37 protein-coding genes (2 of these 37 running past the window's edge) are annotated in these 57671 nt (G+C 57.3%); 9 read left to right on the top strand and 28 right to left on the bottom strand.

Going from position 1 to position 57671, the window contains the following annotated elements:
* The 19 genes from E5201_RS11970 to E5201_RS11880 form a co-directional block, all read right to left on the bottom strand.
* Window positions 1-173 carry the start of a substrate-binding domain-containing protein gene (locus E5201_RS11970; protein ID WP_140986331.1) on the bottom strand. The gene continues 886 nt to the left of window position 1, outside the view, so 173 of the gene's 1059 nt are visible here — the first part of the coding sequence; it begins with the start codon at window positions 171-173; its stop codon lies off the left edge, out of view.
* Between the two features lie 245 nt (window positions 174-418).
* Entirely contained in the window at window positions 419-631 is a 213-nt protein-coding gene (locus E5201_RS11965; RefSeq protein WP_140986330.1) for a hypothetical protein, read from the bottom strand.
* 316 nt (window positions 632-947) lie between these two features.
* A complete protein-coding gene (locus tag E5201_RS11960; protein WP_140986329.1) occupies window positions 948-3602 on the bottom strand; it encodes a glycoside hydrolase family 3 C-terminal domain-containing protein in 2655 nt (884 codons plus the stop codon).
* 16 nt (window positions 3603-3618) lie between these two features.
* Window positions 3619-4782, bottom strand: coding sequence for a sialidase family protein (locus E5201_RS11955; RefSeq protein WP_246050664.1), 1164 nt, complete (start codon window positions 4780-4782; stop codon window positions 3619-3621).
* A gap of 35 nt (window positions 4783-4817) precedes the next feature.
* Entirely contained in the window at window positions 4818-6554 is a 1737-nt protein-coding gene (locus E5201_RS11950; RefSeq protein ID WP_140986327.1) for a glycoside hydrolase family 43 protein, read from the bottom strand.
* Window positions 6554-7858 carry a pectate lyase gene (gene pelA, locus E5201_RS11945; protein WP_140986326.1) on the bottom strand — a complete coding sequence of 435 codons (1305 nt, stop codon included), beginning with the start codon at window positions 7856-7858 and terminating at the stop codon, window positions 6554-6556. The genes E5201_RS11950 and pelA overlap by 1 nt, the downstream gene beginning before the upstream one ends.
* A gap of 27 nt (window positions 7859-7885) precedes the next feature.
* Window positions 7886-8782 carry a rhamnogalacturonan acetylesterase gene (locus E5201_RS11940; RefSeq protein ID WP_140986325.1) on the bottom strand — a complete coding sequence of 299 codons (897 nt, stop codon included), beginning with the start codon at window positions 8780-8782 and terminating at the stop codon, window positions 7886-7888.
* Window positions 8779-11874, bottom strand: coding sequence for a glycoside hydrolase family 2 protein (locus tag E5201_RS11935; protein ID WP_181404623.1), 3096 nt, complete (start codon window positions 11872-11874; stop codon window positions 8779-8781). Before E5201_RS11935 ends, E5201_RS11940 begins: the two co-directional genes overlap by 4 nt.
* Window positions 11867-12865 (bottom strand): pectinesterase family protein, encoded by a 999-nt coding sequence (locus E5201_RS11930; RefSeq protein WP_140986323.1) that lies wholly within the window; start codon window positions 12863-12865, stop codon window positions 11867-11869. The genes E5201_RS11935 and E5201_RS11930 overlap by 8 nt, the downstream gene beginning before the upstream one ends.
* A complete protein-coding gene (locus E5201_RS11925) occupies window positions 12865-14517 on the bottom strand; it encodes a family 43 glycosylhydrolase (protein WP_140986322.1) in 1653 nt (550 codons plus the stop codon). The genes E5201_RS11930 and E5201_RS11925 overlap by 1 nt, the downstream gene beginning before the upstream one ends.
* A 24-nt stretch (window positions 14518-14541) precedes the next feature.
* Window positions 14542-15825: a pectate lyase family protein gene (locus E5201_RS11920; RefSeq protein WP_181404622.1), complete on the bottom strand. Its 1284-nt coding sequence runs from the start codon at window positions 15823-15825 to the stop codon at window positions 14542-14544.
* Window positions 15825-18203 carry a glycoside hydrolase family 95 protein gene (locus E5201_RS11915; protein WP_246050662.1) on the bottom strand — a complete coding sequence of 793 codons (2379 nt, stop codon included), beginning with the start codon at window positions 18201-18203 and terminating at the stop codon, window positions 15825-15827. The genes E5201_RS11920 and E5201_RS11915 overlap by 1 nt, the downstream gene beginning before the upstream one ends.
* Before the next feature lie 204 nt (window positions 18204-18407).
* A complete protein-coding gene (locus E5201_RS11910; RefSeq protein ID WP_140986321.1) occupies window positions 18408-21839 on the bottom strand; it encodes a TonB-dependent receptor domain-containing protein in 3432 nt (1143 codons plus the stop codon).
* Window positions 21840-22287: 448 nt separating this feature from the next.
* Window positions 22288-25398: a TonB-dependent receptor gene (locus E5201_RS11905; protein WP_140986320.1), complete on the bottom strand. Its 3111-nt coding sequence runs from the start codon at window positions 25396-25398 to the stop codon at window positions 22288-22290.
* Between the two features lie 33 nt (window positions 25399-25431).
* A complete protein-coding gene (locus tag E5201_RS11900; RefSeq protein WP_140986319.1) occupies window positions 25432-26361 on the bottom strand; it encodes a FecR family protein in 930 nt (309 codons plus the stop codon).
* Window positions 26355-26834: an RNA polymerase sigma factor gene (locus E5201_RS11895; protein WP_140986318.1), complete on the bottom strand. Its 480-nt coding sequence runs from the start codon at window positions 26832-26834 to the stop codon at window positions 26355-26357. The genes E5201_RS11900 and E5201_RS11895 overlap by 7 nt, the downstream gene beginning before the upstream one ends.
* 269 nt (window positions 26835-27103) lie before the next feature.
* On the bottom strand, window positions 27104-29827 hold the full coding sequence (locus E5201_RS11890) for an exo-rhamnogalacturonan lyase family protein (protein ID WP_140986317.1): 2724 nt from the start codon (window positions 29825-29827) through the stop codon (window positions 27104-27106).
* 104 nt (window positions 29828-29931) lie between these two features.
* Window positions 29932-30945 (bottom strand): alpha/beta hydrolase, encoded by a 1014-nt coding sequence (locus E5201_RS11885; RefSeq protein ID WP_140986316.1) that lies wholly within the window; start codon window positions 30943-30945, stop codon window positions 29932-29934.
* A gap of 176 nt (window positions 30946-31121) precedes the next feature.
* The gene (locus E5201_RS11880; RefSeq protein ID WP_181404621.1) at window positions 31122-32624 is read right to left on the bottom strand and encodes a CoA-acylating methylmalonate-semialdehyde dehydrogenase; all 1503 of its coding nucleotides are present in this window, start codon (window positions 32622-32624) and stop codon (window positions 31122-31124) included.
* 233 nt (window positions 32625-32857) lie between these two features.
* On the opposite strand from E5201_RS11880, the gene E5201_RS11875 reads away from it, so the two are divergent.
* The 8 genes from E5201_RS11875 (at window position 32858) to E5201_RS11840 (ending at window position 41823) form a co-directional block, all read left to right on the top strand.
* Entirely contained in the window at window positions 32858-33268 is a 411-nt protein-coding gene (locus tag E5201_RS11875) for a hypothetical protein (protein ID WP_140986314.1), read from the top strand.
* Between the two features lie 41 nt (window positions 33269-33309).
* On the top strand, window positions 33310-33570 hold the full coding sequence (locus tag E5201_RS11870; RefSeq protein ID WP_140986313.1) for a hypothetical protein: 261 nt from the start codon (window positions 33310-33312) through the stop codon (window positions 33568-33570).
* Window positions 33560-34165 (top strand): hypothetical protein, encoded by a 606-nt coding sequence (locus E5201_RS11865; RefSeq protein ID WP_140986312.1) that lies wholly within the window; start codon window positions 33560-33562, stop codon window positions 34163-34165. The genes E5201_RS11870 and E5201_RS11865 overlap by 11 nt, the downstream gene beginning before the upstream one ends.
* Window positions 34166-34301: 136 nt before the next feature.
* On the top strand, window positions 34302-35441 hold the full coding sequence (locus E5201_RS11860; RefSeq protein WP_140986311.1) for a mandelate racemase/muconate lactonizing enzyme family protein: 1140 nt from the start codon (window positions 34302-34304) through the stop codon (window positions 35439-35441).
* A 3-nt stretch (window positions 35442-35444) separates the two neighbouring features.
* Window positions 35445-36395, top strand: coding sequence for an aldo/keto reductase (locus tag E5201_RS11855; protein ID WP_140986310.1), 951 nt, complete (start codon window positions 35445-35447; stop codon window positions 36393-36395).
* Window positions 36392-37270, top strand: a complete 879-nt coding sequence (locus E5201_RS11850) for an amidohydrolase family protein (RefSeq protein WP_246050660.1) — start codon at window positions 36392-36394, stop codon at window positions 37268-37270. The genes E5201_RS11855 and E5201_RS11850 overlap by 4 nt, the downstream gene beginning before the upstream one ends.
* Window positions 37271-37336: 66 nt before the next feature.
* A complete protein-coding gene (locus tag E5201_RS11845; protein WP_140986309.1) occupies window positions 37337-38596 on the top strand; it encodes an MFS transporter in 1260 nt (419 codons plus the stop codon).
* A gap of 509 nt (window positions 38597-39105) precedes the next feature.
* The gene (locus tag E5201_RS11840; protein ID WP_246050658.1) at window positions 39106-41823 is read left to right on the top strand and encodes a TonB-dependent receptor; all 2718 of its coding nucleotides are present in this window, start codon (window positions 39106-39108) and stop codon (window positions 41821-41823) included.
* Between the two features lie 238 nt (window positions 41824-42061).
* On the opposite strand, the gene E5201_RS11835 is transcribed toward E5201_RS11840, so the two are convergent.
* The 3 genes from E5201_RS11835 to E5201_RS11825 all read right to left on the bottom strand — a co-directional run bounded on the left by E5201_RS11835 (window position 42062) and on the right by E5201_RS11825 (window position 47925).
* Window positions 42062-43477 (bottom strand): efflux transporter outer membrane subunit, encoded by a 1416-nt coding sequence (locus E5201_RS11835; protein ID WP_140986308.1) that lies wholly within the window; start codon window positions 43475-43477, stop codon window positions 42062-42064.
* A 1-nt stretch (window position 43478) separates the two neighbouring features.
* Window positions 43479-46673, bottom strand: coding sequence for an efflux RND transporter permease subunit (locus E5201_RS11830; protein WP_281280221.1), 3195 nt, complete (start codon window positions 46671-46673; stop codon window positions 43479-43481).
* A 76-nt stretch (window positions 46674-46749) separates the two neighbouring features.
* Complete coding sequence (locus E5201_RS11825; protein WP_425456580.1) at window positions 46750-47925, bottom strand: efflux RND transporter periplasmic adaptor subunit; 1176 nt, start codon at window positions 47923-47925, stop codon at window positions 46750-46752.
* 291 nt (window positions 47926-48216) lie between these two features.
* Between E5201_RS11825 and E5201_RS11820 the strand changes: the two genes are divergently transcribed.
* A complete protein-coding gene (locus E5201_RS11820; protein ID WP_140986307.1) occupies window positions 48217-48858 on the top strand; it encodes a TetR/AcrR family transcriptional regulator in 642 nt (213 codons plus the stop codon).
* 9 nt (window positions 48859-48867) lie between these two features.
* On the opposite strand, the gene E5201_RS11815 is transcribed toward E5201_RS11820, so the two are convergent.
* The 6 genes from E5201_RS11815 to E5201_RS11790 all read right to left on the bottom strand — a co-directional run.
* On the bottom strand, window positions 48868-50265 hold the full coding sequence (locus E5201_RS11815) for a glycoside hydrolase family 28 protein (protein ID WP_140986306.1): 1398 nt from the start codon (window positions 50263-50265) through the stop codon (window positions 48868-48870).
* Entirely contained in the window at window positions 50262-51482 is a 1221-nt protein-coding gene (locus tag E5201_RS11810; RefSeq protein ID WP_140986305.1) for a glycoside hydrolase family 88/105 protein, read from the bottom strand. The genes E5201_RS11815 and E5201_RS11810 overlap by 4 nt, the downstream gene beginning before the upstream one ends.
* Before the next feature lie 6 nt (window positions 51483-51488).
* Window positions 51489-52622: an endo-1,4-beta-xylanase gene (locus E5201_RS11805; RefSeq protein WP_140986304.1), complete on the bottom strand. Its 1134-nt coding sequence runs from the start codon at window positions 52620-52622 to the stop codon at window positions 51489-51491.
* 111 nt (window positions 52623-52733) lie between these two features.
* Window positions 52734-54323, bottom strand: a complete 1590-nt coding sequence (locus E5201_RS11800) for a glycoside hydrolase family 43 protein (RefSeq protein ID WP_140986303.1) — start codon at window positions 54321-54323, stop codon at window positions 52734-52736.
* Window positions 54324-54468: 145 nt separating this feature from the next.
* Window positions 54469-56700 carry a hypothetical protein gene (locus E5201_RS11795; protein WP_140986302.1) on the bottom strand — a complete coding sequence of 744 codons (2232 nt, stop codon included), beginning with the start codon at window positions 56698-56700 and terminating at the stop codon, window positions 54469-54471.
* Between the two features lie 78 nt (window positions 56701-56778).
* Window positions 56779-57671, bottom strand: the 3' portion of a protein-coding gene (locus E5201_RS11790) for a glycoside hydrolase family 28 protein (protein WP_181404620.1). 589 nt of this gene lie beyond the right edge of the window; 893 of the gene's 1482 nt are visible here — the last part of the coding sequence; its start codon lies off the right edge, out of view; its stop codon occupies window positions 56779-56781.

Here is a 57671-nt window from a genome sequence, read left to right as displayed (position 1 = left end):
TGAGACGTCTCCCGCACAGACACCAGATTGATCGGCTCACGCAGAAACGCGCGCTGCAAGGCACCGCGATGAGCCAGAAGGCCCATGGCCGTCAGGGTCGGGCAACGCGCATACCACACAAGCTGCGCAGGCATGCTTGTCGGTACTGTCGTTGAATTCGGCCGGACGGTCATGGGAGTTGACCCTTTTCTGAGGAGGATAGGGATGCACCCGAGAAGGTACGCTTAATTCCTATCATATGGATATTAATTTATCCATGCGTCACCCCGATTTTGGTCTGTGATTTTTTCTCAACTATAAAATGAGGAAATTTAAACCACAGCCCGACTGACCCAATACCTACAGACACACATGGCCAAAGGCGGATGGGCCTTCGCCTATCCGCGCAATATCGATAAATATTGGCCGACCTGAGATATCAGCGATTAGCCGCTACGCCCGCTTCCACCGCAATGGGTTGACTCATGACTCTTGGATCAACCCCGCGCTCAGTATGGGTCAGCATGACAAACAGAACCACCAGAAGCGCCGCCACAAGAGCGATGGTCGGCCATAGCCAGTTACGGCTGGTCGTATCCTCGGTCGGGACGGGGGTATGGGTAAACATTGGATCATTATGTACACTAGGCATGACGATCTCCGGAATTTAGAAGGGACAGTTCCTTACCAAACGAGAGGTGGCTCACCCTGACTGTACACGCACATCCGGCACCACCCAGATGCTGACTGAGGCAGGCACGCGTTACACGCCCCGCTTCCTTTTCCGAAAACAACTGCGTAATCAGCCTGTTAAAATTACCCGAGTCTGCATAAGTTTCATAGAAAGAGCGTAGTTGTTATTATAAAAAAGGCATAAGTTTAATGCAAAAATACACCCTGCATCACATTTGTTGCGTTGCAAAAAATATCTGGACGGCGCTTGGGGTAAATAAACGCCGCCCGTATACTTAATAGGCCGCAATATCCGCAAGCCCTGTAACCTTAAATGAAGCCGCAACCCCGGACGGGGCCTTCAAACCGTCCCGTGATACAGGCTGACCACCTCCAACCCAGATATTCACGGCCCCGGCCTCTACCTGACGCTGACCCTCTGTATCCACAAGACTCATGTCGTGCGCCGTGAGCGTGAACGTAACGACCTGACTTTCGCCGGCTTTCAACCCTATGCGTTTGAAAGCGCGCAACGTACGGATTGGCGCGTCCTTATGGTCGCGTGACACATAGACCTGCACAACCTCATCACCGTCGCGCTGACCGCTATTGGTCACGGTGACACTCATGGTGACCGCATCGCCCGCCTTAACTTCTGTCTGACTGAGTATCGGCTGGCTATAGGTGAAATCCGTATAGCTCAGGCCATGCCCAAACGGATAAAGCGCTTCCCCTCTGAAATAGCGATAGGTGCGCCCGTCCATATTATAGTCCTTGAACGGCGGCAACTGATCCACCGAACGATAAAAGGTCAGCGGCAGCCTTCCGGCGGGGCTATAATCACCGGCAATAAGGCGCGCCACAGCATGACCGCCCTCACCACCCGGATACCAGGCCTCAATAATCGCCGGAATGTGCTGATCGGCCCAGTTAACACTCATGGTACTCCCGTTCATAAGCACCAGAATGACCGGCTTGCCCGTCGCGTGCAGGGCCTCCAGCAGGTTTTGCTGCGGCGCGGGCAAATCAAGACTCGTACGGTCGCCACCGGCAAAGCCCGGCGCACTGACCCGCATCTCCTCCCCCTCAAGCCGCGATGTCAGTCCGGCCGCAAAGACCACCAGATCAGCGTTTTTCGCCGCCTCAAGCGCCTTGTCACCCCCCGCACTCGGGCGGCTCCATTGCAGCTTCTGGTCTTCGCGCACGCCTTTCTGAGCTGCCTCGACACGAATGCTGTAGGTCTTACCTGCCTCAAGCTGCACATCGCTGTCCGAGGTCGGCCAGGCGATATCCCAGACATCGGCAATCAGCTGATCATTAATCCAGATGCGATAGCCGTCATCCCCCGTAAAGCGGAAACGGTGCGCCCCGCTTTCACTGGCCTTAAGATAACCTGACCAGCGGATCGTCGTGTCGCGCTGCTGGCGATCCGGCCAGCCCCAGCGGAAATAGACGTTCTTTTCCGTGCCGACCTTAACGGGAGACCCTTCCAGCCGCAGATTATCAAACTCAGCCTGTTCTATGCCGGTTTGCGCGCAGGCCACATCAACACAAAGCGCCGCATCCGGCACGTCCTCAAGCGGCGGCGCGACCCAGCCCGTACCTTCAACATAGGTAATATCGGCATTAGGATACCGCGCCTTAAGACCATCAACTATGGTCACCGGCTTTGAAGGCGTACCATTGTAATTACCCACCAGCGCATCAACCGAGTGGGCATTCGGCCCGATAACCGCGATGCGTCTCGGATCACCCTCAAGGGGCAAAAGCCCGTCATTCTTAAGCAGCACTATGGCCGATTCCGCCGTCTTCTGCGCCAGTGCCCGATGGTCCGGCGTGTCGTAATCGGCCACAGTAATATGCCCCCACGGGCCTTCGCCTGCTGCCTCATAAAGCCCCAGACGAATACGCGCCTCAAATAGGCGCACCAAGGCTTCATCCAGATCAGCCTCAGGCAACAGACCAGCTTTCACCGCATTAACCGTCGTTACCGGTTGCGCCGTCGCATTGGCCGGAAAATCGCAGATCAGGTCGGTATCGGCCTTAAGCGCCTCAGCCACCGCCTCCTCAGGCGTTTTGACCCACTTGTGCGAGGTCGGCAGATGAAAGTCGGCAATGGCCGCACAGTCCGATACCACATGGCCGGTAAACTTCCATTCCTGCCGCAGAATGTCCTGCATATAGACCGGATTGGCGCAGGCCGGATAACCGTCAATAGCATTATAGGCGCACATCAAAGACTGCGCCTTTGCCTCGGTCACCGCTGCGTAAAAGGCAGGCATATAGGTCTCGACGACATCACGCTTTGACGGATGAATATCATCGAAATGGCGATCAGCTTCGGGGCCACTGTGGACGGCGTAATGTTTGACAGCGGCAATGGTCTTGGGCCGTTCGGGGTCATCACCCTGAAGCCCCTGAATGAAGGCCACACCCATGCGGGTCGTCAGGTGCGGGTCTTCACCCCATGTCTCCTGTCCCCGCCCCCAACGCGGATCGCGAAAGATATTGACGTTAGGCGACCACACGGTCAGCCCCTGATAGCGCTTGGTGCTGCCGTCAGGCGCACGGGCCTTCAGGTTCTTGGCGCGAAATTCGGTAGCGGTAACATCGGCAACCTGATGAATGAGCGGCACATCCCACGTCGCCGCCATCCCGATAGCTTGCGGGAAAACGGTCGCTTCACCGGCGCGTGCTACCCCGTGCAGACCTTCGTTCCACCACTCATAGGCTGGTATGCCTAAACGCGGAATCGCCGCCGCATTATTGTGAATCTGCGACGCCTTTTCCTCCAGCGTCATACGCGCCACCAGATCCGCCGCCCGCGCCCTGGCCGATAAGGACGTATCAAGATAGGCGGCGGGCGCTTCCGCCTGCACAATGGCCGGAGCCAGACCACCGAACACCAGTGTCCCAATGGCCGCCGTCAATTGCAAATGACGTTTTCTCATCTCGTTTCCTGTCCTGTTATTCGGAGTCGCAGCCGCGCTCCGGTTTGGTTTTTAAGGCGCTCAAAGGCACGCGCGTGACCTGCACATCTTCCTTGTTGGTGGCATAGCCGACATAGAGATAATCGCCCCAGATCACCGACTTGGGGTAATGATATCCGGGGCGCTTATACTTGCCCTCAGTACGTAACGGCTGAAGGTCAGCCGCTCCGCGCAGCAGATAGCTGTCAGTAAAGCACCGCCCGTCGCCCACCGTGATGGCCAGAGGCCTACGCACCCGATCGGCATTGGGCGCATTCACCAGATAAGCCCGCCCGTCCGGCAGATTGCCCGCACTTTGTTTGGAGCGCGAATCCGGCATGTTTGTCATAACCGCCTGCGTCCAATTTTCTCCGCCGTCACAGCTTTCGGATGCCAGTTGCCGATAGCTTGAGGCCTGATCGCGGAAGACCATCACCATACAGTCACCGACTTCAAACAGACTCGGCTCCAGTTCACGGCTTACCGGCTGGCCATGCGGGGCCCTGGCATCATGCGGCAAAAGCGGCAACGAACCCTTGACCCAGCCGCTCACCCCCAAAGGGTCATCCGTATAAAAAGGACTAACCACCAGCCCCGGACGCTGATGAAAGGCCGTGACAATGCGCCCGCGCTTAAGCCGGTGCGGGTCCTGTTCTATGATACCGGCCACCGGCGCACCCGTATGATCCGTTACCCGTTGCGGGGCACTCCAGTTCACCCCGTCCGTTGACAGACGATAATCGGTATAGCCGCCGTCGCCGGACTGAAACCCTGTGGGCCAGACATTGATAAAGGCCACCAATGTGTCCCCATCCGTCCACCAGCCACCGCTGGTGTGCATGGCCCCGTTGCGCCCGCGTTCGGCCAGCATAACCGGCGCGCGCCAGTTTTCACCATCCTCACTCTGGCTGAAGGCCACCCATGTGTCGGAGGAATCCTCATCCCGGTAAGAGCTTTGCCACTGGGCATAGAGCCGCCCCTTAAACGGGATCAGAACCACACCGTTGTTGAACCGGTCTTCCGCGGCTTTTGGCGCAAACACCGTGAAGGTCTGCGTACCCTCGTCGGTCTTCAGCCCCAGATCGGGCTGCGACGGGGCAAACACCCCCTCCGCCACCCGATAGGGTGCGGCATGACTTACGGCGGCGCTCAACAGGCTCAAAACACCGATAATCCCTGCCACCCCACGCCAGCGCATTATTTTACGCTGAAATCGTCGAAATCAGCGTGTCCCACCGCCGTAGCGGCAAAGGCCGGTGTGCCCGCGGGGGCCTGCGCAAACAGGCCAAGCTGCGACCCGACCCAACGCCCCGGCTTAACCGTCACTGCCGCCCCCAGAGGCACATAGGTCTTGCCATCAAGGCTATAGCTGAACTGCGCACGGGCGTAGATCGCGCGCGTCATGGACGGCCAGTATCGCGTCGGGTCAGCCGGTGGCGCAATGGTTTCACGGATCGGCGCGACAGATACCTTAAGCCACACCGGCCCCGTATGCACCGGCCCCGATGTAACCTGTTCCGTGCCGTTTTCATTGGCCGTCAGATTGGCGGCCTGAACGACCCGCAAACCCTCCGGCGTGTTTTGCAATCCGACAAAACCATAAGAATAGCCAAACAGGGTAAGCCCCGCCCGCTCACCCACAGCCTTAGGCGCAAAGTCCAACTTCGTCGTCGCCTCAAAGGTCATGCCCGGCAGCTTCTGACTGAAAATATGCCCGCTCTCCCAAAGATTAGACGACGAAGACACCGATTTCAGCCGCAGATGCCCCGTAACCGAAGCGTCGCGCCAGTCATCTGCCGGATTGGCCTGCCATTGCCAGCCCAGATGCGGGCCGCTGGCGAAATCATCATCGACCGGCGGAATAGCAATCGGCTGCGCAGAGCCTGAAGGCTTCTTATGGTGTAACACCGGCTGACCGTAATGGGTGCCTTTCTGAGGCTCCCCAATGACCGGCCACTGCCCCTTGGGCCAGCTTACCGGTTGAAGGTGCACGCGACGCCCATAGGAGTCGGTGTCCTGAAAATGCACGAACCAGTCCTCACCCGAAGGCGTATCAATCCACGCCCCCTGATGCGGGCCATTGACCGGTGTCTGGCCCTGATCGAGCACATTGCGCTCCTCATAGGGGCCTTCGATAGTCCGCGAACGGAACACGCCCTGCCAGCCACCTTTCACGCCACCGGCAGGGGCAAAAATATAATACCAGCCGTCGCGCTTATAAAGCTTCGCGCCCTCGATCACCACCCAGTCCTTGGGGCCATCAGAGGTCTGCACCTTGGGCAAATTATCGCCGTTGATGATGATCTTTTCTTCACCGACAGTTTTCGTGCCATCACCATTGAGCTTTTTCAGCGCAACAACATTGATGATACCTGAACGCGACTTGGCGTAGGAATAGACCAGCCAGCCTTGCCCGTCCTCATCCCAGAACGGTGCCGGATCAATAACACCCTTCGCGCCTTCAACCAGCACCGGCTCAGACCACGGCCCCGCAGGGTCCTTGGCGCTGACGACAAAAATGCCAAAATCCGGATCGGGATAATAGATATGGAACAGGCCATCATGATGCCGGATCGCCGGTGCCCACACCCCGCCGCCGCGCCGCGCCACACTGTGGTGGGCGTCCGGCACATTACGCGAAAGCGCATAGCCAATCAGGGTCCAGTTCACCAGATCCTTTGAATGCAGCACCGGCAGGCCGGGAATATTAGTAAAGGAAGACGCCGTCAGAAAATAGTCGTCCCCCACCCGCACCGCATCGGGATCAGAATAGTCGCCATTAAGGATCGGATTGATATAGGTGCCATCGCCCTGATCCGGCACCCAAATACCAGAGGGCATAACCGGCTCCGCCACAGCCGCCCCCGTCAGCGCCCCAATAGCCGTCAGGGCGCAACATAACCGCACAATCTGCTTCAATACTAACCGCTGCATTAGTGGTCACCGTGCGTTTTTTTCCACGCGTCATAGGCATCAATTATTTTCTGCGGGCTGGTCGAGAACCAGGCATAACCGTTACGCCGCTCAAGGCCGACATCATCTACGCTGTCAAAAACGGATTTGTCGCGCTCGCCAAAGATCGGCTTCAGGGTCTTCGGATCATAGTAACGCGCCCAGATCACCGCACCGTCTTCGGTCACCAGTCGACGCCCCTCGGTTTCGCTGACCCGTCTGAAAACCTTGTCGTGAATCTTCAGATGGTGCAACATCTTCACCCCATCATCGACCGCCTTAACTATTTCCGGCGACGGATCAGGCAGGCTCATCAGATAGCCTAAAACAGCAGCACTTTCCGACGAACTTATGGCCGGTGGCTCATAGTTACGCGCCGAAGCCGGTGTCAGGGTCAGGGCGTCATATTGCTGCGCCCACAGCCCCCCCTTATCACCCACCCGTACCTGAGACACCAGAAGGTTATTCACCCCTTTCGTCTCAGAGTCCGCCGCCTTCTGACGCGTGGCTTCACTAAGGAGGCTGAATTCCCCGACACTGCGCGACACCTCATCCATCAGCGAGATCACCTCGATCATGGCATTGTCATTCAGCGTCACACCGTCATGATAACCGCCCTGAAGCGGCCAGACCTGAGGCCAGCCGCCATTGGGAAATTGTGCGGCAAACAGATAGGTCAATCCCTTTTCGGCAGCCGCAATATAGGGCTTCGCCTCAGCGGCCGGTAACTGCGCCGCCACCTTCATCAGAAAGCGGATTTCAAGCGTCGTTGCCTCATTATCAATCGTACCGGCATAGCTCCATTCCGCATCGCTGCCGGTGTCGAAATCACCCGCTGTCGGCACCCGCACAGACCCGCGCGCCGTAAAGGCCTGTCCTTTCTGACGGGGGGCGGCGTCGCGCGGATGGTTCTTCGTCCAGCCGCCCGCCGGTGTCTGGTAGCTGACGATATGATCGGCAACCTGACGGGCCTCAGAAGACGCGTACCAGTCCGCTGGCCTGTTCAACGGCATGGTTTTTTCGCCATTTCCGGCCTGAGCCGACGCCGGAATCTCGGTCAGTCCCTTGCGCTCTGCCGCCAGAACCGCGCGGTCGGCCTGTTTCTGGGCTTCGGAACGTGCCAGATAATCCCGCCAGTCCTGCTGATCCGGCGTCAGGCGCTCCGCCGTCAGCGGTGGAAACGGCACATTCTGCCCGATCACCGCCCCTTGTCCGCTTACCGGCAACCACATAAGACCGATGGCCGCCGTTAAACACAGATGACGCTTGAGAGTATGTCCGGGCATTGTTTCTGTTCCTGTTTATTGGTTTTCTTAAGGTATAAGGTCTTTTCGCAGTTCGGGCACAACCTTCGCCAGTTCGCGTGTCACAATTGCGGCAAAGAAATCCGCACCTTCACGACCAAGATGGGTATAGTCAAAACTGAGTCTTGCCTGACCCATAGGCTCCGTCGTAGCGCGGATTTGCGCCTCTGTCACCGGTGTCATAGCTGGCACAGGTACCACACCGGTCGAGCCTGGAATAGTATTGCCGGTTTTGCCTGCTTCACGCACCTGATCTGACGGCGGTTTTTGCGCAAACCGCATGGCCGCGACCGCCCCCATGTCCTGCACGGCCTCCTGCGAACGCGCATAGAGATCAACCAGCGGCACATCCATTTCCGCCGCAACCTTGCGCGTGGCTTCGGCCCACAGACCCAGATCGTTTTCCACCACACCGTTTTTGAAACCCCGCCGCGTCAGCGGTGTCACCAGAACCGGCACCGCACCGGCGGCGCGTACCTCTTCAACATAACGCCTCAGATTTTGCGGAAATTCGGTTTCCAGATCGGTTGACCGGCCGGGCTTGCCCGGCTGATCATTATGGCCAAACTGAATCAGCACATAGGTTTCACTAAACCCGCCCGATTTCATCTCGGCCAGAGCAATATCCCATGACCCTTCGGCGCGATAATTAAAGGTCGAACGCCCCCCGCGCGCCAGATTCACGCACGCCACAAACGAGGTTAAATGCTGCGCACAAAAACTCGGCCCCCAGCCACCAATAACCGCCGTGGTCGAATCGCCTACCAGAACGATTTTCTTCGCCGTGATCTTCTTTACCTCTGCCCGCGCCGCATAGTCTTCGGCGGTCAGAGTAGTGGCCGGAGTTTGCGCAAAAACCGGCGTCGCCGCCAACAACATAAGCGATGCTAAAATGAATACCCTCATGCCTGCACCATCCAGTTGATTGCATTGATCAGGAAACGGGTTTGCAACGGCGCCACCATGTCCGGCAGACGTTGAAACACCACCTTCATCCCGTTCTTTTGCGCCGTAAAGGTCGCCGCACCATTATGCCGGTCATGGTCACGACTATAGGCCGCCACCACCTCAAGACCTGAACCGTCAATGATCAGCCCGTTCGACGGCTCACCTTCAACCTGATGCCAGACCGAGGTCGCCTGATCGGCAGGGATACCGTCAAACAGGGCATGGGCCCTGAGATAGTTCCAGTTGCCCATCCACGGTGCCCGCAGATTACCGACACGCCCCTGATAGCTGAACAGGCCGAGACCTTCGAGTTGCTTGGCCACACCCTCAGCCAGACCGTCTTCGGGCACATAGGCCAGAAGCGGCGTCCCGCCCTGCACGGCCTTAAGCACATCGGCAGGCAGTTCCCCAAGCACCAGAACCGGTTTTTCATCCTTTTTCGGCTGAGCTTCGTGACCGGTTTTTTCAGCAATGTCACGGCGTTCGATCTCATCGGCCTTAAGACCTGACGCGATCACAGCATCATATTTGACACCGGCTCTGAAGTCTTCAAACGCCACACCACTGATCCCCGTAAGCTGGGCGCGGAAGGATTTCGAAACGCCCGACAACCCGACCTTGAGGCGACGCGGGAAGTACGGTTTCACATCCACCACCCACAGTTCACGTTCAAAGACCGGATGCCCCTTAAGCTCAAGGCGCACCTTGTTGATGCCCCCCTGCGTCAGCACCGGCGTTTTTACATTTTCCGCCAGCAGATAGCTGAACACATCGTCCTTAAAGGCCGGTGCCGGATAGGTGGCGATGTCCGTGACCTTCCCATCCGGTGTCACCAGACTGAGCTTCAGTTCACCCGGAACCGCCGCATTGGTGTCATTGAGCAGATAGATATCCAGTTCCGCCACCTCACCCGCCGCATAGACCAGACGCCGCTGCTTGGCGACCGGACGCACGGGCTGAAGACTGACGCGGATCAGGTCAGGATTGGCCTTGAAATAGCGCAGGTTATCGACAATCCCAGAATGGTTTTCGATAGCCGTCGTTTCCCAGCCGGAGATTGCCGCAATATCCACCTCATTACCGATGCGGATATTTTCCATATAGTTCTGCCAGCCGTCATAGACCTTACGACCCACCGACAGAAACAGACTTTCGGTCGTCGGGAACGCCTTGCGGAACCCCCACTTATCCAGATAAGCCGAGGTGTTTTCGATGATGATCTTGTGATCCTCAAGGTCATAGGACTTTCCGCCGTTGGCCAGAATATCGGCCACCATTTTCACGTGGTTGTCGGCGACCGCACAGCCCTGCATCTCGCCGAACTCGACAATATAGGGCTTGCCGGTCTGACGGTGCACATAGTCATCGCGGTTGACGTAAAAACGGTCATACCACTGATCACCCGCCGCCTGATGCTCAACCCACCAGCCGCCCCATTCCTCGACATCCGAACGGAAGTAATGGTCATTATAGGCCAGATACATGGCCTGCGCTGCGCCGCGCTTCACAAAGCCATCATTGAGGATGACCGTGCGTGACGGATCAGTGTCGTGGATGGCCTTCAGCACGCGCTGCACATCGGGATTTTGCAGATTGGCCCCGATCTCGTTTTGCAGCGTATAGTGCGCCAGTGATGGATGCGAGCGGAAGGTTCGGGCCATGGCCACGCATTTCTCAAACATGAAGTCGCGGCTGAAACGGTCGGCCTCATTTAAGGACTCACCCTCTTTCAGATCACGGCCAATGGCATGACGTCCGCCACCGGGCTCCATCACCCGCATCAGGCCCATCTCGTCCTGCGCCGTAAAGACATCGTGTTTACCGATATTACGGTGGGCATGCAGCGCATTGAGCCCCAAGGCTTGCGCCGCCTCAACCTCGCGCCGCGCCAGAGCGGGCGTCGGCCACATGCCATTATAGGCCCAATAGCCCCAGGAAATCGCCGAATAGAGCTTGATACGCTTACCATTGAGCCTGAGCATGGCGTCCGTGCCGACCCCATCAACCACAAACCAGCGGAAGCCGAACCGCACATTGCTTTGTGACGCTTCCTTACCCGCCTTATAGGCAAAATCGATGCGATAGAGGTGACGGTTTTCCAGATCCCACAGCTTTGCTTCCGGCGCATGCAGATCAAACACCAGCGTCGCCAGAGTTCCTTCGACCTTGCTGTCCTTAAGACTAATCTGCGCGGCAAGCGGTTTGCCATGATCATCCGTTAAGCTGACGCTGGCCGCAGCCTTAAGCGCCGCCGCTGTCGCGGGCTTAGCCAGACGCACCTGCATATGGGCGGTGACTTTTCGCGGATCAGGCGTGTTGAGCACCCACGCGTCTTCGATGTGCGCCGCCAGCGGATGCACGCTCAGCGACATACCGCGATCAAGCCCACCAAACCCGTGCGAGGCAAACAGCTTCAGCTTGCCCCACATCATGGTCGTGGAATCGCGCCAGTCATAGCGCCCGCCCGGATTGGTAATGCGGATCGCCAGACGGTTTGGCCCGCCTGCATTCATCGCTGCCGTCAGGTCGCAATCAATCGGCAGTTCCGACATGATCGAATAGCCGACCAGCTTCTCATTCAGAAACACTTCGGCCCGCAGCCGTGCGCCGCGAATGTGCAAGAATACGCGCTTACCCTTGGCCGAGGCCGGAATATCGATAGTGCGATACCACCAGGACACCCCGCGATAGGCCCCGTTTTGCGGCACATCATCATCTTCGGCATAGCGATATTCATCCGCCCCATAGGGCCTCAGACCGAACCGGCCCCAGAAATATTGCTCAACCGTGGCAGGCAGCGTCACCGTCACTTCGGGCCGCAAAGCGCCCCAGCCACCGGTCGGCGGATTAATGGGCAACGATTTCAGATCCACCTGCGACGGCAGATAGATCACGTCATCCTTGAAGGCTGCCTGTTCATCAATCCACAGATTCCACCCCTCATCGGGAATATCAAGTGTTGCGGTTTTTGACTGCGCCTGTGCGCCCGCCGACAAAGCCACGCCCGCACCGGCCACGCCCAAAAAGCCACGGCGATTGAGATTAACCATTGGCGGCTCCGATCCAGCTATTGTCTTTGAAAATAACCTCGCGCCGCCACTGCGCGGCTTGCGCATCCGTCAGGGCTTTGGCCCAGAACACCCGCATATCCATATTGCCGCCAGCCCCCGTTGAGCCATATTCGGCAAAATGCGCCGTGGCATAGGTCTCGGTCTTGCCCGGCGTCCATTCGCGCCAGCCTTCGGGATGCAGCCCTTCGCCAATCTCGGTATTAAGGAAAATAACCTGCGCATAGGGCCGCCAAGCGCGCCCGAAATAGACATTGCCCGAACCGGCCTCAATGGTGATGCGGCAATGGTCAAACACATAGGCCGAGGTCTCGGTGTCTGCCGTGCGACTATGGGCCGTAATGAACGCCGTCCCACGTTTCAGAACATGCAGATGACAGCGGTCGAACAAAGCCAGCGCATTGCCGAAAATGTAATCGACATGGCCTTCGATATAGCAGTGATCATAATACTGGCGGCTCGGATTATTGCGGTCTTTCGACGCCGCATAGAGCGTATCCTGCCCCCCCAGAAGACTGACGTTACGCAACACTGCCCGATCTGCCGTCAGATACAAGGCGACCGCCTGAGACGGATCAGCATGGTAATCATAGTCATTGGAAATCGTCAGATTCTCCGCCCGAAACCCATCACCCGTGACCGTGAATGACGAAGACTTGCCTGTGCCACCGGCCATTTTGGCGCTGTCACCCCAGACAATGATTACATCCCCGGGACACTCGCCCTTGCCCACCAGATGCACATCGCGCTTGGCGAGTTGCAGCTTCTCGCGATAGGTGCCTGCGGCAATTTCAACTGTGCCACCGGTGTCAGGAAGGGCCGCAAAAGCCGCCTCCAGAGTCTTGTGATCCTGCGGCACACGCACCACCGGACGGTTGCCGGACAAGTTCTGTGCCCAAAGGGATGGACTAAGCGCCGACAGGCCCATGCCTGCCAGACCACCCAAAATCAGTCTGCGTGATATAGTGTCCATCACAATGCCTTGTACTTGAAGTTTTTAAAGCGCACCTCGCCCTTACCCGCCGCATAGAAGCCGGGCTTGAGCATATGGAAGCCGCCACGCACATTGTGGTGATAACCTGACACCTCCATGCCGCGATCAAAGCGCTTCCAGTTCACCCCGTCATTTGAGGTGAAATAACTGACAATGTGCCGGTCATTGCGCACACGCATGTGCAGGCGTTTGCCGTGCGGATTGGCCGGACGGCCGCGCTCAATGCCATACTGATGCGTAATAAAGTTTTTCGCGTTAAAGCCCAGACCGCAGTAAAGCTGCCGGTCGTACCACAGCAAAAGCCCGGCCCATGCGCCATCATCAATCTCGATTTCGCACTCGAATTCATAGGCCTGATCACCGGTCACACAGACCAGCGGCGACGAGGAACTTGGCGCCTCACCCGTGGCCTTAAGGTGCAGCACGCCGTTCTCGCGGCGAATGCGCGACGCCTCATCCGGTTTCGGTGCAAAGAAGTTCCACTGGACACCATAACGGTCTTCACGGAAATCATCCGACAAGGCATAGCCATGCGCCGGTTCATGACCATGCGCCTTACCGCCCGCAGGCTTTTTGATCGGTTGCGACAGGTCGCCGCCGCCAAATTCAAACCAGCCATCATTCGTCCAGGTCACCGGTGCCAGAAGCGTCTGCCGCCCCAGCGTCCAGAAGCCATTTTCATAGCCATGATACACGCTCCACCAATCACCGGCTGGCCCCTCAACCAGCGTCGCATGACCGCGCGACCACCACTTTTCACTTAAAGATTCCGTGCGCACCAGCGGGTTTTTCGGGTGATGTTCCCACGGCCCGTTGATCGATTTCGACCGCGCCGCAATGACCATATGTCCGGTCGGCGGCCCCGCCGTCCCCCCCACGGCGGTGATCAGATAATAATAGTCGCCATGACGGGTAATCTTCGGCCCCTCCGGTGAGAAACCTTCAACGTCCCAGTCATCAGGATATCGCCACGGATCATAGACATGCTCAACCGCACCTACGGTGCTCAGGCCGTCATCCGACAAGCGGATACGATCTCCGCCCGACAGGAACAGCCAGCGTGACCCATCCTCGCCGACCGCATGGCCCGGATCGATATGGCGCGTCAGATTGAGATCAATCGGCTCCGACCACGGCCCCATGATGTTGTCTGCCCAGATCACCCATGAGGTCGTCTTGCTGTCCGGTGCGTCTGTCTTCTTGGTCGGAATATAGAGATAGAACCGCCCCTTGTGTTTGGTCAGTTCCGGTGCCCAGACGGCACCGATATTTTTCGTCAGACTGGCCGTCAGCGGCCGCCAGTTGACCAGATCCCTTGAGTGCCAGATGACCAGCCCCGGATAGGCCTCAAAGGTCGAAAAGGTCATGTAATAGTCTTCGCCATCCTTAAGGATGGTCGGATCAGGATGATCCCCCGCCACCAGCGGATTGAGGAAATAGCCGTTCCCCAGATCAGGCTTGCGCTGCCCTTCCACGCCTTTCGCCCACTCCGGAGCTACCACGGCTTTACAATCATTCTGTGCGGCCTGTGCGGTGCTGGCACCGCCGAACATCAAGGCCCCAAGACTTAAGGATTTCAGGGCATCACGCCGGTTAGCAGCCGGTTTATTACGGGGGGGTCTCTCTGACATGGCATTTCCTCTTATTTTAATTTTTTATAGCAGGGACGACGGCGCAAATTTTCGTCGCCTTGGGGCATAGGCCGGATAACCTCCGGCCTCGGATTCATTGTGAATGATGCGGCCCGCACCGGTTTTGGCCTGCGCAACAATGCGGGCATCAATCGGATCACGCGCCCATGGCCGCGCCCCGCAATCCCGATACACAAAGGCTTCGGTGTTCGCGCCCGACCGCAGACCGATCTCCTGCGGCCACATCTGTTCGCGCGGCATCGCCTTAATGAACCCCTTAGGCACATATGGCACCGCCGCCGGATGCCCATCAGGCCGCGCCTGATAATAGCCGATCACCGGCGCGTCACGTCCGTCCTGATAGGTCGCAATATTGTCGTGCGCATGCAGCCTCAGATCACCCGCCCCGCCAAACAACAGCATCGGCAAACCGGCCTTTGTATCCGGCCCGCAACGCATCACATTGCCGCGCAGGATCATCCGGCCTTCCAGCCGGTCACGCCCCGCCCACTGATCCTCGACCAGCGTATATTGCGCACAGGCCGTGCCCGGATTGACGAAGACATTGTTGATCACCGCGCAATGCCCGCCGCCCTTCACAAGCGGATGACGTTCGTTGTTGTGCGCATAGAGATTGCCGTAGATCAGCACGCCGGTCACATTGTCGTGCACCAGCGACCCCATCGAATGCGGCCCCTTGGCGTGGCTGGCATCGTGCAGCGACTGTGCAATCAGATTATGTGAAAATGTGATCCGGTGTGAGGTGTTCCGCCGCCAGTCGTCAGGCCCGTCACCGTTAAAGCGCGGCCCCGACGCCGAAAGCGCTTCATCAATAGCCCAGGTCAGGCTGCAATGATCGACAATAATATCCCGTCCCGCCGTAATAGACAGGCCATCCGGTTCAAAGCCGCTGCCCTTCGCCATGCCTGCTGTCCCCGGCCGAATGGCCAGATGCCGTACAATGACGTCATGGGTCGATATCTGGACCCCGCCTTTTATCAGCGTGATACCCGGATCGGGTGCCGTCTCACCGGCCACTGTCAGATAAGGCTCGGTGACTTTCAGGGTCTGCTTCCCAAGGTCGATAACGCCGCCAACCTCAAAAACCACAATGCGCGGCCCTTTGGCCTCAAGTGCGTTTTTCAGCGACCCTTCACCGTCCGGCGCAAGCGTCGTCACGCGCAGGATGCGACCACCCGCCCCGCCCCGCGTAGCGGTATAGCCCGCCTGCCCCGCAGCCGATAACTGCGCAGGCATCAGACCCAGTCCCGCTAAACCGGCCAGTACGCCACGCCGGTACACACCCATTACGCCCTCACCAGTCCATATCCGTCAAAATCATAGGTCGCCGTCTGCCCGGCCTTGAGTTTGACCTCAAGCACCTGCTGACCAAACACCAGACGCACAGGTTCGCCCAAGCGGCTGGTCAGCACAACCTGTTTCGGCTTGCCCTCCTGCCATTTCAGGTCAACGGCGAAACCGCCACGGGCCTGTAACCCCCTGATCTCGCCTGACGGCCATGCCGACGGCAGGGCGGGCAGGATGATGATCTGGTTATTATAGGACTGCATCAGCATCTCGACCATACCGGACGTACCGCCGAAATTGCCATCGATCTGGAACGGCGGATGGGCGTCAAACATGTTTGGATAGGTGCGATCCGGCCCCAGAAGCAGCCTGAGGATCGAATGGGTACGATCCCCTTCGCCCAGCCGCGCCCACAGATTGATCCGCCAGGCAATCGCCCAGCCGGTCGAGTGGTCACCGCGCATCTCAAGCGATTTGCGCGCCGCTGCCGCCAGATCAGGCGTATCACGCACATTGATCTGGCTTGACGGATAAAGCCCATAGAGATGCGAGACGTGACGATGGTGCATATCCACCGCCGTCAGGTCCCAGTCGTCCTGCCACTCCTGAAGCTGACCGGCCTTACCGATTTTATTCGGCACAAGCTGCGCCCGCAAAGCGGCCATTTCCTTGCGCAGCGGCGCATCAAGCTTAAGAATTTCCGCAGCCCTGATAGTGTTATCAAACAGGTCACGGATGATCTGCATATCCATGGTCGGCCCCGCACAGATTGAGGTGCCGAACTGGTGACGGTTTTCCGGTGAGATCGACGGTGCCGTGACCATGTAGCCGCTGTTGGGGTCCTTCACCAGTGTATCGACAAAGAACAGCGACGCACCCTTAAGGATCGGATAGATGTTCTTCAGATAGGCCTTGTCACGCCCGTAATCATAGCGATCCCACAGATGCAGACACAGCCATGCGCCCCCCGTTGGCCATGTGCCATAGAAGGCGGAATCGATAGGGGCCGTCGCCCGCCACAGGTCGGTGTTGTGGTGCGTCACCCAGCCGCGCGCGCCATACATGGTTTTAGCCGTTTCCGCGCCGGTCACCGATATATCCCTGACCATTTCAATCAGAGGCTCCACCATTTCCGGCAGATTGGTTGGCTCGGCGGGCCAGTAATTCATCTCGGTATTGATATTGATCGTATATTTGCCACCCCAAGGCGCACTTGGCCGGTCGTTCCATATCCCCTGAAGATTGGCCGGTTGCGTGCCGGGCCTTGAACAGCAGATCAGCAGATACCGCCCGAACTGAAAATAAAGCATGGCCAGCGCCGGATCATCCTGCGTCTGGGATTTGGCGATCCGCTCATTGGTCGGCAGATCGGCAAATTTCGTGCGACCAAAATCGACACTGACACGATTGAACAGCACCTGATGCGCCGCGATATGATCTGTCAGCATCTGCCCATAAGGGCGTGTCACCGCCGCCGCGATCTGCGCCTTTGTAATGGCCGTCGGATCACCGCTGACATCTCTGAAATTGACATAGTTGGTTGCCGCCGCCGCGTAGATAAGCACCTCATCGGCCGCGCTCACCACAATCTCATCCGTGCCCGTACTTTGCTGACCACCTCTGGCCACCACGCGCACACGGTTTTCATAACGCAGCGCGCCTTCCTGACCGGCATGGGGGCTGTTACGACCGGACAGGACGATGTCCTGCGGCCCTTCGACCGAAACCGTAGCATTCATCGGGGTTTCAAACCCTAGCTGAAAGCTGATGCGACCCGGCTTATCCGCCGTCAGACGCGTCACCATCACCTGATCAATCGGCGACACAAAGGTCTCACGTTTATAATTCACACCGTCGCGGCGATAGGTCACCGTCGACACCGCCCGCGTCAGATCAAGCTCACGCCGATAGTCGCTGGCATTGGAGGAAGCCGAAAAAATCAGGCTGATTTCGCCCACGGTCTGATAGGAGACCTGACGGATGGGCGTACCCATCATCTTCGCCTGCACCAGCTCCTGCGCCTCAAGATATTTTCCGTCAAAAATCAGCTTACGCACTTCGGGTAAGGCCGCCCGCGCATCGGGATTAGCCGGCTGATAGGGCGCACCGGCATAGAGTGTGTCTTCGCTGATCTGCAACCGCTCCCGCGCCACGCCGCCATACACCATGACCCCCAGACGCCCGTTGCCCAGCGGCAGGGCTTCGGTCCATTCGTTGGCCGCTGCCTTGTACCACAGGCTCAGATCACCGGCCTGAGCCTGTGTGCGCGGCAAAATTTCATCGGCCTGAGCTTGCGCCAGTACATGAGGAGGGATTGCGGTGGCGCCCATCAGGGCGGCCATAAACCCAAGACCGGTCCGGCGTGTAATATCAGGCATAGATAACTCCACAAAAAAAAAGCGGGGTCATAGTTCCCTATGACACCCGCCTGAGGTGCCAGCAACTGTGTGATGAGATAGGATCACAACAACGGGGAGCTGGTCTGAGAGACGGCTGACACAGGGAAGTACGTGTCAGCCGAATTGAAAATATTTCGCGAACCCTGTCACCCCCAATTGTGAGCAACAGGGTTGCAGATCGCCTTAGTACTTATAGCGCAGGCCGACCTTGAAGTTCCGGCCACCGGCGCTGTAGGTGCTGACCACCGGATTATCATAGGCGTAACGCTCTGAGGCCTGATCGGTAAGGTTCTGGGCTTCAAAGGTGATGGCGATGCGCTTGGTTGGCTGATAGCGCATGGCCATATCGACGTTCACCGTTTCCTTGGAACCGCCCATTTCCCTGATCAGAGGTCCGTCACAGGGCGAGCCATTGGCCTGAAGCCCCGGATCACAGTTTCCGGAGGTCAGAGGATAGGTGGTGAAATAGGCGTCACGTTGTGACGTCGAGATACGGGCATTGAACTTTTCGGTTTCATAATAGACCGTGAAGTTAATCGCATTAGGCGACGCCCCAAGCCACGGCCCGTCACCATAGACCGCAGGCTTGGTTGCCGTACCCGGATCAAGAATATAGGTCAGGTTCGATTCAATATGCGTGGCGTTGAACTGAACCCCCAGATTCTTGAAATACCAGGGCAGGAACGTCAGATCCTGCTGATAGCTGAACTCCCAGCCTTCAAGTGTGCCGCCTGGTGCATCACGATACTGACGCGCCAGAACCGGATAGTCGGAGTCGACATATTCGCGCTGCGCATCACCGCTGGCGTTCAGGCCAAATTGCGCCTTGAGCGTTTCGCGGGACTCCGCATCAAGGAACTCAGACAATGGTGCTTCATACAGAACCGTCTGCGGATAGGATTCGATGTCCTTCTTGAAGACAGCGAAGCTGAGCAGCGCACCCGGTGCGAAATACCATTCGGCGCTCATATCATAGGCGGTACCACGGAATGGCGACAGCTTGGGGTTACCCAAATTGATCGTCCCGCCCGTCGTATTGCCGTTTGACGGAATGCTGACACCGGTAATGGCTGGCGACAGGTTACCGAGCATCGGACGCGACATAACCTTTGAGGCACCGAAGCGCAGATAGACATCGTCCATCACTTCCCACGCGAGGTTGAATGAAGGCAGTGTGTCGTCATACTTGTTGGAGCCGTAGATAGGCCGCCCGTCATTGGTTTCACCCACCGAACTCAGATCGGTCTTAACGTAACGCACCCCAATATTACCGAACATATTGCGGCCCATGACGTCATAGTTGAAGTTCAACTGACCATAGCCACCGTTCGTCTTTTCCGTCACGCCAAAGGTCGTCGTGCGGTTCCGTTTACGGGTGATAGTGAAATCACCGTATTCGTTGATGCAGTTACAGGTAAAGCCAAACACCGCATCAAAGGCTTCGATGCTTGGGGCAAAGAACGAGGTCGTGGTGCCACCGGGCACATCCAGACCGTCCCCGAAGTTAATCACGCGGCCCAGTGACGCGGTTGTGACACCGGCCTCAAGCTCGGTCGGATTGATGGCATCGTTCTGACGTTCGAACTGGTTGGTCGAGAAGTCAAACTGACGCCCGACCACACCGAACTTGAAGGTCAGATTGTCCGTAAGATCATAGCTGAAATCAGCCTTGGCACCCTTATATTCATTAATCGTCTCACGCGTATAGTTACGCATGGCCGAGAAGCCCTTGACGATACCCCACTTGGTGGGATCAGCCGCATCGAAACCGGCATTCATCACAGGCATAGAACCGCCGCCGCGTTCGTCAAATACGAAAACGCCCTGCTCGTCCATATTATTGAACTCAACCAGCAGACCCGTCATGAAGTTGGTCGATTCCGACAGCCCCGCCGAGAAGGTCCCCGAGAACCGGTCGCTGAAACGATGCGTCAGCTCTACCGAAGCCTGAGCGAATTCGGTCGTATAGGCCCCGCGGTCAGCCCCGGACCGCCAGTCAACATTCTGAAGTTCCAGATATTCGGCATTGCCACCATTAACCTCAGCCGCCAGCACCTTGGTCGCTGGACGCCCGATCAGCGAGTCACGGAATGCCAGATTACCCGCTCCCGCATATGTGCCATACCCGACTGACGCCGGATTCGTATAATAGGGCGAAGCCGCATTGGTATAATAGTCGTAGGTATCGAGGTTTTTCGGATTAAAGCTGTAACCAAAACCCGGTGCCAATGCGCCGCCGTAATAGGACTGACCACAATCAATAGCGGCCACGAGAGCCGTCTCGGCTCGCGCCGTACACAGGTTCGGATAAAGGCCGCGACGCTGGGCTTCGGAGAGACCATTGTCAATAGGGTTAGGATTCGGATTGGCTGCGGTTGGCAGGCTTATACCGTGGTTAAAGAGCGCATTCGTATTGTTACGGTTCAGCCCCACTGGCGACAGCTGATAATTGGTCGATTCACTCTCAAACTTCGAATAGAGGCCATCGATCGTAAAGCGCGTATTGGCCGAAAGCTGCATCTGGAAGGACGAGGTCACCCCCAAACGTTTGGTGGTCGTATCCTTTTGTTCAATGGATGGCAGGGCGGGAAAACGTACCTGTGAATCATTACATCCCGGTGAAGTCGGCGTAAGCGTGTCCGGATCTGCCGCCTCGGCAGCCGCACAATTCGGATATAACTTGGCATAGGCCTCGGGATTGGAACCCGTCATGGCCGCATATGCGGTCGGGTTAAACTCGAACGGATCATAATATTGATCGGTCGTCCCCGGAACACGAACCCGGAAATCCGTTCCCGTGGGTGCCGCAAAACCCGCACGTCCGGGAAGCTCATCTCCCGCCCAGGTCGAACCGCGATAGGTATAGTCAGACGCTCCGACACCCCGACGATACTGGTCATCCTCTGAGTTACGCTCGGCGTAGGCGACCGACATCAGAAAGCCAAGACGACCATCGGCCCAGCGCTTCGAGAACAGACCGGCCATACGCGGATTATGCGTCTTGCCGTTGACATAATAAGAGTCCTCGACCGAGAAGGCAAAGGCGTCTTCCTTATAGTCGAACGGACGTCCGGCAATCAGGTCAACCGTAGCCCCAAGCGACCCTTCATCGGTTTCCGCCGAAGCGGTCTTGCGCACGCGAATAGAATTAAACAGTTCCGACGCAAAGGCGTTAAAGTCAAAGGCCCGCGAACGGTTAGGGCTTGAACCCGCATCATTGGAACCGCCGGTCGACAGGGCTTCCATATTGTTGATACGCACGCGGGTGAAATCACCCCCCAGACCGCGCACACTGATCTGGCGACCTTCGCCATTGTCACGGTCGATAGAAATCCCCGGAATACGCTGCAAGGATTCCGCAAGGTTGGAATCCGGCATGTCGGCAATATCTTCGGCGTTGATGGCGTCCATCATCACATCGGCATTACGCTTTAAGGTAATGGCGCTCTGAAGCGATGCCCGATAGCCCGTCACCACAACCGTAGTGACATCCCCGTCTGCGGCCGCTTCCTGCGCCGTAGCGGCCAGCGGAAACGCTGCCATGGCGGCGGTGACAGAAATCCCGGCCAGCAATGCACCACGCATGGTGCGCCCGCGCCCACGTAAACTGCTCATGTCTTTTTCATCCCTGTTATTTGAAAACGGTCAGGCCGTTTCTTTTTTAATAGTGCACTCATCGGAGGAAACCGGTGTCATTACAGATAACAACAATTTCCCCCAAGAAGCAAATTTGTTACCGCTAACTTTTTCACATATCAAGTATCTTTTTAAAAAATGATAATTATTAAATGTTTTTAACCTTATTTGTTGCCCGCAAACAACATTATTAGATTTGAAAAATATTCAATTAATCATGAAAATGCCAAATCATTCTCAATAATACATGAGAACAATTTAGACATATGTAATTATTTACTTAAAAAGCAACAACGCTCGCTGGCAAACGCATACGCCTCCAGCCTTATGAACTCTGATTATCCAGACGTTCACCCGCCGCATTCCCGACACATATTTTTGGATTTTTTTGAAGCCACCTATAGAGACGCGCTTTGCGCCGCCGGCTTCAATAGCTGTAGCGCAGCCCGAGATAGAATTGCCGCCCGCTCAGACGGCCATCGACCATAAGGCGCTTATCCGTGTGCTCCCACGTAACATGGCGCGCATCGGTCAGGTTAATCCCCTCCAGACTCATCGTCAGGCGCTCCGTCAGGCGATAGGCAATGGACATATCCCAATATCGCGCCGCCTCCACCCCGTTGGCATCTGCGCCATTCGTACCCGGCACCGCCGTCAGATACTTATCACGATAATTAGCGGCGATTCTGGCCTGAAACGGCCCCCTCTCATAATAGAGGGTCGCATTATAGGCGTTACGCGACAGATTGATCAGATCGGCCCTGACAACACCCCCACCCATTGCGGGCCTGAGTTGATAATCAATCTTGCTGGTTACAAACGTGTAGTTCAGATTCAGCCCCAGCCCTGTAAACATCTCAGGCAGAAATCTGATGGGGGCCTGATAGCTTATTTCATATCCATGCAATGGCCCGCCCGGCGTATTGATGATACCCGTAATGAGAAAATCATCCGTAACCGATGCCCCGGACCCCTCAAGCAGTGACGGCGACAAACCCGTTTCACTGAAGGGCGCGACATAGGTGACATTCTGTATGTAGGTCGAAATGTCCTTGTAAAAGAACCCGACAGCGAACAGGGAATCCTTATCCGGATACCATTCATAGGACAGATCATAAGCCGTGGCCCGCACCGGTTCGACATAAGGATTGCCGGTCGTTACCTCACGACGCCCCTCGCTTACCGTTAACTGGGTGAGCGCCGTCAGACTGGATAGTGGCGGGCGGGCCATGACACGGGCGGCACCGAAGCGTATGAGCGCATCCGGCTTAACCTCCAGCGCCATATTGAATGACGGCAAAAGGTCAGTATAGCGGCGGTCGCTGCCGATAGTCCTGAAGCCCGCTGCCTCTACCTCAACCGGCACATTGGCATAAGATTGCGCTCTCTGGCGCGTTTGCACCGCCCGCACACCGACAATCGTTCTGACCGGTTTACCCCAAAGCCGCCCCCGCGAACGTAATTGCACAAACACAGAGGCACTGTCTTCGACCACCTGATGATTATGTACCCGCGCCGCCGGTGCTGACGGCGAAAGCTTTGTCCGGCCGCTATTGGAAAGCAGGTCATATTCCCGGATAAACACCTCAATATCCGGCACACGCCAGCATTGGGGCGTGCCCTCTGGCGGATTAAGCCGCTCAAGCCCGCAATAGACCCTGGTAAGGCTCTCCATCCCGACCGAAGCAACCGGCCAGTCACTCTCGCCCTGCTCCAGACGATAGCTTTCGGAGCGGTAGCCATAGGTTTTATGCTGGACGCCAAAATCCAGCCTGTGCACCTGCCCAAATTCATAATTAAACGCCACCTGCGCCACATCAAATTCATTGCGCACCCCATTGGGCCTGAGACGAATTTCAGGCCCCGTGGCCCCCGTACCGCCCGCTTGCTGAATGACCGGGCCAAAATACCATTGCGCGGGGTCAGTGACATCGAACCCGTACTTCAGTTCCGGCCGGAAGGCCCCGCCCTTGCGCGCATCAAACACATAGTTATCGACATTGAACCGGTCGATCTGGGCCGTGATTTCAACCTTGTTGTCGAATTGCGACCGTGAGCGCCCGACATAGGTTTTCAGCGTCAGCCCGTCGGTCAACTTATGGTGCAAAATGATCGTGGCTTGCGCAAAATCGGTCTTGAAATCTTCAAAGGCAAGTTCGGAACGCATGTCCACATTATCGAAGACCCCATAGACCAGTGCACCGTGCCGATCCGTTTCAACGCGACGCGGTACAATCTCCGGCTTGCCTCCCTGCGCGGCGTTGCGGCTGAAGCCTATGGCCTCAAGAAAATGATCATTCCGACGGGTCTTGAAACGTGAGGCCAGGAAATTAATATCCACCGACGTATCCGACGCAACCTGCCACTGCACCGTGCTCGTCAGACCCATGCGCTGCGTGTAACCCGTCAGGTCGGTATATCGGTAAAATCGGGGATGATAGACCTCCGAACTCCTGAGCACGGCATGGGCGCCTAGTGACGCCTCCAGATCGCTTTGCGGCACATCACACAACCCGCCCGTCTCCGAAGTGGGCATGCAAAATCCGCCATTGCTCGTCGCCTGTTCCCACCCGCCACTATTGACGCCCTGCATCTGCAAGGGCGTATGGGCATAGGCCGCCGCCAGCAAAATGCCAAACCGGTTATCACTGAGCCGCTTGCTGACCAGAACAGAAGCCCGCGTTCCGGATCGCTCATTGAGGTCATTATAACTGCCCTGCACCCCCATCACGACCCGGTCGCCCTGCTGGTCGAAGGGCTTGGGCGGACGTAAGGCCACTGTGGCCCCCAATGAGCCTTCAGGCTGGTCTGCCGCCGAGGTTTTCTTGACATCGATGCGACTGAAAAGTTCCGAAGGAAACACGTTGAAATCAAAGCCGCGCCCGCGATTGACGCCTTGCGTCAATCCATCCGTCGCCGCCTGTGTCTCCATGCCGTTGATTTCAACACGCGTATAGTCCGGCCCCAGCCCCCGCACCGATATGGAGCGCCCCTCACCCTGATCACGGGCAATGGCGACACCGGAAACGCGCTGCGCGGACTCGGCCAGATTATTATCCGGAAATTTAACGATATCCTCGGCGACGATACTGTCGATGACACCGGTATATTGCCGCTTGATGCGCAGGGATTGCCGATAACTGTTGCGAAAGCCGGTCACGATGACAACCGGCACCTCAGTATCCGGTGGCGATGCAGGCGGGGTCACAGCCAGGGGGCGAAGACCACTTTTCTTTGTCGTTGGCCGTATAATATAGGCATTGCGTGAGGTGTGTACCGCTTCCAGACCGCTGTTTAGCAATAATTGCCGCAAAGCGGCGTCCACAGTGTAACGGCCCCTAAGGGCCTTCGCCTCACGCCCGGCCACAGTCGTCGGCGCAAAAATGATATTGACCCGCGCCTGAACCCCGACAGCTGTCAGCGAGCGTTCAAGCGATTGCGTCGGCAGGTCATAATCCCTCACCGCCTGCGCACAGGCCTGCCCACCGGCACACAGGGCCGCCAGAACAGAGACACTGCTTAACAGACTAAGGTTCATTCCCCTCTATTCCCGGCTTCAGCTCTTCACGCCTTAGCGGGTCAGTTCAATAGCCCCGCCCGTCTTTCGTACCCTAAGACCATTAAGCTCGGCAACTGTCATGGCAAATTCCGCAGCCTTGTCGGTCTGGAACACGCCTGAAATGCGCAAAGCCCCGACCTCAGCGCTGTTCAGAACAATTGGTACCCCCGCATAGCGATTGAATTCGCGCACCGCTTCACTCAGGGCGGTGTCCGACAATATGATCTCGCCCTTCTGCCAGGCGGTAACGGCCTGTACCTGCGGCTGATCAACCCTAAGCCCCTGTCCGTCAGCCCGCACAGCCCGTTCCCCCGCTGCCAGAACAACCGCCGGCTGATCGGGGCTGCGCACCTCAAGCCGGCCTTCGACCAATGTCACGCTGAAGGTCTGCGCTTCATGACGCACGACAAACGACGTCCCCAGCACCCTGACGCTGTCATCACCAGCCCTTACCGTAAACGGGCGCTCAGGATCAGGGTTCACATCAAAATAGGCCTCGCCCCGCTCAAGCACCGCCTGACGCCCCTTGCCACTATAGCGCACCGTCAGACGGCTGTCGGTATTGAGCGTAACCTCGGTGCCGTCCTTAAGCGCCACCACCTGCTGTTCACCGCGTCCGGTTTCATACACAACCGGCTGGGCCTTCAGAAACGACCAGCCAATGCCAACCGACAACAGCAAACAGGCCGCCAGTGCCACCCCCTGCCATACCGGACGCTGCAAAGCCCTGACCGGCGCCCCTTTCACCGCCACGGCTTCCGGCAACAGGCTCCAGATATCTGACGCCGATGCAAACGCTTCCTCATGCGCGGGATCGGCCTGAAACCACGCCTCAAACGCCGCCAGATCCTCAGCCGTCAGATCATCCCCCTGAAGACGGGTGTGCCACAGCGCAGCTGCTTCTGCTGCCTGTTCCCTGTCTCCGGCCTCCCCCGTCACCATCCGTCCATCCACTTCATCAACTCAAGTGTCGCCCGCGCGACCTGCTTTTCCACTGCCGCCACTGACATGGCCTCGTCAGCGGCTATTTCCTTAAAACTTTTACCATCCAGTCGCCGTGACAAAAGAATACGTCTGGTTCGCTCCGGCAAGCGCCCGATACCTTCATTCAGCCGCTTCAGCCTGACCTGCGACTGATAGGCCTGATCCGGTAAGGGCGCATTATCCACCGCATCCAGATGCTCCGCCGCGTGCCTGACGAAAGGCGCATGTTTGCGACGACGCTTCTGATCAAACGAAAGATTTACCGCCGCCGTAATCAGCAAGGCCTCCCGCGATCTGACCGCCTGTCCTTGCGCATAGGTCTGCACCCGCAGATAGGCTTCCTGAACCACATCATCGGCGTCCTGCGCATCCACACCTTTTCTGAGCACGACCCGCCGGGCCTTATCCAGAATATCCTGTAAACCTGGCATCTCTTTCCTACGCCTTTTTATAAGACGCGCAGACACGACTTTCCCGACATGCCTGTGTGTCAGATTTTCATGCTCACACGCTTTGTTGCGCGTTTTTTACCTGAAAATCACCCTGTTAGCCCTAACATGCACGTCAGGGTTTTTGATTACAAACCTAAAATGACAAATCCCCCTCTTCTTGTGCTGAGGTGGGCATCGCAGGACACAGAAATGCCGCCCCCACCAGTGGTGAGGACGGCACTATATTGCCTGTAAAAAAGCTCAGGCTTTTAGTTTTGTCTGCGGCGCGGACGCTCCGGCAGAGACTTATAGGCCTCCTCAAGATCGTCCCCAATCAGCGCCAGATTGGCAATCGCCGCCATGCCCCACTGGGCAATGCCATTGGTCGAGATGCTCGGGTCTTCGACCGTCGGATGCAGCACCGCAGGCCCCTCAATGGTCACAGGCTCAGGCGAAAGATCGATCGTGCTCAACAACTCATGCCAGGCCCGCGTCGCCAGCGCCTTGTTGTTACGCTCAACCGCCGCAAAGGCCGTAAAGCGCGAGTGACCTTCGCGCAGGTTACGCGCAGAGTGGATGCTCTCAAGCCCCAGGAAGGCGGCGGTTTCAGGCACAGGCGCATTATATTGCTGGCAGTAATCCGTCCAGGCCTTGCGATATTCCGGTATATCAATCAGTTCCAGAAGCTCGGCATGCATTTCATAGACGCCGAACACCCCGTTAAGGTGCGAGAAGCGTACCTTGTCCCCCTTACCGACAAAGGTATGGGTCCTGAGGTCATAGGCCTCGCCACTGGCAAACCAGCCATATTTCAGCTTGGCAATCGAGATCATGCCCTTGGCGATGCGGTCACGCCACTGGGTATCACCCGTGCGCTCCCACTCCGTGTACCAGGCCGAGATGATCGAGCCCCACATGGTGCCGAAACTCATCTCGACGATGTCGCCCCCAACAAAGGGATTCGTTTCAATGCGCACCTTACGCGTGATATCGACACGCTTCAGCGCCTGATCGCTGTCATTCAACGCCCGCATCAGATCGCCGCAACGCTCATCCGCCGTCAGATAATAATAGTACCGGCGATAGGCGGCATTCGACACGCGCTGCTGCTTTGACGAATCCGAGAAATGCTGCACGCCGTGACGCGTACCCATGCCTCTCCACGGGCCAATATGATAGACATCGACCTCACCGGTGTGGCGTGTCATGGCCTCGGCCATACGGAAGAAATCCGCCCGTCCGGTACGCAGGAACCCGAACCACAGGGTCATATCGGTCGACAGTTCCGAATTGTCCCACGCATAACCACCAATATCATAGCGCCAGACGTGACGGTCGGTATCATAGGCATGCATGACATCGCCATAGTTCCAGAACCCGTACCAGCGATGCTGATCAATCTGTTTCAGGTAATATTCCAGATCATAGGTCAGGCGGTTTTCAATCGCGGCCTTAACCGGCGTCGAATGATCCGGCACCGTCCAGTAACCGAACACACCGGCCTCATGCAGACGCTTTGGCGACACCGTCAGACGTGGCGTCTTCGAGAGATTTTCCGCCATCTCGGCAAAATCAGCCCGCGCCGGTGTGCTGTCAAAGGCATAGATCATCAACTCTGAGGTATGGGCAATGCCATAGGCCTTGTCGTAACCCTCTTCATAGTCCTCATAGGTGATATTGAGGCCGTGAATTTCCTTTTCATGCGTATCCATACCCCAGACCGGACGATAGGTACGCATGTCCATGATCGGCGCTTCGGGCGACCACATCCATGCCGTAAGCGTCGCCGTTTCCGTTGCCGCACCGCGCACATCGAGACGCGTCGGTGACATCTGCCAGAAATTGTTCAGCCCCAGTGCCGCGCCGCCTTGCGACCCGCCGACATAGGCCAGACCCGTCGCCCGCTTGTCGCCCGCCGCATCAATCCACGCGTGACCGGGTTCGGTACGCTTGCGGATATGATAGCCGTCTGAATTAGGTTGAGACAGGGTGAAATCCCCCCACGGCGGGATCCATTGCAGACCGTCCTGCACCGGCTTGGCCATTTGCTCCAGCGCCACAAAACGCCCATTGACCTGCGCATCGGCCGCTTCACGCCCGACCTGACGACGTAAACCCGTAAGCGGACGTATCGCTTCACCCCAGACGCCACGGTTTTCGCCTGAAAAACGCACATGGCGGTTATAAAGCTCATCCGTCATCGGCACCTGTGCCGTCAGGCCCAGACCGCGGATGAAGTCCTTGTCGGCATCGGCATCATAGATGAACGAGAACACCGCCCGAAGCGACTTGCCACCCGCATAGCCATAAAGACGCAGGGTAAACGGCAGGATTTCACGGCCATTACCCGTAAACTTGCCTTCGACACGCACAACCGCCCGCACAGGGCCTGATTGCTCAACCGTAGCCGACGTCACTTCGCCGGTCAGGGTCGTTTCGCTCAAAGCCCCTTCCTCAAGCTCAGGACGATTTTGCAAACGCAGCGTCAGGGCGGCATTGGTCAGGGCCGCGCGCCCCTTGACCGTGGCTTCCCGAATAAGCGACTGACCCGACGTTGCGATATGCCAGCGATGATCGCCGGTACTGATAATCACCGAACCGCCTTCGGTTTTTACGCTGATTGGCGTCGCACCGACGGAGGGTTTACCTACCGCAAGCGGAAGCGATGGGGCATCCGCCCCCGCCCCTACCGCATGCGCCGTCCACTTCACTGACCCGTCCGGCCAATAGGCAATCGGCCAGGACTGGCTGGCGGCACCGGCAACCGTCAGGGACGCATTCTTTTTCAATGCCCCTCGCGGCCAGGGCACCCCAAGGGTCACACCCTCAAAATTCTTCGGTGGCGCGCCATCAAGCCAGATCAGATCCGTCTGCGGCATAGACGCCTTTGCGGCGGCTTTTTTTGTCGCCGCTGTGGCCTCTACAGACAGGGCGCTGCCTGCCGTAACGGCCATGGCTGTGCCCATGAAATGACGCTTGGTAAGTGTCGGCATAGTGTTTTGTCCCAGTTTTATGCTTGGTTATGATTGGTTTCACGCATTAACCTGCAAAACCGGTCGCTAATCAACAAAATTTATCAGACTTCTTTACTGGTAAATTACCAGCTGTCTGCCCACAATCCGTGGCGACGAGCAAAAATGCTGAACAGACTGAGCCAGGGCAGTTCGGCATTACCGTCACGAAGGGAGTGTCCGCCGACCTCAAAAATATGCAGTTCCGTCGGGGTTTTTTGCGCCCGCAACGCCTGCCACATGATGACGCTATTGTCCGCGGGCACGACCGGATCATTGGCCGCATGGGCCACAAAGACCGGCGGCGCATCGGCAGGCAAAAGCTCATTGATCGAGGTCGCTTTCAGCCGCTCTTCCGACCGGTCAGCCCCCAGAAGATTCTTCACCGACCCACCATGTGCTACAGGGGCGCGGGTGGTAATTACCGGATAGAACAGGCCCGCCACATCGGGGCGCGCCGACAGATTGTCCGCCGCATCCACTGGCTCATAGGTCTTTTTGGCAAAAGCCGTTGCCGCCCAGCCAGCCAGATGCCCGCCCGCCGAAAAGCCGATCACACCGACACGTTGGGTATCAATTGAAAACTCAGCCGCCCGATACCGGATCAGGCGGATCGCGCGTTGTACGTCCTGAAGCGGCGCTTCAAAACCCGCCGCCCAGCCATCGGCGGGCAGGCGGTAAACCAGTGTAAACACCGTCACGCCCTTATCGGCCAGTTCCTTATCCGTGCCGCCACCGGCGCGTGACACGGCCACACGCTGATAACCGCCGCCCGGAATCATCAGAATCGCCGAACCGTTCGGATTAGCCGGCCGGCGCACCATCAGGATCGGCTTGGTGACATGGGTCGCCGCCGTATCATTCGGATCGCCACCGGCCGGATTACGCAAAATCCATTCCTCGGTGACCGTTACATTCTCAGCCCCCGGCGCACCATTGGGCCACAAAGGGAAACTCTCCAGCGGCGGCAACAGCGGCTTCGCCCCACCCGCAGGCAGCGTTTGCGGCTGAAGGGTTTGCGTGCCCGTCGTCTGGGCACAGGCCGCGACTGGCAATAATGACGCCAGAGCGGCAAATGACAAAAGCTGACGACGATCCATGCGGCATTTCCTTATAAAACCATTGACCGCATTCTGCGCCAGATCACCCGACCCCCGCAAGCCCACCCTGCTCTTTTTTGCTCGAAACTGATCACCTTTTCTCCTCCCTGCTTTGCGGGGAGGGGGACCGCTTTGCGTCAGCAAAGGGGTGGTGGGGTATTTTTCTTCCTATCCCCCTACCGCATAGTCGGAATGACGAACGCCTGATCCTCAACCGCCCCGCCTTTCGGCCAGCGCTGGGTAACGGTCTTGGTGCGTGTATAGAAGCGCACCCCGTCCTCGCCATACTGATTGAGATCGCCAAAGCCCGACCGCTTCCAGCCGCCAAAACTATGATAGGCCACCGGCACAGGTATCGGCACATTGATACCGACCATCCCGACCTCGACCTGAGCGGCAAATTCCCGCGCCGCATCGCCGTTGCGGGTAAATATCGCCACCCCGTTACCATAGGGATGCTGCGACGGCAGGGACAGGGCCTCTTCAAAACTCTGCGTCCGCACGATCTGCAAAACCGGCCCGAAAATCTCATCCTGATAGGTTTTCATGCCCCTGGTCACACGGTCAAAAAGGGTCGGCCCCAGAAAATAGCCGCCCTCATGCCCCTGAAGCGTAAAGCCCCGCCCATCGAGCACCAGCTCGGCCCCTTCATCGACGCCCATCTGAATATAGGACTCGATACGCGCCTTATGCTGCGCCGACACAACCGGCCCGTAATGGGCCTCAGTGTCAGTCGATACCCCCACACGCAACCCCTCAACCGCCGCCACCAGTTTGCTGCGCAATATATTGGCCGTATCCTCACCCACCGGCACCACAACCGGCAGCGCCATGCAGCGCTCCCCCGCCGAGCCGAAGGCTGCCCCCATTATATCTGCCACGGCCTGATCCATATCGACATCGGGCAGGATAATGCCGTGGTTCTTGGCCCCGCCCATACACTGCATGCGCTTGCCATTGGCCGCCCCTCGCCCATAGACATATTGCGCAATATCACTCGAACCGACAAAGCTGACGGCGCGAATATCAGGGTGATCCAGAATGGCATCGACGACCACCTTATCGCCCTGCACAACATTCAGCACACCCTCAGGCAGACCGGCCTCAATCAGCAATTCCGCCAGCTTCACCGGCACTGATGGATCACGCTCCGAAGGCTTAAGGATGAACGCATTGCCGCACGCCAGAGCCGGTGCAAACATCCACATCGGGATCATGGCCGGAAAATTGAACGGCGTAACCCCCGCCACCACGCCCAAAGGCTGACGCAGGCTATAGACATCGATGCCCGGCCCCGCCCCCTGCGTATAGGCCCCTTTCAGCAGATGCGGGATACCGCAGGCAAATTCGACCACCTCAAGGCCGCGCTGAATGTCACCTTTTGAGTCAGCAATCACCTTGCCATGCTCAGACGACAGAAGGTGCGCCAGTGCGTCCATGTCGCGCTCAAGCAGTCGCTTGAATTCAAACATCACCCGCGCCCGTCGCTGCGGGTTCTGCGCCGCCCATTCTTTTTGCGCCTTTAAGGCCGATTGCACCGCCTTATCAACAAGGCCTGCATCCCCCAGTTCGACCTGCGCCTGTACCTTGCCCGTATTGGGGTCAAACACATCCCCCTTGCTTCCCGAAAGACCCGATACCGTTTTACCGTCTATGTAATGAGCAATATTACGCATCAAAGAGACCTCCGCTTGACCCGCAATGCCTAGCGCGTTTCCGCATTCACGTCCGGTAAAAAAAGCCAGCGCCCGAAAATGTGATCACAGAGAAAAGCGACATTATTCTGCGGTAAGTCCCCTGTTCAGGGGGTGACGTTTCGCATTAGGTTACTACCCTGACACAAAGGCTTCTGGCCAACTGAATTGAAGGGCACCCCATGCGCGCGATAATATCTGCTTTTGTGGCTATTATAATGATAGCTGGCCTTACCACTCACGCCGGTGCCCAGACCCTCATTGTTACGCCCGAAGTGCTTAGCGCCTCCCTGAAAAACAAGGGCATGATCACTGAAATCATTGACCGCGATGGCGAGGCCTATATTCGCTACAGCTTCCCCGACTGGCCTGCATATTACCTGTTTTTCAACGACTGCGACGCCGCGCGCGTGTGCAAGAATCTATTGTTCTACAGTCAGGAGGAAAGCCCCACGCCCGAAAGCGCTGACGAGGTCAAGGAAGACATGCAGGCGTGGACAACCAGCGAATATGTCACCAACGCCCTTAAGGGGTGGCCCAACAGAAAACTGAACGTAATGGCCGAGCTGTCAGCCGATAACCGGCTGACGATTGCCATGTCCACACATACCGGAAGGCAATCTGACTGAACAGGAATTCTTATCTCTGGTGGATTTGTGGACCAATCTGGATGACGACTTTTTCCTGGGCTATTAGGATCATGGCACGCCGCTTCACAGCCTTCCGTACTTTTGTTGGTGTCATTGCAGGCGTGGCGACGCGTTTTCAGGCCCGCGCCCTGATCGTCAATCCGGACGCCGAATTTTACCTGTATGGCTGGGGCGTAGAACTGGCTTCAGGCCAAAGCCTGCTGCTCAGTTGCTTCACACCGGACAAAGACCCCGACTGGCTCAAAGACGCCCGCGAAAGCCTGACTATCCATGTCCGCTGATCCGGCCAGCCACAGCAAGCGCGAAAGCTTCAGAGAATCCCACGAACGCCTGTGGTGCGTAATGCCTCAGGGATTGAACATTGTGGATGCCGATGCACGCTCTTTGCGCATTGACTACAGGGACATCGAAAGCCTGCGCGTCGCCTATGCCCCGACCCAACTTAAACTCTGGCGTTATGTCGCCGAAATCCGGCTGAAAAGCGGGCACAGCTTTGTCATTGATAATGGCCATTTCCACGGCATAGGCGACTTCGAGGAACGTTCCGACAGTTTCCGACAAATGCTTGCGGCCCTGTTTAGCACCTTAAAGCAGCACAATCCTGACGCCGTGCTTGTCACCGGCGAGCACCAGACCCGACACTGGGGCTATTCGATTATGCTGTGCCTGTCGCTGCTTCTGCTGGCGTGGGTGGCATGGGCCGTTAGCGGCAACAGCCTACTGATAGCGCTCATCATTTTTGGCGCCGTCTTTTTGACCTATGCCAGCGGCGCAGGCGATCTGATGCACCGCACGCGTCCGGGAAGCCCGCAAAAGGTGGCTGAGCTAACGACCCTGCCCGAAGCCCATCTGCCGCCTCTTTCTGACGACGCATAATTCAAAAAACGAAATAATAAATCGCACTTGTCATACGAATTTTCACGTGATAAAAATCATCATATGTATTATTTTTCCTGCCGGTTGAACCGCTCACCGTCAGGGACACGTAACGAAGTCCAGAAAGTGCGTTTCCATGAAAATTACCGGTTACCGCAGCCTCAGTACCGTCCACAACTGGGGCCGCCCTATCGGAGACGTTAATGGCGTCGTGTCCTCAGGCATCACAGAGGTGCCGGTGCTGATCCTTGAAACCGACGCCGGTGTTAGCGGTATCGGCCTTGGGGCGCATACCGATATTGCGCGTGTATTTCCCGCTATCGAAAACGAAGACCCACGCGCCGTCGCCAGTCTCTATGACCGTATGCTGGCCCATGTCTTTAAATCCGGCCATGCCGGTGCCACCTTTGGCGCTATCGGTGCGGTCGATATGGCGCTTTGGGATCTGAAGGCTAAGCTGAACGATGAGCCATTGTGGCGCACGCTCGGGGCACGTGACCGCTTTGTCACCGGCTATGCGTCCGGCCTGTGCTATGGCCTTGAGGACGACGCCTTTGCCGGCCTTTATGAACGCTGGGCCGAGCGCGACTTCACCTCCGCCAAGATCAAGGGTGGACGTGACCTCGACCGCGATATCCACCGCCTGAAACTGGCGCGTGACATCCTTAGCCGTAATACGCCCCGTCCCGCCCTGATGCTTGATGTCAACGAGGCATGGAACCCGAAACAGGCGATCCGCCACATCCATGAAATCGAGCAGCAGATCGACCTGACATGGATCGAAGAACCGGTACGCCGCTGGGACGCCGAAGGCCACGCCGCCATCAGCCGTGCCGTTAAGGCCGCCGTGGCCACCGGCGAAAACCTGACCGGTCTTGATCAGTTCTCCCCCCTATTTGCGCATCGCGCCGCCGACATTCTGCAAACCGGCAGCGTCTGGGGTATTACCCATTTCAACCGCGTCGCTACCGCCGCTCTGGCCCATAACCTGCCGGTATCGCCGGTCGGCTATAATGTCAATCCGCTGGCCCATGCCGCCGCCGCCCTGCCTAACATGCTGTCGCTCGAAATTCAGGATCTGAGCCTGCCCGTCGGCATCAGCGCCGATCAGGAAATTACCGATGGCGGCATTGTGCTGGGCGATGCGCCGGGCCTTGGCATCACGCTTGACGAAGCCGCGATTGCACAGAACAAGCTGTCCGGTCAGTGGCTCTCCCCCGGCGGCCCGCACGTGCGTCCGGCCCGCGCCGGTCTTCGCCTCGTACCGGAATCCTGAACCATGCATTACACCGCCATCGGTCAGACCGGCCTTGAGGTTTCCGAACTGTCTCTGGGGGCCGCGTCTCTTGGAGCCGTCTATCACGCCGTCAGCCAGAGTGAGGCCGATGACGCCGTGGCCACAGCCCTCGAAGGCGGTGTGAACTTCATTGATGTCGCCCCCTATTACGGCCTGACCCGCGCCGAGACGGTTCTGGGCATCGCTTTGCGTGACACCCCGCGCGACACCTATGTGCTGTCATCGAAGATCGGCCGCTATGGTGACAAGGACTGGGATTTTTCCCGCGACGCCACGCTTAACAGCTTCGACCAGAGTTGCGCACGCCTGAAACTTGAGCACATCGACATTCTGCAATGCCACGACATCGAACATGGCGACTATACGCAGCTTATTGACGAAGCCCTGCCCACTTTACGTGACCTCAAATCACAAGGGGCCATCAAGGCCATCGGGATTACCGGCTATGATCTGGCCCTGCTGGAAAAGGTCGCGGTGGAACAACAGGTCGATACGGTCATGGCCTATTGCACCTACACCCTTCAGGATCAGCGTTTGGCCCCCGTCGCCCGCCGCCTTAAGGACAAAGGCATTGCCGTATTCAATGCCTCGCCGCTCGGCATGGGGCTTCTGACGCGCAAAGGCCCACCTGACTGGCATCCGGGCCACGAAAGCGTCCATGCCTCAGCCCGTGAAGCCGCAGACCTCTGCGACGCCTCAAGCACCGACATTTCACAACTGGCCCTGCAATTTGCCCTGCAAACAGCGGCTGATAACGGCATCGCCTCAACGGTTATCGGGGCTTCCCGCGCCAAACATATGCGTGGCAATATCGCCGCCGTAACCCAATCTCCTGATTCGGCGTTGCTGGCGAAGGTTGAGGCTCTGCTTGCCCCTGTGCGGGATAAGGGCTGGGACGTCCTGCCGGGCAACGGCGGGAAAGCCGGAAAATGAGCGACCTGATCGACGCGCACCTGCATCTGTGGAATCCCAAAACCCTTGGCTATGACTGGCTGTCCTACGTGCCCGCTATTGCTGAAACGCATGACGCGGATGAATGGGCGGCGCTGAACATCCCAACAGAACAGGCCGTGTTCGTTCAGGCCTCCGATAACCCCGCCGACGCCCTCAAAGAAGCGCAGTGGGTCGCGGCCATCGACCATCCGACCCTGAATATTGGCGGCATAGTCGCCTATGCGCCTTTGGAAAAAGGCAGCGCCGTCGCTGAGGATATTGCGGCGCTAAAAAGCGTCACAAAGCTGCGCGGTATTCGCCGCAATGTGCAAGGCGAACCGGACGGTTTCCTGTCCGCCCCCGCCTATATTGACGGCCTCACCGAAGTGGCCCGCGCCGGCCTGAGCATCGATATGTGCTCAAAAGCGCATCAGATGCCGGAACTAATCCGCACGCTGAATATCCTGTTCGACCGCGTCCCTGAGGCCATCGTCATCCTCGATCATCTGGGCAAGCCCGACATCAAAACCCATCAGGGCGACATCACGGGCGGCGACTGGGCGAACCATTTTAAAACCCTTTCGGGCTTCCCCAATCTGGCCACCAAGATTTCCGGCCTGAGCACCGAAGCTGACTGGGGCCACTGGCAGCCTGCGCACCTGACCCCCTACATCCACCACGCTATCGACAGCTTCGGCCCCGACCGCTGCCTGTTTGGCGGCGACTGGCCGGTTGTTGACCTGTCCGGCGGTTATGACCGCTGGCTTGCGGTCTTTGACGCGGCCACCTCTGACCTGTCGCCCCATGACCGTGCCGCCATCCGCTCAGAAACCGCCCGACGACTATACAGACTCCCTGCCTCCACCCTCCCCTGATTTATCGGGGAAGGTGGCGGGCGAAGTCCCGCCGGAGGGGGCATAATTATAATAAAGGAAACGCACATGACCACAGCCACACCGGACACTTCCCAGCACGTCAGCGGCACCAGACGTCTGGTGTTGCAAAACTCGCTGATGGTCAATTTCTTCGTCCTGATGGCGCTCTATTCCGGCGTCTTAGGCGTCCTTCTCCCCGGTCAGATCGCTGAATTTGATCCGGCCAACAAGGCCAATAATCTCGCCATTCTGTTTGCCATTACCTCGGTCTTTTCAACCCTGACAACACCCATTGCCGGTGCCCTGTCTGACCGTACCCGTACACGCTGGGGTCGACGCTCACCGTGGATCGCACTGGGGTCACTGATCGGCTCTTTCGCCCTGTTTGGCGTGTCGCTGATGACGACCTTCTGGTCACTGATGATCTTCTGGGTCATGGCCACCGTCGCCTATAATTCCATGCAGCCGGCCATGACCACCATCATTGCCGACCGCTTCCCACCGGAAACCCGCGGCGTCGTCTCAGGCTTTGTCGGCGCCGGCATGACCGCAGGCCTGACCGCCGGTACGGTGGTCGCAGGCTTCCTTGCCGGTGAGCGCGTCCTCGCCTACGGCCTGTTCGCGCTGGCGATTGCCGCCTGCTGTCTGGCCTTTGTGGTGATCAACCGCGAATCTCCCGCCACACACATCCCGCGCAAAAAATTCGACTTCAAAACCTTCCTCAAAAGCTTCTGGATCGACCCCAAGGCGCACCCTGACTTCGCCTGGGCCTTTGCCGGTCGCTTCACCATCTATATGGGCTATCAGGCGATTGCCACCTATATGCTCTATATCCTTCAGGACTATATAGGGCTCGGCACCGAAGGAGCCAATACGGCGATTGCCAAACTGGCCATGGTTACCTTTGTCTGTCTGGTCCTGTCATCTGTCATTTCCGGCTTCCTGTCCGACTGGCTGCAACGTCGCAAACCCTTTGTCTTTGGTGCCAGCCTGATCATGGGCATAGCCATGCTCATGCCACTCCTCAGACCCGACATGACCGGCATGTATGCCTATGCCGCGATCATCGGTCTGGGCTACGGCGCGTTTATGTCGATTGACATGGCCCTGATGACACAGGTTTTGCCGAAAACCGAAGACGGTGACGAAGGCAAGGACCTCGGCATACTGACAACCGCCGTTAATATCCCGCAAATCCTCAGCCCCGTCATGGCTGCCATATTGCTCAATATGTTCGGACATAACTATGCGGTGCTTTTCATCGCCGCCATCATCTTTGTTTTTGGCTCGTCCTTGTGTGTTTTGCCGATCCGCTCGGTCAGATAAAACGCCAATTTTAATCCTTTACCCTCAAAGCCCTGCGAAAGCGGGGCTTTTTTAGTCTGAGTAAATCTTATTATTACATCATTTTACATCAGATATTTGATGATAAAGAAGTGTGAAACCCTCAGAATTGTGTTAAAATGACCACAAACAAGCCCCTAAGGGGCAACCAACACATAGGGTTGGCACACCAGAGGCGGAACACAAAATGACATATTATCAATCAAATAGGACAAACGCGGATCATTACCGTGTTCAATGGACAGCCAGCGCTTTTGCATAAACTTCTATACAGCAAAGCCCTTCAGGATTAACCAAACCCTTCGATATATCAGGGACTAAACCTGATCACATACGTTAATCCAGCCCCGACCCACTGAGGGGACGCAGCCCGCCCAAAATATAGTCAGACATAATATCATAATTTGACATATGTATGATGTTAACATAGCCTCTCCTCATAAGCAGCGTGGAACCCAAAGAGCCACGCATAACCACGGGATGAAATGTTTATGTCCAGAAAATCCATCATGATGGCCGCTACCGCTCTGTCTGTTGCCCTGATCACACCGCAATGGGCAGCCGCACAGGCCGTTAACACCCCCGAAGCTTCGGACGAAGTCGAAGAAGTCGTTGTGCGCGGCATCCGCCGCGGAATTAAGGCCTCCATCGACATCAAGAAATCCGCCATTGGCGTGGTTGACTCCATCGCCGCCGAAGATCTCGGCAAGCTGCCGGATCAAAACGTCGCGGAATCCCTGCAACGCATCGCCGGTGTCACCATCGAGCGTAACCGTGGCGAAGGGTCATTCATCTCGGTGCGCGGCTTTGGCCCAAAATTTAATGCCGTCACTGTAAACGGCCGCACACTGGCTACCGAGCATAAGGGCCGTGAATTTTCCTTCGACGTCCTGCCGTCCGAGATCATTTCCGGTGCCGATGTTTATAAAACACCTCAGGCAAATATTGTTGGCGCATCGATTGGCGCAACCGTTGACGTTCGCACCATGCGTCCGCTGGATCAGAATACTTTCGCTGCAGCTGCCTCAATTGGTGGCGTGCACGCTTCTTTGGCAGACAAAACCACCCCAAAAGCTTCAGGTGTCATTAGCTGGCGTAACTCTGACCGGACATTAGGTCTGGCTGTAGCCGCCTCCCATGCGGAGCAGGAAGCGCGCACTGACGAATTCACCATTGGTGCCGGTCACGTTAAGCGCTCATCCAACAGCACCTATTATAATCGCACAGTTAATGGAACCGTAGTTCCCGGCGGGCGCATCGGCCCGAACGTTGCTCCGTTCACAGGCATTTCCATGCCGTCTAACCTCTCGCCTTTCTTCTATGAACGCGAAAAGAAAATGACAGGCCTGAATGCCTCTGGCCAATGGAAGCCTGTTGATAATCTCACACTTACGCTGGACGGACTTTATTCGAAGGCAGAGATTACAGACCAGCAAACGGGCCTCGCCTACGATTTTGCGGGCGGCACGCTGGTTGAGCAGGTCGTCGAAGGCAATGAGGCCGTTTACCAACGCTATGAAGGCGGTTTCGTCGATCAGATCATTCAATTTGATCGACGCGAAGTCACCACCACAATGCTGGGCCTTAATGCCAACTGGCGCGTGTCCCCAAGCCTGACCCTGACTTTTGACGCCTCGACCTCTAAGGCCGAGCGCCGCGGTAAGGAAGACAACAACTTCACCACTATTCGACGTAAGGACGTTGACCTGTGGTGGGATCGCCGTGGCGGGCACCCGATCTATGATTACGGTTTCACTAGCCCGAACTACGCTGACGCGGCCACAAACCCACAAGGCATTACCGCACACTATTATATCTGGGGCGGTGGATCAGACGTTGATGATGAAATCAGCGAATACAAGATTGATGCACGCTGGACGCCTGACAGCAAATGGTCGATCTTCGCAGGCATGGGCTTACAGGAGCGCACTAAGACTGTCGTCGCCGCAGAAATGCCTTTTGGCCAGCAATGCGCTTACTGTGATTCAAACTTTGTCCTGTCACCTTCGCTGTTCCAGAACACCAACCGTAATTTCTTTGACAGCCATAATGGAAACGTTCTGCGTGACTGGCTGATCTATGACACGACAGCGGTTATCGCTGCTGTAAAGGCTCAGGCTGACTTAGACGGCAAAGCGTTTGCTCCGGGCGGCGCACACCCCGCGGGTTCATCTGTCGTTGATGAAAAAGTGGCTACGGGCTACATCATGGGTAATTACAGCACCTGGATCAGAGACATGGCGCTCGATCTTAACTTTGGTGTCCGTGTTGAAAGCACGACCTACACCTCGACAGGCGCTTCACGTACCATCCTGAGCGCCAAGCCAACAGGCGGCGGCCAGAATGATATCGTTGTGTCTGGTGTAGTGCCTGTTGGTTTCCGTGGTGAATATAGTGATGTCTTGCCATCGTTTAACGCCAAGCTGGCAGTAACACCGGAAATCGTACTGCGCTTCGGTGCCGCCAAGGTATTGACCCGCCCGACAATGACCGACCTGTCACCGGCACAGAGCATTCAGACCAACCCCGGAAACGAAACCCTGCGCATGGGTAACCCGGACCTTCAACCTTTCCGAGCTAACCAATACGAAATCGGCGCTGAATGGTACTTTGCTGATACCTCACTACTGTCCTTTGCTGCCTTCCACAAAGAGATTCACTCCTTTGTGACGACAGCCACCACGCCACAGCTTGTTGACGAAATCACCTTCCAGGTAACCGTCCCGGTCAACGGCAATGGCGCGACAGTTAAGGGTTACGAAATCCTCTACCGTCAGGTCTTTAGCCAACTGCCTTCACCGTGGGATGGTCTGGGTGCTCAGGCCAGCTACACATACGCTGACTCAAATGCCAACTACGTCAATGCAGTTACCGGCAATACCCACAGCCTCGAAGGGTTATCAAAGACCTCCTACAGTCTTGTAGGTTTCTATGAAAAATACGGCGTTCAGGCGCGTATGGCCTACACATGGCGCGACAACTTCCTGCAAACGGCTTTCGGACGTAACGGTGAACCGGAATACTTTGACGCTTACGGTCAACTCGATGCCAGCCTGTCCTACGACGTGACCCGTAACTTCACCGTCTTTGTCGACGGCCTGAACCTGACGGACGAAGAAGAGTTCCTCTATTCCGTCAGCGAAGACCGCACCAAAGAGTTCCGCACAACCGGCAAGCGCGTGTCGTTCGGTCTGCGCTACCGTTACTAAACTTCCGGAGCGGTTATCCGCTCCGGTTCCGATCTGTCTCCCCTCCCTTACGCACCGTCCCTGTGACGGTGCGTTTTTTTAGGTTTGAGCTTGATTCTTCTCCCTCCTGCTATGCGGGAGGGTGGCGCTTTGCGAACCGCAAAGTGACGGGAGGGTTTCTTTCCTCTCAGAGATACGAGCACAAAAAAAGCCCCGATGGCGCTAACCATCAGGGCGTTATGTCACCTTATCTCACAGCCTATTCCGCCGCGTCGAACCCGCCCCCAAGGGCGCTGTACAACGACACCAGATTGATCTCACGCAGCAGACGCGTGTTAATCAGGCCCTGCTGCGCCGTATAATAGGTACGCTGCGCATCATAGAGCGAGAGATAGGAATCGATACCGGCATCAAACCGCGCCTGAGACAGATCGACCGTTGACTGCGCCGCCCCCAGCACTGAGGTCTGCGCCGCCAGACGACGATCAATTGTCGAACGCACCGCCAGCGCATCCGAAACTTCACGGAAAGCGGTCTGGATCGAGCGCTCATATTGCGCCAGAGCAATATCCCGACCGGCTACGGCCGATTGAGCACCGGCAATACGCGCACCCGCATCAAAGATCGGAATATTGATGCTGGGCCTGAAGGTCCAGGTCGAACCGCCATCAAACAGCTGATCAAAATCCGTCGAACTGTAGCCCGCCGAACCGGTCAGGCTGATGCTCGGGAAGAAGGCCGCCCGCGCCGCACCGATATTGGCGTTACGCCCTTTGAGGTTATATTCCGCCGCCATAACGTCCGGACGGTTGAGCAGAACCTCGGAAGGCACACCGACCGGAATCGCACTGAGAATCGCATTCTCAGGGAAGGCGCGCGGGATGATATTGATCGGCAACTCTGTCCCCACCAGCAAACGCAGGGCATTCAGATCCTGCTGCACCAGCGCCTCATAGGTCGCGACATCATTACGCGCCTGTTCCGCCAGAATGGTTTGCTGGCTAAGCTCAAGCTGCGACGCCGCCCCTACATCAAACCGGCGTTGCGTCAGAGACAAGCCTTCTTCACGCGTTTGCAGGGTCTGACGCGACAGGCTCAACAGCTCCTGATCTGCCGCCAGCCCCAGCCAGGCCTGAGCCGTTGCCGCAACGATCGAAATCTGCACGGCCTTGCGGTTTTCCTCACGTGAGAAGAAATCGTTCAGTGCTGCCTGATTGAGGCTGCGCACCCGCCCGAACAGATCAAGCTCATAGGCCGTGACCCCGAAATTAGCCGAAAAGTTCTCACTTTTGGCAAAATCAATTTCACCGTCCACGCCATTAGCCGCAGGCACAGGCGCTTCCGTCTTCGTTGCCGAAATCGTCCCATCCAGATTAGGCACCAGCGCCGAACGCTGGATGCGATACTGGGCGCGGGCCTGCTCGACATTCAGCACCGCCACCCTGAGGTCGCGGTTATAGTCGAGCGCCAGCTCAATCGTCTTTTGCAGACGCGGATCGAGGAAGACCTCGCGCCAGCCAAGGCTGTCCGCCGATTGCGCCGAAATCTCGGTCGCCACCGGCCAGGCCTGAGAGGTGGGCAAAACCCCGCGCTCGTAATGCGGAGCCAGCGAACAGGCGCTTAAAACAACCGCGCTCGCCGCCCCCATGAGTGTCAGTTTAACCAGAGAGGTCATATTAGTGGGCTCCCGTGTGGTCATTGGGGTTCTTCTTTTCAAACTCGGCCAGACGTTCCAGCGCTTCACGCTCAACCGCCAGCTTTTTGATGTGCTTCTCGTCCGCCTTAAAGGCCTTCTCGATTATAAAGAAGAACAGCGGGATAAAGAAGATGGCAAGGAAGGTAGCCGAGATCATGCCGCCAACCAGACCCGTACCGATGGCGTTCTGGCTGCCTGACCCCGCACCATTGGCGAAGAACAGCGGCGAGATACCGGCGGTGAAGGCCAGAGACGTCATGATGATCGGACGCAGGCGGACACGAACGGCCTCAAGCGTGGCATCAATAAGGCTCATACCGTTTTCATGGTTCTGCTTGGCAAATTCCACGATCAGAATGGCGTTTTTCGAGCTAAGCCCAATAATGGTCAGCAAGGCCACCTGGAAGTAGATATCGTTCGACAGACCGCGTGTCATGGTCGCCAGAAGCGCACCGACCACACCCAGCGGAATGACCATGATAATGGCCAGAGGGATAGACCAGCTTTCATAAAGGGCCGCCAGCAGGATGAACACGACCAGAATAGAGATCGCATAGAGCATCGGTGCCTGAGCACCCGAAGCGCGTTCCTGCAAGGACAGACCCGTCCACTCATAGCTGATACCCGGAGGCAGGGTGGCGATGATGTTTTCCATCTCCGTCATGGCCTGACCCGACGAACTTCCCGGAGCCGCAGCCCCTTGAATGTTCACCGACGGCGAACCGTTATAACGCTCCAGACGTGGCGAACCATATTCCCAGCGTGTCGTGGCAAAGGCCGAGAATGGCACCATCTGGCCTTCGTTATTACGCACATACCAGTGGTTGATGTCCTCCGGCTTCATACGGAAAGGCGCATCAGCTTGCAGATAGACCTTCTTGACGCGGTTGCGGTCAATGAAATCGTTGACATAGGCCCCACCGAGCGCCGCAGACATCGTCGAATTGATGTCGGCAAGGCTCACGCCCATGGCACCGGCTTTTTCGTTGTCGATATCGATCTTGAGCTGCGGCGTATCTTCCTGCCCGTTCGGACGCACGCCCGCCAGAGCCGAATTCTGCGCCGCCATACCCAGCACCTGATTACGCGCGGCAATCAGAGCGTCATGACCCAGACCACCCGTATCCTTAAGCTGAAGGTCAAAGCCCGAAGACGTACCCAGTTCAGCCACAGCCGGCGGGATGATCGCAAACACCATGGCGTCACGGATCTGCGAGAAGGTGCCCATCGCCCGTCCGGCCACAGCCGGCGCCTTCATATCAGCCGCACCACGCTCTTTGAAATCCTTGAGCTTGACGAAGGCCATACCGGCATTCTGACCGGAACCAGCGAACGAAAAACCCGTGACAGTAAAGGCAGACGCAACAGCTTCGTCCTTCTGGAAGTGCGCAGATACCTGATCCATTACGCCTTGCGTACGCTCAGCGGTCGCACCGGGTGGCAATTGCACGATCGTAAAGACAATGCCCTGATCTTCGTCCGGCAGGAAGGAGGTCGGCACGCGCATGAACAGCAGCACCATAACCAGACCCAGTGCGCCATAGATCGCCATAAAGCGCACCGGACGGTTGATGATCTTACGCACCGAACCCTGATAACCGTTAGAAGCACGGTTGAAGTTGCGGTTGAACCAGCCGAAGAAACCCTTCTTCTGCTCATGGTCGCCACCGGTATGCGGCTTAAGCAGGGTCGCACACAGCGCAGGTGTCAATACAAGCGCCACAACAACCGACAGCGCCATGGCCGTTACCAGAGTGACCGAGAACTGACGATAGATCACGCCCTGTGACCCGCCGAAGAAGGCCATAGGCACGAACACGGCCGCCAGAACCAGCGCAATACCAATCAGCGCGCCGGTAATTTCGTTCATCGAACGTATGGTCGCAGCCAAAGGCGGCAAGCCCTCTTCGACGATCACGCGCTCGACGTTTTCAACCACGACGATGGCGTCATCCACCAACAGACCGATGGCGAGAATAAGCCCGAACATGGTCAGGGTATTGATCGAATAACCAAACGCCCCCAGCACCGCAAACGTCCCCAGCAGAACCACCGGAACCGCAATGGTCGGAATGATGGTCGCCCGCCAGTTTTGCAGGAACAGGTACATAATAAGGAACACCAGCACCACGGCTTCGACCAGGGTCTTCACGACCTCATGGATCGACAGCTCGATAAACGGCGAGGTATCAAACGGAATGACGTAGTTATAGCCTTCGGGGAAATTCTCCTGCAGCACATCCATGCGCGCCTTGACGGCCTTGGCCGTATCAAGCGCATTGGCCCCCGGTGCCAGACGCAGCGCCAGACCCGAAGCGGGCTTGCCGTTGAAATAGGCTTCCCCGTCATAGGTTTCCGCACCCAATTCGACACGGGCCACATCCGACAGATGCACAATCGCACCGCCCGAAACGTTTCTCAGGACGATTTTCTCAAATTGCTCAACCGTATTCAGGCGTGACTGCGCCGTGATGGTGGCATTCAGCGCTGTACCTTCCACCGCAGGCAATCCCCCGACCTGGCCGGCCGACACCTGCGTATTCTGGGCACGGATCGCCGCAATGACGTCCGTAGGCGTCATATTATAGCTCGTCAGCTTGGCCGGATCGAGCCAGATACGCATGGCGTACTGACCGCCGAACAGCATGGTTTCCCCGATACCGTCCACCCGTGCCAGTTCATCCTGAAGGCTTGAGGCGATATAGTCCGACAGGTCGGCATTGGTTACGCCTTCCTTATCGGAATAAAGCCCGACCACCATCAGGAAGTTACGCGCGGTCTTGTTGACCTGAACGCCTTGCGCCTGAACTTCCTGCGGCAGCGACGGAATCGCCGACTGAAGCTTGTTCTGCACCTGCACCTGCGCAATATCGATGTCGGTTCCGGCATCGAAAGTCAGGGTAATGCTGGCCGCACCGGTCGCATCAGACGAGGAGTTGATGTACAAAAGGCCATCAAGCCCCTTCATCTTCTGCTCGATAATCTGCGTCACCGAGTCTTCAACCGTCTTGGCCGAGGCCCCCGGATAGAAGGCGGCGACACCGACCTGAGGCAGGGCGATTTCAGGATATTGAGCAACCGGCAGGTTACGGATCGACAGGATGCCCGCAAGCATGATGACGATAGCCACCACCCACGCAAAAATGGGGCGATGAACGAAAAAGCGCGAGATCATAGTGTAAGTCCTTTGGGGGAAACGGTCTTACTTAAAAAACACATATAATACAGAATCATAAGCCGCATTCAGCGGCTTACTTTTCCGGTTGTTGACCAATGACCGATGCCTTGACAGGCGCATCAGGACGTACCTTTTGCAGACCTTCAACGATCACCTTGTCACCCGCCTGAAGTCCGCCGGTCACCAGCCACTTGTCGCCAACGGTCTGGCGAACCTGAATCGGACGGATGGCCGCCTTGTTTTCCTTGGTCACAACATAGACCATGGCATTGCCTTTCGGATCACGCGTCACGGCCGGTTGCGGCACCAGAATGCCACTGCCGATCACACCCGAAGACACACGTGCACGGGCATACATGCCGGGCAACAGATCACCCTTGGGATTGGGGAACAGGGCGCGCAGCGTAACCGTACCGGTTGCTTCATCCACCGAAACGTCCGAGAACTGGAGCTTGCCCTTGATCGGATAGACCGAGCCGTCTTCGAGGATCAGTTCCACATCGGCGCTGCCCGACTGACCGATCGTGCCTTCAGCAACGGCTTTACGCAGGGCCAGCACTTCGTTCACCGACTGGTTGATATCCAGATAGATGCTGCTGATGTTCTGAATGCGCGCCAGTTCCGTCGCCTGAGACGCGGTCACCAACGCACCGGGCGTTACCGTCGATTTGCCGATACGACCGGAAATCGGGGCCTGAACCTTGGTATAGTTCAGGTTGATGGCGGCGGCCTGAAGGTTGGCCTTGGCCGAGGCTACCGTAGCCTCTGCCTGCTTGAGTGCGGCTTGCGCATCATCATTTTCCTGCTTGCTGATGGCGTTGACCTTCACCAGTTCAGCGAAACGTTCGGCCTTGAGGCGCGATGAGGTAAGCGTCGCTTCGGCCTGCGCCAGTTGCGCCTGAGCCGCAGCATGCGCCGCCGCGAATGGAGCCGGATCAATCTGATAAAGCGACTGACCCGCGTTCACATAGGCCCCTTCGGTGAAAAGCCGCGACTTGATGATGCCGCCGACCTGCGGACGCACATCAGACACCAAAAACGCCGAGGTGCGCCCCGAAAGTTCCGTCGTCAGGTTGACCGCTTCGGTCTGAACCACAACCACGCCGACTTCAGACGGGCCCATGCCCTGTCCCTGATCAGGGGCCTTGTCACCACAGGCACTCAGAAACAGCATGGCTCCGGCACCGATCAGGCCCGCCGTCACCGAAAGACGCCGCCGCTGACGGATGGGCATAAACGAAATCGACATGAAAACTCTCCGGGAGATAGATCGGGCCAGCACAACACCGGCAAAAAAAGAAACATTCGCGTATTAATTGTCCCCCGCGACACTTTTTGCGCGAAAAACAGAAAACACCAGGTTAAAACCTTACAACTAATAGTGAGAATGAACGATCATTCTCATTTTTTGTGGATTTATGCGTCTTTATCGTATATGTCAAGCACCACAGTGGATTAAAAAACGTTCATTGTTTACCGGTGAACCCTGTATAAAAAACCACGCTAATCCTATGGAATCAATGGAACCGCTTTGCGCGACATGAACAACAACACGACGCCCGAACCTATTAGCAAAACGCAACAGAACCGTGAAATCCGTCGCCAGCAGATACTGGATGCAACGGTAAAATGTGTCCGCAAATCAGGCTTTCATGGGGCCAGCATGGCTGATATCGCCCATGAGGCGGGCCTTAGCGTCGGTGTAATCTACCGCTATTTCGCCAATAAGGAAGCGATTATTGAAGCGCTCGTCGCCAATGATCTGGCCCAGATGCGTGCGAAATTTGCCGAATGGGACATGACGCCGGACGAAGCCCTGTTGGATACCATTCTCGATACCATCGAATACGCACTCGACCACAAATTCAATGCCGACAACAGCGCTCTGGCCCTCGAAGTGCTGGCCGAAGCCGCCCGTAACCCCAATGTCGCCAATATTGTGCAAAAGGCCGATATTCAGGAACGCGAACTGAGCCGCAACCTGTGTGAGCGTCTGGCTGGCTGTCCGGGCAATTCCGGTCGTCTGACCGCGCGGGGCGAGATCATCAGCATGATCTTTGACGGCATGATGTCACGCTTCATCGCCAATCCGAACATCGACCGCGAGGCCCTGTTGCCGGTCCTGCGCGAGGTCATGACCTTCCTGTTCACCCTGCCCGACCCTCAACCATCCAAAAACTAGGGCTTAGCGTCACAATCGGTGGCGCTTACCATTTACAGTAACGCTTTTAAGCCTGATGCCCGAGGCATGTCTGACGATATCGGCCTCGGTCACACCGTCAAACCGGCAATCGCGCAGAGTCACATTGCGCACCGGCGCATGCGGCAGCCCCTGAATATCCATGACCCGGACCGCCTTTCGCGCCGTGACCCGTTCAATCGTGATATCCCTGACGACCGGCGTGAATTCACCCTTCGCCCCTTCCTCATAGTTGAAATCACAGATCAGCACCGAGCGTTCGACCTCCCCGATGGTGATATCGCGGAAATGAAAGTGCTCAAGCACCCCACCCCGTCGCGCATTGGTCTTGAAACGAAACGCGTACCATAACTCAGGACTGTCCATCCGGCAGTTTTCAGCAAACACATGATGCACCCCGCCTGAGATTTCACTGCCGATCACCACCCCGCCATGCCCGTCCTTCATTTCGCAGTTACGGATGACGATATTCTGTGACGGCACATTGATCCGTCGCCCGTCGGCATTGCGTCCGGACTTAATGGCAATGCAGTCATCCCCCGTATCAAACAGACAGTTCTCGATCAGCATGTGATCGACCGATTCCGGATTACAGCCGTCATTGTTCGGCCCGTGGCCTGTGACCGTGACCCCGCTGACAATCACATTGCGACTTAAGACCGGATGAATATTCCAGAAAGGCGCATCCTTAAGCGTTACGCCCTCGACCCTCACCGTATCGCAGCCGTAAAACTGTATAAAACACGGCCTGAGATAATCGCCGTCGCCAAATATGCGTTGTTGCGGCGGCACCCCATCCTCGGCCATCTGAAACAGGCGATTACGCGCCGGATGCTGGGTTGGCATACCCTCTTTCCAGCCAAACCGCTTGCCGCTCGACCAGGACCACCAGCGTTCATTGGCCCCCTGACCATCCAGCACCCCTTTGCCCGTCACCGAGACATGGGACACACCCTTGGCGTAGATCAGCGGCGAATAGTTGACCAGTTCCACCCCTTCCCAGCGCGTAAATACCGGCGGATAGTCCGCCGTATCGGTGGAAAACAAAAGCGTCGCGCTTTCCTCAAGGTGCAGATCAATCCGCGCCGCAAGATGTATAGCCCCCGTTAGAAACCGTCCCTTTGGCACGCGCACCTGCCCGCCGCCCGCCGCCACACAGGCGGCAATGGCCCGCGCAATGGCGTCGGTGTTCTTCGTCACGCCATCGCCGACCGCCCCGAAGTCGGTAATATCGACCCGATAATCCGGAATAACCGGCGCAGATATGGCCGCCACAATGGCCCGCGCCTTCGCCCACGGATCGGACGCCGCCCACACCGATACCGGTACGCTGCCTACAACCGCCGCCGAAGCTACGCCACCTAACCATTGCCTGCGTGAAACTGTCATGCCCTTATCCTTTCGGCGGTTGCCCACATCAAAGGCCCTACGCCCTTGGGGTCATTAGGCGTAATCGGTTCAGAAATATAATAATCATACGACCCATCGCGATAGGGACGATTGCCTAACCCCGCTACCCCGCAAATCCCGTTCAGCGCCTGAGGTGTCAGAAACTGATCGACACAGGCCTGATACGCCGCCTGCCCGTCATCCGCAAAATCACCAATGCCCAAACGTCCGGCCTTCATAAGCGCATAGGCAATCATCAAAGACGCCGATGCCTCCTCGTAATTACCTTCACGCCAACCTTGATCGACCACCTGATACCACAGACCATTGTCTGACCGGAATCGCAGCAGAGCCTCAAGCGTCTCACGCGTTACCCGCGCTATCGCCGCCCGTCCGTCCGCATCCATACCGTCAGAGGCCTCATAGATATCGACCAGTGCCGCACACCACCAGCCCATGGCCCGTCCCCAGACATGCGGCGAATGGCCTGTATCTTTGTCGGCCCAGCGTTCCTCACGGCTTTCGTCATAGCCATGCACATAGAGCCCATCGGCCCGCTTCATGCGGCGTTCAACGCTTAAAACCTGCGCCACCGTATCGGCAAACAGTTCCGGCCGCCCCGTTACCTGCCCATAGGTAACCTGAAACGGATGGGCCATATAGATGCCATCCAGCCACACCTGATGCGGATAGATCTGCTTGTGCCAGTAATTGCCGTCTTTTGTGCGCGGGTGGGTCACCAATTGCGCAAATTGCACATCCATGGCCCGACGATACCGCTCCTGTCCCGTCAGTCGCCACATCGGCGCAAGCACCTTGCCGGAATTAATACCGTCGATGTTAAAATCCGCCGGCCGGAAGATCGCCAAAGCCCCGTCGGCCAAGACCCGCGTTTCCAGATCAGACTGCACATAGCCCACAAAGGCCTGATCTCCGGTCACGCTATGTAAATCAAGCGCCCCCTTCCAGATCAGACCATCCTCATAGTTCCAGATCGCCGGATTGGCCTCACGCGTATTGAGATAGCGGACGACAAAATCCGCCATCACAGGCGATACCCGATCAAGCCCCTCACGGGTCTCAGGCGCGATCTTCACCACCCTGAGCGCAGGCGCGGTCTGCACATTGACCGCCACCCGCGGCTTTGCCGTGACGGACGATGCCGCCGCCAGAGAAAGCCCGCCCCACAAAAATAACCGGCGATCCAGTCCCATCATCACACCCTATCGCGCAGGCGCGGCACGGAACGCCGCCGCCAGCGCCTCACGCAACGGCTTCACCCTGAACTGATCATCATAGGGCGTCGGTCGCAAGGGCAAACGGTCTTCACGCGGTGTGGTCGATTGCAGCCAGCTATGCTTGTCGTCCATGCCCCAGCACAGCACGTCCTTGACGCGGGTATTGGCGAGCGTCAGATCGAAATAGGTCTTTGCCGTTTCCGCCACGACCGCATCACGCCGCGCAATATCCCCGACCACCAGCCGGTCATTGACATCAAATTCCGTCACCAGCATGTCATAACCCATACCGGACACCTCATTGAGAAACGCCGTCCAGGCCGCATAATCCGGCTTCGTATCATCGGCCCCATGCTGAAGGCCCGACTGATCCGTCCCAATATGGCCCTGTATCCCCAGCGTATCGACCGGTATCTTCTGATCACGGAACAACCGCAGCCGCTTTAGCACGGCCTCACGATGCAGGGCATCCTTGGGCCGCCAGCTCATATAGTCGTTATACACAAGTTCACACTGCGGCAGATGCTCCCGCGCCGCCTCAAAGCAGATACGGAACACATCATCGCCCAATATCCGCGTAAAGACATTGGCGCGTACCTCACCGGTCTTTTCGTCAATGGCTTCGTTGATCACATCCCATGAGGTGATGCGCCGCCCGTAATGGCCGGCCACTGTGCCGATATATTCGCGCAGCAAAGCTTCGGCGGCCACTTTCGGCTTCGGTCCGAAATCATGCGTCAACAACCACTTCGGCAGGAACTCGTCCTTGGCCCACATAAGGGTGTGCCCGCGCAACGGCAGACCATGATCATCCGCGAATGTGAGCACCTTATCACCCGGCACAAAATCATAGATCGGCTCCGGCTGATTGCGGATGGTGTACATCTTCATTTCATTGGTCGCCACCAGCACCTTGCACTCACGCAGGATGATGGCCTTAACCTCAGGCGACTCCAGATCACCGCGCTTATTGCCGATCGCCGACCCGAAACGGATACCTTTCGTTGCCGCTATCTCGCCCAAAGACGGGCCTGTCGAAAGTGTCTGCGCCCTCAGTACCGACGGTGCCGCTACCATGCCTGCAGCCGTCATGGCCATCATTGCTCTGCGTGAAATCATTATCTTACTCCCTGTTTTACATCCTCCCCTCTCCTCCCTATGCGTCAGCATGGGGAGGTGGCTGGCCAAAGGCCAGACGGAGGGGTCACTTTTTCAAAACCGTCTCCCGTCTTATTTTTTGGTCTCCACCCTAAACCAGTCGGCATCCACCTCACCGCCGCTGACCGCTGCACCATGCTTGCCTTTCACATAGGTAAACAGCCCCGGTCGTGACCCCTTCCACCATGAAAAATGCCACAGCTTTTCCGCTTCCCCCATTGGTGCAAATGCCCCGTCACCTGTGCGATAGGTCATACGCACCATCTGATCCTCAGTGATCTCAGCCCGAAGCTCAATCACGCCATTACTGATTACCGGCCCCAGTGCCTCAACCCCCGCAGAGGCATAGGCCACCCGCGTGACACCGTTTTCACGCACCGCCCCGATCCACAACGGACGCACCCCGAACAGCACCAGTCCGGCCCGCTGCCCGTCGATCATCTGCCCGACCTCAAGGCGCGTGGTGATCCGGCTTTCGGGGCCGGTCAGCATCTGCGTCAGGGTGTTACGCGCTCCCACCAGATGCTCACTGGACGAGGGTTTAAGCCGCATGAAACCGGCCCGCTCCGTCAGGCTCCATCGGCTGTTGTCGGGATTATGGTTCCACTGCCATTGCAGCCCCAGTTTCAGCGCATCAAATTCATCCGAATCCTGCAATCGCTCGGTCGCGTCGGTCACCCCCGTATCGGGATAGGCATGACGCATCACCGGCTGTCCGGCCACCGATCCGGCAATCGGCTCACCCATGACCGGCCAGTCATCGACCCACTTTACCGGCTGCAAGTGGTTGATGCGCCCAAAGGCCTGCGTCGAATTGAAATGTAAAAACCAGCCCTGCCCCGACGGCGTCTCAACATAGCCGCCCTGATGCGGTGCCTGAACTTTTGTCGCCCCGCCCTCAAGCACCACGCGCCATTCATAAGGCCCGCGAATATCGCGCGCCCGACCTACGGCCTGCGGCCCCTCACCGACACCTCCAATAGGCGCAAAAATATAGTACCAGCCATTGCGCTTATGGAATTTCGGCCCCTCAAGCACCGGCAATTTTACCGGATCATAGGCAACAACCGTGCCTTCATCGAGCAACCGCTTGCCGTCGGCACTCATGCGATGCAGCACCAGAGGCCCCGCCCCGACCTTACCGTGGATCAGCCAGGCCTGACCGTCTTCATCCCAGAACGGGCACGGGTCTTCGTAACCGGCACCGGTTTTCAGCGCCACCGGCTTCGACCACGGCCCCGCAGGGTCTTTGGCCTGAGACATGAACACGCCTTCTTCCGGCGTCGCCCAATAGACGTAGAACAGGCCGTTATGATGCCGGATGGCCGGTGCCCACACCCCGCCCATATAGCGCAGACCCGGACGCGTCGGCTTCGACCTGGTGTCATCAAGCTCATAAGGCCCCGGCATGTCATATTCTGGCGCGCCGTCAAGCTTCGGCAGGACGTGACCAATAATCTCCCAGTTGACGAGGTCTTTTGACTTCAGAACCGGAATCCCCGGCGTAAAATGAAAGCTGGAGGACACATGATAATAGGTGTCTCCCACCCGAATAACATCAGGGTCGGAATAGTCGGCATAGATCACCGGATTGGTATATTCCCGCGCTTCCGCAGCCCCCGCCTGACCAATCACCGCCGCCAGCATCAAAACCCTGAACATATCGCCTCCTTCTTTCGCATACCTCCCCAGCTTGCCGGGGAGGGGGACCGCGCCCTGAAAGGGCATGGTGGTGGGGTCTCTTACTTTCTCCCTCCTCCCTGCTTTGCGGGGAGGTGTCAGCGAAGCTGACGGAGGGGTCTCTTTTTTAAGGCAATGGCCGGATATTCTCATAACGCACCACCCAGCCGTCTTTCGGGAAACCGGGCGCATGCCCCTGTGACCCGTCCCAGCCCGCCGCCATCATCCCGACCGCCAGCAACAAAGACCCGTTCGACGGAAAATAGGTTTCCGCCGCCCGCCGGTATCCAACGCCATCCGGCCCGACCTTACGCGCGGATTCCGCCACCATGGAATCGCCTGCGCTATCGATGTGCACGCGCGGTGTCATGCCCGATACGCCCCACTGATTATTGCGCAGGTCTTTAAACAGCCAGTCGATCGCCGCTTGCGCGTCGCCGACCCGCGCCGCACTCATGGCCGCAACCGGAAAATCCCAACCCCATGTCTGACGCATATCCCAGTGCGCTTCGGTCGCCCTGAGAGTCGCTTTCATGATCGCCGGATCGGTGTGCGCCCCGCCAATCAGACCGTAGGCCATCAGGAACGACGGATGATCGCGATTATCGCAGTGTTCCGGCGCATGGCCGCTGCACTCAGCCGATGCGGCCTGCGCCCAGAACTCAGGCTTGTTCTCGACCGGAATATAAAGCCCGTCCTTCGCCACCGGCTTCGCCAGCTTGCCAATTACCTGATCCCATTGCGGATTACGCGCCAGCCCCTGACGTTCGCGCCAGCTTTGGGCCATCTCAAGTCCCATGCGGAAATATTCGATCTCGAATATCGGATTAAAGGTGGTGAACGGATCATAGTTTTCCTGCACCGGAATGATCGGCGGCCCCAGCACATAACGTCCCGTCGCCTCATCCCATACCGGCCATTCCGCCAGTAACCCTGCCGTTGCCTCAACCAGTTCACCATAGCGGCTGATCACCTCCGGCGACGGATTTGCGCGATAGACCAGTTCGGCCATATAGATCGGATGCGGCTGCTGCCACATGATGAACGGGCCGATAGGGCTTGGGCTGTTGCGGCCTTCAGGCCCGGCCATTTTCGGCCACCAGGCGCCGTTTATCCCATGCCCTGCGCCCGCTTTGCGCGCTTCCGGCAAATGCGCCACATACCACGCAAGGCTACGCTCAAGCAGTTCCGGCCGCTGCCACTGCGCGAAATGCGCCGCATGCCACATATGCATTTCCAGATGGAACTTGCCGGCCCAGCTAACCGAATAAAGCCCTTCTTCCTGCGGCGGCAATTCACCCGATCCGTTGACCTTCATAAGATACTGCGACAGCACCACCCGCCGTTCAAGCTCGTGCGCCCGCGGATCGGTCGAGCCAGTGAAATCAATTACCCCGCCCTCCATCCAGTAGGCACGCCAGTGATCAGCCACCGCCGCCACTGCCTGCGGATAATCCACCGCTGCGACATCCGCCGCTTCACGCCCGAAACCGACCTGCACAATCAGCTCATCCGATCCCGCGCCCAACACCTCAAACCGATGCGCCTCAGCCTGTCTGATCGTCCCTGTAGAGACACCAAACGACCCGTAATATACCGTATCATCCAGTGTCCGCTTCAGCACCCATTGCCGCCCATCGCCCGCAACGACCTCGGTTTTATGCGCCTCAGGATTTTCCCAGTCCTGCGGATCAGGACTTAAAGCCTTGGCCACACCGCTATAGCGCACCTCTGCCCCGATACGTCCCGCCGCTACCAAAGGCGAGACAATACGCACCAGCACCACATCCTTATCCGCCGTGACCCGCGTCTCGACCGTTACCGGCTGACCGTCAAATATGAACCGGCTCGTCAATGTGCCGCTCCACATATCAAGCACTTGTTCCGTACCCGTCAGATCGCCCAATACCGCCTTCTGGCCATCGGCTTTAATCAACACCAGCCCGACCCGCCCCAGCGCAAAGCGGTGCGGATTATCCCGCAACCAGCCCAAGGCGGGACGCGCCGTCATCTCATCAAAACTCTTGAAATAGTCATAGGCCTGCGGCTCACGGCCATGCACCGGCACCTTTTCCTGACCGTCGGCCTCAACAAATCCTTGCGGATTGGGGAAACTGTGCCAGCCCCACTGCGCCATGACCATCATCGGCGATAGATGCGAATAGGCCTCAGGGAAGGTCTGAAGACCGGTAATATCCGCCGTGAACCCCAGTTCCCCATTACCAAGCATCAATGGCGCATGCGGATCGACGGCACTCAGATGCGGATTGTGACGGCTGACCAAGGCCTGACGATCAATGGGCTGCGCCACAGCCACAGTCGCCCACAGCCCGACCAGAAAAACCATCAAAATCCGCATCACATTCTCCTACAATATCCTCCCCTGCAAGGCGGGGGAGGTGTCAGCGCGAAGTCGCTGACGGAGGGGGCATTCCAATCAGACGACGCACACGCCCGAGGTCTGCGTCTTCAGCATCAAAAACGGCCTCGGATCGGCAACATTCGGCGTCACGCGATAATTCACCAGCGTCAGATTATCGACATGCCGCGCCCACAGCCCATAGGCCGGCGCATCACCGATATCGTCGATCATATGCGCATCGGGATAGACGCCATACATCTCGCCAATCTGGTCTTCGCGCACCACAGGCTTCTGTGTGACACGGCTTTTGAGGTCGATATCATTCAGCACAATGTCACTGATGCGTTTTTCGGGGATGCCCAGGAAATAGGAACCGCGCGGGCCATTCTCCTCACCGGTGATCCGCTCAAAGACAATGCGCCGGATCGTCCCCAGATAGGCTGGCGCATCACCGGGCTTGACCCGTCCGCGCTTCTCCAGCCTGAGGAAAAACGGCGACCAGGCGCGAATGATTTTTATATCGGTCGCCAGAATATTTTCGACGATGCCGCCATCGACCGACTCCCACGAAAAACCGGAATCGGCATTGACGTTTTTCACGCGGCGCATGTCCTCGGACACCCCGCCGATCAGGCAGTTACGGATCAGGATATTTCTGAAATTACCCTGCGAATCCGTACCAAACTTGATGGCATTGCATGAGGTAAAAAACGTGTTGTTCTCAATGAGGATATGCTCGCCCGTACGCTGCGATGCGCCCTTGAAGCACATGGCGTCATCACCGGCGCTGATATAGCAGTTACGCACAATCGCGCGACGACAACCATCCAGATCCAGCCCGTCATTGTTAAAATTCGACTGGTTCTCAACTTTCATATGCTCGAACAGCAGGTCTTCGCAGTTGAGATAGTTCTGCATCCAGCACGGCGAATCCTTCATCGTAATGTCGCGCACATGCACGCGCTCAC

Origin of the sequence: Asticcacaulis tiandongensis (genome assembly GCF_006475605.1) — a bacterium.
In the GTDB taxonomy this organism is placed as follows: domain Bacteria; phylum Pseudomonadota; class Alphaproteobacteria; order Caulobacterales; family Caulobacteraceae; genus Asticcacaulis; species Asticcacaulis tiandongensis.
The sequence above is the reverse complement of the archived record's forward strand: the minus strand, read 5'-3'. Positions and strand labels throughout refer to the sequence as shown.

Coding starts and splice junctions, on each gene's coding strand:
- E5201_RS11965 (WP_140986330.1), bottom strand. CDS start 631: ATGCCTAGTGTACATAATGATCCAATGTTTACCCATACCCCCGTCCCG.
- E5201_RS11960 (WP_140986329.1), bottom strand. CDS start 3,602: ATGAGAAAACGTCATTTGCAATTGACGGCGGCCATTGGGACACTGGTG.
- E5201_RS11950 (WP_140986327.1), bottom strand. CDS start 6,554: ATGCAGCGGTTAGTATTGAAGCAGATTGTGCGGTTATGTTGCGCCCTG.
- pelA (WP_140986326.1), bottom strand. CDS start 7,858: ATGCCCGGACATACTCTCAAGCGTCATCTGTGTTTAACGGCGGCCATC.
- E5201_RS11940 (WP_140986325.1), bottom strand. CDS start 8,782: ATGAGGGTATTCATTTTAGCATCGCTTATGTTGTTGGCGGCGACGCCG.
- E5201_RS11935 (WP_181404623.1), bottom strand. CDS start 11,874: ATGGTTAATCTCAATCGCCGTGGCTTTTTGGGCGTGGCCGGTGCGGGC.
- E5201_RS11930 (WP_140986323.1), bottom strand. CDS start 12,865: ATGGACACTATATCACGCAGACTGATTTTGGGTGGTCTGGCAGGCATG.
- E5201_RS11925 (WP_140986322.1), bottom strand. CDS start 14,517: ATGTCAGAGAGACCCCCCCGTAATAAACCGGCTGCTAACCGGCGTGAT.
- E5201_RS11920 (WP_181404622.1), bottom strand. CDS start 15,825: ATGGGTGTGTACCGGCGTGGCGTACTGGCCGGTTTAGCGGGACTGGGT.
- E5201_RS11915 (WP_246050662.1), bottom strand. CDS start 18,203: ATGCCTGATATTACACGCCGGACCGGTCTTGGGTTTATGGCCGCCCTG.
- E5201_RS11910 (WP_140986321.1), bottom strand. CDS start 21,839: ATGAGCAGTTTACGTGGGCGCGGGCGCACCATGCGTGGTGCATTGCTG.
- E5201_RS11905 (WP_140986320.1), bottom strand. CDS start 25,398: ATGAACCTTAGTCTGTTAAGCAGTGTCTCTGTTCTGGCGGCCCTGTGT.
- E5201_RS11900 (WP_140986319.1), bottom strand. CDS start 26,361: ATGGTGACGGGGGAGGCCGGAGACAGGGAACAGGCAGCAGAAGCAGCT.
- E5201_RS11895 (WP_140986318.1), bottom strand. CDS start 26,834: ATGCCAGGTTTACAGGATATTCTGGATAAGGCCCGGCGGGTCGTGCTC.
- E5201_RS11890 (WP_140986317.1), bottom strand. CDS start 29,827: ATGCCGACACTTACCAAGCGTCATTTCATGGGCACAGCCATGGCCGTT.
- E5201_RS11885 (WP_140986316.1), bottom strand. CDS start 30,945: ATGGATCGTCGTCAGCTTTTGTCATTTGCCGCTCTGGCGTCATTATTG.
- E5201_RS11875 (WP_140986314.1), top strand. CDS start 32,858: ATGATAGCTGGCCTTACCACTCACGCCGGTGCCCAGACCCTCATTGTT.
- E5201_RS11870 (WP_140986313.1), top strand. CDS start 33,310: ATGACGACTTTTTCCTGGGCTATTAGGATCATGGCACGCCGCTTCACA.
- E5201_RS11865 (WP_140986312.1), top strand. CDS start 33,560: ATGTCCGCTGATCCGGCCAGCCACAGCAAGCGCGAAAGCTTCAGAGAA.
- E5201_RS11860 (WP_140986311.1), top strand. CDS start 34,302: ATGAAAATTACCGGTTACCGCAGCCTCAGTACCGTCCACAACTGGGGC.
- E5201_RS11855 (WP_140986310.1), top strand. CDS start 35,445: ATGCATTACACCGCCATCGGTCAGACCGGCCTTGAGGTTTCCGAACTG.
- E5201_RS11850 (WP_246050660.1), top strand. CDS start 36,392: ATGAGCGACCTGATCGACGCGCACCTGCATCTGTGGAATCCCAAAACC.
- E5201_RS11845 (WP_140986309.1), top strand. CDS start 37,337: ATGACCACAGCCACACCGGACACTTCCCAGCACGTCAGCGGCACCAGA.
- E5201_RS11840 (WP_246050658.1), top strand. CDS start 39,106: ATGTCCAGAAAATCCATCATGATGGCCGCTACCGCTCTGTCTGTTGCC.
- E5201_RS11835 (WP_140986308.1), bottom strand. CDS start 43,477: ATGACCTCTCTGGTTAAACTGACACTCATGGGGGCGGCGAGCGCGGTT.
- E5201_RS11830 (WP_281280221.1), bottom strand. CDS start 46,673: ATGATCTCGCGCTTTTTCGTTCATCGCCCCATTTTTGCGTGGGTGGTG.
- E5201_RS11825 (WP_425456580.1), bottom strand. CDS start 47,925: ATGTCGATTTCGTTTATGCCCATCCGTCAGCGGCGGCGTCTTTCGGTG.
- E5201_RS11820 (WP_140986307.1), top strand. CDS start 48,217: ATGAACAACAACACGACGCCCGAACCTATTAGCAAAACGCAACAGAAC.
- E5201_RS11815 (WP_140986306.1), bottom strand. CDS start 50,265: ATGACAGTTTCACGCAGGCAATGGTTAGGTGGCGTAGCTTCGGCGGCG.
- E5201_RS11810 (WP_140986305.1), bottom strand. CDS start 51,482: ATGATGGGACTGGATCGCCGGTTATTTTTGTGGGGCGGGCTTTCTCTG.
- E5201_RS11805 (WP_140986304.1), bottom strand. CDS start 52,622: ATGATTTCACGCAGAGCAATGATGGCCATGACGGCTGCAGGCATGGTA.
- E5201_RS11800 (WP_140986303.1), bottom strand. CDS start 54,323: ATGTTCAGGGTTTTGATGCTGGCGGCGGTGATTGGTCAGGCGGGGGCT.
- E5201_RS11795 (WP_140986302.1), bottom strand. CDS start 56,700: ATGCGGATTTTGATGGTTTTTCTGGTCGGGCTGTGGGCGACTGTGGCT.